Below are 57,671 nucleotides of genomic sequence, written 5' to 3' on the forward strand. Positions count from 1 at the left end.
CTTGACACTTGAAGGAAAGCGTCATATCTTTAAATCCAAACAAGAATTTGTCGTCTTTTATCTGCAATGTCGTGGATATGATACAGATCGTATTATTTATAATTCTCTAGCAACCCCCTTCTTGGTGGCCTACGCTCTTCGTCCTAAAAATGGTCGTGCAGAAGATGTTCTTTTCTGGCAAGAGCCTATCGGAGAAGTCTTACCTGGTAATATGAAAGTAGCTATGAAAATGCCTCATCGCAATATCCGCATCGCTGTTCAGGACAGGCATGTATATGAGAAAATTCAAAGCTTGGCAACACCGGAAGAAAAAGTCTATTTCCACAATATTGGTTATATTTATGAGTACCAGCGTCTTAATAATATGAATCCAGAAGCCTTGATTTTAACCAATAGTGATCAGCTTGAGCAAATAGAGCAGCTCTTGACTCAGCTGCCAAATGTACATTTCCATATCGGAGCCATCACAGAAATGTCTGGCCATTTAATGGGGCTCAATCGTTATCCGAATGTTTCGCTTTATCCAAATATTCGTCCGGCAAAGGTTGCAGAGCTTTTTGAGAGATGTGACTTGTATCTAGATATCAATATCAGCGATGAAATCCTCAATGCATGTCGCACAGCTTTTGAGAACAATATGTTGATTCTCAGCTTCAAAAATACTTGCCATAGCCGTCGATTTATTGCGGATGATCACATTTATGCGCCAGAAAATGTTTCAGGCATGGTGGATAAGATTCAAAGTGTCCTTGCCCACTCATCAGAGATGGAAGCAGCACTTGCTAGACAGAAACAGGCTGCTAATCAGGCTAGTTTGGAGCAATATAAGGCCATTCTTTAACCAGATACATGAGAACTTGCTTTCGATGAGGGCAAGTTCCTTTATGCAGATTTAGTAAGGGAGGAAAATCATGCCAGAGAAGAAAAAGGGAATTCTGCAGGAACATATCAACGAACAACTAGATAATCGTAGAAAACCGTTGAAAAGAGAGAAGCAAGAGTTTAGTATGATTGCAGTTTTAGGCGGTATTCTTTTTCTTATCACCCTCTTAGTCACAATCATCATGCAGTTGGGGCAATTCTTTTAGCACTTGATATTCTGGCTAGAATGATGAAAAACAGCAGACTTTCCTGCTGTTTTTTGTTACAATTTATACATGACTAAGAATCAAGAAAATAGAAGGGAGTGCCACTGTGTTAGCAATTGAAAAAATTAGGAACATCACTCCCGAAAATCTCCCACGCTTAACGATTTTGACGGGCGATGACTTGGGGCAATATGAGCTGTTAAAAGATGAGTTTCTGAAGCAGATTCACTACGATCCTGCAGATTTGAATGTGATGCTGTTTGATATGAAAGAAACGCCTTATCCAGATGTGGAACTGGATTTAGTCAGCCTGCCTTTTTTTGCGGATGAAAAGATTATTATTTTAGATCATTTTGCGGATCTAACGACAGCAAAAAAGCGCTATTTATCGGATGAAGAGCTCAAGTCCTTTGAGCAGTATTTGGAAAATCCTAGTAGTACGACCAAATTGGTCATTTTTGCGGAAGGTAAGCTGGACAGCAAACGCCGACTAGTCAAGATGCTCAAGCGCGACGGACAGATTTTTGAAGCGGCTGAGATTAAGGAAGCAGATTTACGCCAGTATTTTGCTAAACAGGCCCAGCTTGAAGGTCTGGAGTTTGCTCCGAAGGCTTTTGACCACTTGCTGATCAAATCAGGCTTTCATTTCAGCGAAATCAGTAAAAACTTGGCTTTTCTCAAGTCTTATAAGGAGTCGGGGCAAGTCAGTATAGAAGACATCGCTGAGGCGATTCCTAAAACCTTGCAAGACAACATTTTTGATTTGACCCAGCTGATTTTACAGAAACAAATTGATGCCGCACGGAGTTTGGTGCGCGATCTGACCCTGCAGGGTGAAGATGAAATCAAGTTGATTGCCATCATGTTAGGCCAGTTTCGGATGTTTACTCAGGTCAAGATTTTAGTGGACAATGGCCGCTCCGAAAGTCAAATCGTGGCGGATTTATCAGATTATCTAGGCCGCAAGATTAATCCCTTCCAAGTCAAGTTTGCACTCAAGGATGCGCGTGGGCTTAGCCTCAGCTTTCTGAAAAGAACCCTGACCTGTTTGATTGAAGCGGACTACCAGATCAAGTCTGGCCTTTATGACAAGGATTACCTTTTTGACCTTGCCTTGCTGAAAATCGCAACAGGAAACTTCTAAAAGCTTAGCAAAATTTATAAGCAAAATAGTTGAAAAATGTGCGTTTTTACGTTATGATTTGTATAATAATAAAGAAAATGAGGACAAGTAAATGGCAATTATTTTACCAGGTCTACCTTATGCATACGACGCTTTGGAACCTTACATTGATGAGGAAACAATGCACCTTCACCATGACAAGCACCATCAAACTTACGTGAATAATGTAAATGCAGCGCTTGAAAAACACCCTGAAATTGGTGAAGACTTAGAAAAACTGTTGGCAGATGTTGAGTCTATTCCGGCTGATATTCGCCAAGCAGTGATCAACAACGGTGGTGGCCACTTGAACCACGCTCTTTTCTGGGAATTGATGACGCCTGAAAAGACAGTTCCTTCAGCAGAACTTGCAGCAGCAATCGATGCGACATTTGGTTCATTCGAAAAATTCCAAGCAGCCTTCACTGCAGCAGCAACAACTCGTTTCGGTTCTGGTTGGGCATGGTTGGTTGTCAACAAAGAAGGGAAACTTGAAGTAATTTCAACAGCAAACCAAGATACACCAATCTCAGAAGGTAAGACACCGATCTTGGGCTTGGACGTTTGGGAACATGCTTACTATGTGAAATACCGCAACGTGCGTCCTGACTACATCAAGGCTTTCTTCTCAGTGATCAACTGGAATAAAGTGGATGAGCTCTACGCAGCAGCTAAATAATAGAATTATAAAACGGATCGCAATGATTCGTTTTTAAATGCCCTTAAATTGACCTTTCTACTTGTTATTTTAATGAGAATCTTTTATAATACTAAAATATTAGGAGAAATACTTTGATTAAAAATGACATAAAGAAACTGGCTTGCTGGTTCGGTGGTGTTTTCTTATTTATTTGTTATTTGGGTCTTTTGGTGGAACCACAGCAAGCTGATAAAAAGATAGCAGAGGCAGGTCAATCAATCGCTTCCTCACATTCTACAGAAGGAGAGGAAACGAAGTCTGAGGAGACTGCGCGTGCTAGCAAGACGATGGAAGAGAAGCAAGAGGTGATAGAGCAAGACCTTCCGACCATGGAAGCTTTAGGTTTATCTTACGATTATGCGAATATGACCTTGCCACAAGTTGTTCAGGCTTACATGGATGACATGGGAATTGAATCTTCGCAGCTTGCTTTTTCTTATAAAGACCTGACGAGTGGGCAAACTTATGCCATGAATGATACCCAGCCTATGACAGCAGGTTCTACTTATAAACTCCCCCTTAATATGTTGGTTGTTGATGAGGTAGCAGAAGGAAAATTATCGCTGGAAGAGCGGTTTGATATTACTAACACCAGCTATGAATACAAGGGAGAGCACGATAACTATGTAGCGGCCTTCAATGGCGCCATGTCTATTCCTGATATGCAGGAGTATTCCTTGGTCTACTCTGAAAATACACCCGCTTATGCGCTAGCAGAGCGACTAGGCGGTATGGATAAGGCCTACAGCATGTTTGGAAGGTATGGCCGGTCAAAAGCTAAAGTCAAGACGATCAGCAGAGAGAATAAAACAACAACGGACTACTATATTCAAATTCTGGAGTATCTGTGGAATAATCAAGAAAAATACAAGGATATTCTTTATTTTATCGGTGTTTCCTTCCCTAGTGAATATTACAAACGTTATTTATACGATTTGACAATTTACCAAAAGCCTGGGTATGTTAGAGAGGCTCTCAATGTTGATGCTATTGTCATGGAGGAGAAGCCCTATATTGTGGCACTTTATACCGCCTATCTAGGTGGCAGCACAGAAGCCAGTGAGGAGATCAGCGGAGTTGGTATTGATCAGGTCGGTCAGATTGCCTATATCATCAATGAATGGCACCGGGTCAACATGAATTAAAATCGGCCCAACAACTAGGTTCTGCAACGAACCTGCTGAATGAGGCTGTTTTATAGAAAATAGTTGTAGAATGTGAGTCGATCCTCGCATTTTGTTCTGAATGTGAGTTTTCTGACCAGCTTTTTTAGAGGATTGACATCTGGGAGGAAAAAGGTATAATTCTAGTAAAACTTTTAATAGTTGAGGAGACGATTTCATGCTTCAAACGCATATTTTGATTGCTATGGTGCTGATTTTAGCCGCTGTAGTCATTCCAGTAATTTATTTAAAAAAAACCAAGCAAATTTCCCTGCTTGTTTTCCTCTTAGGAGGTGTTGGATTTTATCTGTCTAGTCAGATTTTCGAAAATCTCCTACATCGATTGGTTCTACAGCCTCAGGCTGATGGAACGATTGCTCTAATGAAAAATGCTCCCTTGCTCTATGTTTTGTATGGCATTGCAACGGCGGCTATCTTTGAGGAGACAGCGCGCTATGTGATTTTTCGATATTTACAAAAGAAGCGTCCACTGACTATTGGTGATAGTCTGGCCTATGGTTTAGGACACGGCGGGATCGAAGCTCTTTTCATCGGTATTTCAGGTCTCTTGAGTCTGTTTGTCCTCGCTCAGCTAGTCAGCCAAGGGAACAGCCCCTTGCTAGCGAAATTACCCCAAGCGACGATTTATTATGTACAAAAACTACAGGCAGGTCAAATTTACTTACTGGCTTTCGAGCGTATTTTAGCACTTGCAATCCAAGTATTCTTGACTTTCTGGGTTTGGACGGCTGTAAAAGATAAGAAGCTAGGCTATTTTCTTGCAGCTCTGGGCTTTCATGCTTTGATTGATTTGGCTCCTGCTCTGGTTCAAGTTGGTTGGCTGACTCAGCCGATTCTGGTTGAAGTGATTATTTTGGTAGAATTTCTTGCTCTGGTATTTTTGACTAAGAAGTTTCTATCGATATCAATTTTTAATACCAAGAGTAAAAATGCTTAATGAGGCTCAAGTAAAGTAGGTAAGAGCCTAAACGAGATTGGATAGTAAGGAGAGGTTAGGACAAAAAATTCCTAGCCTCTCTTTTTGTTAGAAAAGGATTCTTAATGTACTTAGCAGGAGTATTTAAAAAGTTCTGAGAGAATAATGTTTAAAATGAATTGTAGAAACAAGCGAGTAAAGCTAAATTGCTACCGATTTACTTTCATAGTATTCCTTTTTTTGCCAAAATAAACTGGTCTAATAATTTTTGTTTTTGGAAGCGGATTTATGCTATAATACTAATAGCAAGTAAGAAGGGTTATTATGATCAATAAGGAACATTATCAGATTATTAGACGGCATCCAGCATTTGCACATTTTCCTGTGGAAATTTTTGATAAGATTGCTATTGAGATTCAATTCCGCAAGATCCCCAAGGGACAGATTATCTTCTTTTCGGGGGATCGCAGGGATCGTCTTTTCCTCCTGCATCGAGGCTATGTTCGTATCGAACAGTATGATTCAACTGATACTTTTTCTTATATGGATTATATTAAAATGAATAGTGTGTTTCCATATGGAGGTATGTTTTTCGATGAGCGTTATCATTATACGGCTAGCGCGGTCACCAATGTCGAATATTTCAGCATTCCTATGGACTTGTTTGAAGACTATTCAAAAAAGAATGTCGATCAGCTGTTGTTTATCACCAAGCGTTTATCACAGATTTTAGAATTTCAGGAATTGCGCTTACGGAATGTCGTCTCAGCCAGTGCGACGGATCGCGTGACCCAGTCTTTATCTATTTTATGCATGGATCTGTGCAAAGAGCAGGATACACTTCCGTTTCCATTGAGTATGAAAGAGTTGGCCAAGCTAGGAGCCACCACACGTGAAACAGTCAATCAGGTTCTAAAAAAACTAAGAGAAGAAGAAGTGATTGACTACGAGCATAAAAAGTTGACATTTAAGAATAAGGAATACTTTATGAGGTATTTTGAAGGAAGCTGATCAATCATTGGATTGGTTTTTTTCAAACATTTTTACACATTTAAAACTTTTTTCTGATCATATTCTAATATTAATTGAACATATATTTTTTACAAAAAAAATATATATTCCTAAAAATAATAGAACAATCAAAATATGCAAAGAAAACGCTTTAAAGTAAATAAATATGATAATGTTTTATAAAAAACGCAAAGAATTTGGCATTCGCGATGTAAGATTTTAGGTGTAAGCCTTTCTAATCCATGATAGAATAATAGCATAAAAGGGATTGGGAAACCAAACCTCAACGAAAAGGAGGACAATAGATGTCTACACATCCAATTCATGTTTTCTCAGAAATTGGAAAACTGAAAAAAGTTATGTTGCACCGTCCGGGCAAAGAGCTGGAAAACTTGCTACCGGACTACCTAGAACGTCTTCTTTTTGATGACATTCCTTTCTTGGAAGATGCTCAAAAAGAACACGATGCATTCGCTCAAGCTCTTCGTGATGAAGGAATTGAAGTTCTTTATCTCGAAAAATTGGCTGCTGAATCCTTGATTTCTCCAGAAATTCGTGAACAGTTCATCGAAGAATATTTGGAAGAAGCAAATATTCGTGGACGCGAAACGAAGAAAGCTATTCGTGAATTGCTGCATGGTATCAAGGACAACCAAGAATTGGTTGAAAAAACAATGGCAGGGGTTCAAAAAGCTGAATTGCCAGAAATCCTTGACGAAGCGAAAGGTCTGACTGACTTGGTAGAATCAGATTATCCATTTGCGATTGATCCAATGCCAAACCTTTACTTCACACGCGACCCATTTGCTACCATTGGTAATGCCGTATCGCTCAACCACATGTTTGCAGATACTCGTAACCGTGAAACACTTTACGGTAAATACATCTTCAAATATCACCCAGAATACGCTGGAAAAGTGGAATTGGTTTACAACCGTGAAGAAGATACTCGTATCGAAGGTGGAGATGAGTTAGTTCTTTCTAAAGATGTATTGGCAGTTGGTATTTCTCAACGTACAGACGCAGCATCTATCGAAAAACTTTTGGTGAACATCTTCAAGAAGAATGTTGGCTTCAAGAAAGTATTGGCCTTTGAATTTGCTAACAACCGTAAATTCATGCACTTGGATACTGTCTTCACTATGGTTGACTATGACAAGTTCACCATTCACCCAGAAATCGAAGGCGACCTTCGCGTTTACTCCGTTACTTATGAAAACGAAAAACTGAAGATCGTTGAAGAAAAAGGTGACTTGGCTGAACTTCTGGCTCAAAACCTTGGCGTAGAAAAAGTTCATTTGATTCGTTGCGGTGGCGGCAATATCGTAGCAGCTGGACGTGAACAATGGAATGACGGTTCTAACACCTTGACAATCGCTCCTGGTGTGGTAGTGGTTTATGACCGCAATACCGTAACCAACAAGATTTTGGAAGAATACGGGCTTCGCTTGATCAAGATTCGCGGAAGTGAATTGGTTCGGGGCCGTGGTGGACCTCGTTGTATGTCTATGCCATTTGAACGTGAAGAAGTTTAATTCGTGTTCGACAATTTATCAATAGAAATTTAATAACTAGAAAGAGGAAATAACAGAATGACACATTCAGTATTCCAAGGACGTAGCTTCCTTGCAGAAAAAGACTTTACTCGTGCAGAATTAGAATACCTAATCGGACTTTCAGCTCACTTGAAAGACTTGAAGAAACGCAATATTCAACACCATTATCTTGCTGGTAAGAATATCGCTCTCTTGTTTGAAAAAACATCTACTCGTACGCGTGCAGCCTTTACTACAGCAGCTATCGACCTTGGTGCACATCCAGAATACCTTGGCGCTAATGATATTCAGCTTGGTAAGAAAGAATCTACAGAAGATACTGCTAAAGTATTGGGACGTATGTTTGACGGGATTGAATTCCGCGGCTTCAGCCAACGCATGGTAGAAGAATTGGCAGAATTCTCAGGTGTTCCAGTATGGAATGGTTTGACTGACGAATGGCACCCAACTCAAATGCTTGCTGACTACTTGACAGTTCAAGAAAACTTTGGCCGTCTGGAAGGTTTGACATTGGTATACTGTGGTGATGGACGTAACAACGTTGCCAATAGCTTGCTGGTAACAGGAGCTATCCTTGGCGTTAACGTTCACATCTTCTCACCAAAAGAACTCTTCCCAGAAAAAGAAATTGTTGAATTGGCAGAAGGCTTTGCTAAAGAAAGCGGCGCACACATCCTCATCACTGAAGATGCAGACGAAGCTGTTAAAGGTGCAGATGTACTTTACACAGACGTTTGGGTATCTATGGGTGAAGAAGATAAATTCGCAGAACGCGTTGCACTTTTGAAACCTTACCAAGTTAACATGGAATTGGTGAAGAAAGCTGATAATGAAGACTTGATCTTCTTGCACTGCTTGCCAGCATTCCATGATACAAATACTGTTTACGGTAAAGATGTCGCTGAAAAATTTGGCGTAGAAGAAATGGAAGTAACAGACGAAGTCTTCCGCAGCAAGTACGCTCGCCACTTTGACCAAGCAGAAAACCGTATGCACACAATCAAAGCTGTTATGGCCGCTACACTCGGCAACCTTTACATTCCAAAAGTATAATTTATAAACCGTAATACCAACAGCTATGAGGGCTGCGACTAATAGCTTTAGTCCAGTCCTCTTTTATATGATGGAAATCTGTTATTTCTTATAAAAATTTGAAAAAATATTAAACTGAAATCTAAAGGCATTCAATTGAATGTGATAAAGGAGAATTTATGGCAAATCGTAAAATTGTAGTAGCTTTGGGAGGAAATGCGATTCTTTCTTCTGATCCATCAGCAAAAGCTCAACAGGAAGCTTTGGTGGAAACAGCTAAGCACCTTGTAAAACTGATTAAAAATGGGGATGATTTGATCATCACTCACGGTAATGGTCCTCAAGTTGGAAATCTCTTGCTCCAACACTTGGCTGCTGATTCTGAAAAGAACCCTGCTTTCCCACTTGATTCACTTGTTGCTATGACAGAAGGTAGCATCGGTTTCTGGCTACAAAATGCCTTGCAAAATGCTCTCTTGGATGAAGGCATCGAAAAAGATGTTGCTTCAGTTGTGACACAAGTTGTTGTCGATAAAAATGACCCAGCTTTTGTCAACTTGAGTAAACCAATCGGTCCTTTCTATTCAGAAGAAGAAGAAGCAAAAGTAGAAGCTGAAAAGAGTGGAGCGACTTTCAAAGAAGATGCTGGTCGTGGCTGGCGCAAGGTCGTTGCTTCACCAAAACCTGTTGATATCAAGGAAATCGAAACAATTCGTACCCTCTTGAATGCTGGTCAAGTGGTCGTTGCTGCTGGTGGTGGCGGAATTCCAGTCATCAAGGAAGACAACGGTCATTTGGCTGGTGTTGAAGCTGTTATTGATAAGGATTTTGCTTCTCAACGCTTGGCGGAATTAGTCGAAGCTGACCTCTTCATCGTCTTGACTGGTGTAGATTACGTCTTTGTCAACTACAACAAACCAGACCAAGCAAAATTGGAACATGTGAATGTTGCTCAGCTGGAAGAATATATCAAACAAGACCAATTTGCCCCAGGCAGCATGCTTCCAAAAGTAGAAGCAGCTATCGCTTTTGTTAACGGCCGTCCAGAAGGAAAAGCAGTTATTACTTCCCTTGAAAATCTTGGCGCTTTGATCGAATCTGAAAGCGGAACAATTATTGAAAAAGAATAAGCTATTTTACTAGTAAAATATATAGTATTTCTAACGTCTTTATATCAAGTTAGGAATATTTTTTGAAAATAGGTGCGATATTTTCAAAAAATACTAGTTTTTTAGACCTTAATGTGGTAAAATAAATATAAATAGAAAGCGTTTTTCTTAAATATTTATTTAAGAAAGTGGTTGGTTTTTTGCACTTTGTTAGACATTAGGAGGAAAAACAAATGAGTGAAAAAGCTAAAAAAGGGTTTAAGATGCCTTCATCTTACACCGTCTTGTTGATAATCATTGCTATTATGGCAGTGTTGACTTGGATCATCCCTGCAGGTGCCTTTGTGGATGGTGTTTATAAAGCCCAACCTCAAAATCCGCAAGGGATTTGGGATGTTCTCATGGCACCGATTCGGGCTATGCTAGGTACTCATCCAGAGGAAGGCTCGCTGATTAAGGAAACAAGTGCAGCGATCGATGTAGCCTTCTTCATCCTCATGGTTGGTGGTTTCCTTGGTGTTGTCAATGAAACTGGTATGCTAGACACTGGTATTGCTTCTATTGTGAAGAAGTACAAGGGCCGCGAAAAAATGTTGATTTTGGTTCTCATGCCTTTGTTCGCCCTCGGTGGTACAACTTATGGTATGGGTGAAGAAACTATGGCCTTCTATCCTCTCCTTGTGCCAGTTATGATGGCTGTTGGATTTGATAGCTTGACTGGGGTTGCCATTATCTTGCTCGGTTCACAGATTGGATGTTTGGCATCTACTTTGAACCCATTTGCGACAGGTATTGCTTCATCAACTGCAGGTGTAGGTCTTGGTGAAGGGATTATCCTTCGTTTGATCTTCTGGTTTGCTTTAACTGGTCTTAGCACTTGGTTCGTTTACAAGTATGCTGATAAGATCCAAAAAGATCCAACCAAGTCTCTCACTTATGCAACACGTGATGAAGACATGAAATTCTTCAATGTTGGTGAAGATGAAGAAAAGGTTAATTCAACTCTTACTAAGAAACAAAAACATGTCTTTGTTCTCTTTGTACTGACCTTTGTCTTGATGGTATTGAGCTTCATTCCATGGACAGACTTGAAGATAACTGTTTTTGATAACTTCAACACTTGGTTGACTGGTCTTCCAGTTATCGGTAAGATTATTGGTTCATCTACAGCTGCTTTGGGTACTTGGTACTTCCCAGAAGGCGCAATGCTCTTCGCCTTTATGGGTATCCTTATTGGTGTTGTTTATGGTCTTAAAGAAGACAAGATTATCTCTGCCTTCATGAATGGTGCTGCTGACTTGCTTAGTGTAGCCTTGATCGTGGCGATTGCCCGTGGTATCCAAGTTATCATGAACGATGGTATGATTACAGATACTATCCTCAACTGGGGTAAAGAAGGCCTGAGCGGTCTGTCTTCACAAGTCTTTATCGTTTTGACTTATATCTTCTACCTGCCTATGTCATTCTTGATCCCATCTTCATCTGGTCTTGCCAGCGCGACTATGGGTATCATGGCTCCGCTCGGAGAATTTGTCAATGTACGTCCTAGCTTGATCATCACTGCTTACCAATCTGCTTCAGGTGTCTTGAACTTGATCGCACCAACATCTGGTATTGTGATGGGAGCTCTTGCGCTTGGACGTATCAACATTGGTACTTGGTGGAAATTCATGGGCAAACTCGTTGTCGCTATCATTGTAGTGACCATCGCCCTTCTTCTCCTTGGAACTTTCCTTCCATTCCTATAAAGAGTGAGTGAGGTGATTCCATGAAAATAGATATAACAAATCAAGTTAAAGATGAATTTCTTACATCATTAAAGACTTTGATTTCCTATCCTTCTGTACTTAACGAGGGAGAAAATGGAACACCTTTTGGACAAGCAATCCAAAATGTCCTAGAAAAAACTTTAGAGATTTGTCGAGGTTTAGGTTTCACTACCTATCTTGACCCTAAAGGTTATTACGGATATGCAGAAATCGGTCAGGGAGCAGAGCTCCTGGCCGTTCTCTGTCATTTGGATGTTGTTCCATCAGGTGATGAGGTGGATTGGCAGACACCGCCATTTGAGGCAACTATCAAAGATGGCTGGATCTTTGGACGTGGTGTCCAAGATGATAAGGGACCATCAATGGCTGCTCTTTACGCGGTCAAGGCTCTGCTAGATAGCGGAGTAAAATTTAAAAAGCGGGTTCGGTTTATCTTTGGTACGGACGAAGAGACACTTTGGCGCTGTATGGGGCGGTACAATGAACTCGAAGAAACAGCGACGCTCGGCTTTGCGCCAGATTCTTCCTTCCCTCTGACCTATGCTGAGAAAGGCCTCCTACAGGTCAAGTTACACGGTCCTGGCTCTGATCAGCTGGATTTAGAAGCAGGAGAGGCCTTTAATGTTGTGCCTGGCAAGGCCAGCTATCAAGGAGAACTTTTGGAGCCGGTCGTGGCAGGTTTGCAGGCAGCTGCTTTTGAATACGAGCAAAATGACCAACAAGTCACTGTTCTCGGTCTACCTAAGCATGCCAAGGATGCAGCTGAAGGTATCAATGCTATTGTTCGGCTAGCGACAGTTTTACAGCCTTTAGAAGCTCATCCTGCTCTGGCTTTTATTGCAGAAGTAGTGGGAGAAGATGCGACTGGCGGCCGTTTATTTGGCGATATTTTAGATGAACCGTCTGGCAGACTATCCTTTAACATTGCAGGTCTGACACTGAACTCAGAAAAGTCTGAAATCCGTATTGATATTCGGATTCCTGTCTTGGCGGATAAAGATCAGCTAGTGGCAAAACTAGCAGAGATTGCTGGGCGCTACCAGCTGGACTATGAAGAGTTTGACTATCTGGCTCCGCTTTATGTACCTAAAGATAGTGAACTAGTCAGCACGCTGATGACTATCTATCAAGAAAAGACTGGCGATACTAGTCCAGCTATGTCCTCTGGTGGGGCAACCTTTGCTCGGACTATGCCAAATTGTGTGGCCTTTGGCGCTCTTTTCCCAGGAGTAGAGCAGACGGAACACCAGGCCAATGAACGAGCGTCTTTGGAAGATCTCTATCGTGCGATGGATATCTATGCTGAGACTATTTTCCGCTTGGCAGGAGAGTAAAATTGCTAGGATAGATATCAGTGTTGCGGATTTTTCCAAGTAATAACTGTGGATCAAAACAAAAAAGAGTTGGATTTTCCAACTCTTTTGTTATTTACTAAAGAAAAATGGAGGTGCAAATTCTTTGAGTTTATCAAAGCATTCGATAGCAGCTTGATTATCTTCGCAGATGATTAGGCAGACGTCGTCTCCACAGACGGTAGCAACAATCTGGGGCAACTCCAGAGCGTCTAAAATGGCACCAAAAGATTGGGCCAGTCCGGGCAAGGTTTTCATGACGACTTGATGCTGAACGGGGCGGAGCATGACCAGGGCGTCTTCCATGTAGAACCGCAGCCTTTTCTCCCAGCGAGAAGGGGCGATGCTGTTAATGACATAGTAGGATTTGTCATTTTCGGTCACCTTGACTAGATTGAGAGTTTTCATGTCACGAGAGAGAGTAGACTGGGTGACAATGACGCCGTTTGCTTCCAGAAGTTCTTGGAGTTCCTGCTGGGTATGGACCCTTTTTTCCATGATGAGGGAGCGGATGAGGCGGTGCCTACTTTCGATTTTATTCATAGATTCACCTGTATTTATTTGATAAACATAGCGTCGCCAAAGCTAAAGAAGCGATAGCGCTCAGCAATAGCGTGCTCATAGGCTTGCAGTGTCAGTTGGCGTCCAGCAAAAGCTGATACCAGCATGACAAGGGTTGATTTTGGTAAGTGGAAGTTGGTTGAAAAAGCATCGACAATCTTCCACTGATAGCCCGGTTTGATAAAGATATTGGTCCAGCCGGAGTCTGCTTGGATTTGACCCTCAAATTTGCTGCCGATTGTTTCCAGTGTCCGGATAGAAGTGGTGCCGACAGCAATGATGCGGTGGCCGCTTGCCTTGACTTGGCGCAGGGTCTCGGCTGCTTCTTCAGACAAGCTATAAAATTCGGAATGCATCTCATGCTCTTCCAGATTGTCAACTGATACGGGACGGAAGGTTCCGAGCCCGACATGCAGCGTCAGGTAGACGAGTTTAACGCCTTTTGCCGCAATTTTATCCAGCAATTCCTCTGTGAAATGGAGGCCAGCGGTTGGAGCAGCGGCGGAGCCGTTTTCTTTAGCATAGACTGTCTGGTAGCGTTCACGGTCTTCTAGCTTCTCGTGGATATAGGGCGGTAGGGGCATTTCACCCAAACTTTCTAGGACTTCTAAGAAAATGCCCTGATAATCAAAGCGAACGATCCGTCCGCCATGTTCTAGCTCTTCTGTAACGGTGGCAGTCAAACGGCCATCACCGAAAGAAACACGCGTTCCGACTCTGAGTCGTTTGGCTGGTTTAGCTAGGACTTCCCAGAAGTCTCCTTGGGTATTTTTCAAGAGTAGGAGTTCTACATGACCGCCAGTTTCAGGTTTGGTTCCATAAAGGCGGGCTGGTAGGACACGGGTATTATTCATAACCAAAGCATCACCTGGCTCAAGTTGGTCAATAATATTGTCAAAATGTTGGTCACTAAACTGGCCAGTTTCCCGATCTACAATAAGTAGGCGAGAAGAGTCTCGCTTCTCCAGAGGGGTTTGAGCAATCAGTTCTTCCGGCAAGTGAAAATCAAAATCAGCAGTATTCATTCTATCTCCTTAAATAGTTCTCATGATCCAAATATAGTAGGCGGCAAGTAAAAAGGGAATACTGATAAAGAAAATTCCCAGGCATAAAAAAATTAGTTGCCAACCTAGATGTTTTTTTAAGAAAAGCCCAGCGGTAAAAAGGGCAATTCCTAGTAAAAAAATTATAATCATTGGTAATAGCATGCTTTTATTATACCATGATTTGACGCTAAGTCTCTCAGTAAAATTTGAAAAAATTAAGTAGAATCTACTTGACAAAAATTGGTCTATACCATATAATAAAATAAGGAATCAATCAAGAAAAATAGGAGAACAGAATGAAAGTTATTCGTGTTGAGAATCAAGTAGAAGGCGCAAAAGTAGCTTTAGAAATCTTGAAAGAAAAGTTGGCTCAGGGGGCCAAAACATTGGGGTTAGCAACAGGAAGTAGCCCGATTGAGTTTTACAAGCAAATTATTGCCAGTGACCTAGATTTGTCAGAGCTGACCAGTGTAAACTTGGATGAGTATGTGGGACTTTCAGAAGATAATCCCCAATCTTACCGTTACTTTATGAATGAGCAGCTATTTAATAAAAAGCCTTTCAAAGAAAGCTTTTTGCCAAACGGTGCAGCAGAAGATGTGGAAGCAGAAGTGAAACGCTACAATCAAGTCTTGGCTGATCATCCAGTAGATTTGCAAATTTTGGGAATTGGGACCAATGGTCATATTGGCTTTAATGAGCCTGGAACTAGTTTTGATAGCACTGTCCATATTGTCGATTTGGAGCAGTCAACTATCCAAGCGAACGCTCGCTTCTTTGAAAAGATAGAGGACGTACCGACTCAAGCCATCTCAATGGGAATTCGGAATATCTTAGATGCAAAATCAATCATCCTCTTTGCCTATGGCGCTTCTAAAGCTCAAGCCATCGCAGGAACAGTCCGAGGAGAGGTGACAGAAACGGTGCCAGCTAGCGCCCTTCAAGGCCATGAAGATGTCGTGATTATTGCAGACAAAGAAGCTCTAAGTTTATTAGAAGCTTAACAATCTATTTCCTATCTAATTTTTAGGTAGGATTTTTTATATTTATCAAAAACTTGATTAAAAATATGATATACTAGTTAGGAATGAATTTTTTTGGAGGATAAATGTGAAGAAGAAGTTTTTGGTGTTTGGATTGATTTTGTCTGCCTTTCTATCACCGCTTTCTGCTGCGGCAGATGAATTGGTAGATATGGCACGAAAAATGTATCCCAATGAAAATGTACAAGCAATCAATCGCCCTAAGTCATCTTTGATGATTGACGGAAATACGGGCGATATACTGTGGCAGGATAACATTGATGAGGTTCGCGATCCAGCCAGCATGAGTAAGATCATGACCTTGTACTTGGTTTTTGAAGCCATTAAAGAGGGAAAACTCAGTTTAGATACGGTGATTAAGGCGACACCGCAAGATCAGGCTGTTGCGGGAATTTATGAAATTTCCAATAATAAAATCGTGGCTGGAGTCAATTATACTGTTTCTGAGCTGATTACCATGACAGTTGTACCCTCTTCTAACGCAACAACAGTGATGCTGGCAAATTACCTATCAGATAACGATCCCGATGCTTTCTTGGACAAGATGAACGCTAAAGCGCAGGAACTAGGCATGACCAACACCAAATGGTTTAATGCCAGTGGTGCTGCGGCGGTTTCCTTCAAAGGCTACTATACTCCTCAGAGATATAATAACTATGCTAGCAACCAAACGACTGCGCGTGATTTAGGGATTTTAGTTTATAATTTTGTAAAGAACTATCCAGATATTTTAAACTATACCAATCAGGCTAAAGTAACTGTTAAGGCTGGCACGCCTTATGAAGAAACATTTGAGACTTATAATTACTCACTGCCGGGTGCTCGCTACGCTCTGGAGGGAGTAGATGGTCTGAAGACGGGTTCAAGTCCGAACGGTGCCTTCAACTACATTGCAACTGTCAAGCGCGGGAATCAGCGCGTGATTGGCGTCATCATGGGTGTTGGTGACTGGTCTGACCAAGATGGTGAATATTACCGCCACCCATTTGGAAATGCCTTGATCGAAAAATCTTATGCTGACTACGAGTACAAGAAACTGTTCTCTAAAGGGAAGCAGGAGATTAATGGGAAAACTTACAATCTGCCAGAAGATTTTTATGCGACAATCAAAAAAGACGCGAAGGCAAAGCCTGTAGTTGAGAATGGTGTCTTGAAGGCTGGAAATGATCTATATACGCTCTCTCCAAAGATCTCTGATGAGATGAAAGTGGAGGAAGTAGATGCTTCTGTCACCCAGTCTGCCAAAGAAGAAGTCACTAAGAAAGAAAATAATAAAACTTGGTATAGTGACTTGCTAAGCAACCGCTGGTTAATTGCCTTGCCAATTGTCATTATTATCCTGATTTTCTATATCGAGAATCGGAAATCGAGAAAAGCTAAAGCAAGAGCTAGAAAAAATAAATAAATAATTGCATTTAACTTGCAAGCTGAGATAGAGGCTGGGACAAAAGTCCTAGCCTCTCAATTGTCTTTGGATTGTCGAGCAAGACGCAGTGGTTGAGTGGGCTCTACTACGCTGATTTTATCAGCTTTTACAGCCCTACTCAACTGTGCGGAGGTGGGACGACGAAATCGAATTCTAACGAATTACCGATTTCTGTCCCACTCTCTATTCTATTTTTGGAGAGGTTTTGATGATGGGAAAAAAGTTTTCTAATAGCTATTTGGCTTATTTTTTGATGTATAATTTTTATTTTCTGTCCAATTCATTGTTTTCGACCTTGATATCTGTTTATATGCTGGATAAGGGGTACACGGCTGGTCAAGTATCTATCGTCGTATCAGCTTCTTTCTTTTCTTCCATGCTGGCTCAGCCAATCATGGGGCTGTTAACTGATACGCTTGGCATCAAGAGGGTTTCGCTTATCAGTTTTTTCCTGATTATCCTAGGAGACATCTTTTTTATGGAGGCCGATAATCTATGGCTCTTAGCCATCTGGTATAGTTTTGTCTTGATGCTCATCAATGGGGTGGGCACTGTGATGGATGTACTAGCAACCCAAAGTCCTTATAAATATGGGAAAATCCGAATTTGGGGAACAATCGGTTATGCCGTCGGTTCACAGCTGGCGGGTTTGATTTATAAGAATATTTCTCCCCAGGCGATCTATCTGGTCTTTATTGGAACTATGTTGCTGAGTATTATAGGGGTTCTTGGTATGAATCCTAAGCGGGATAGGTTGACTAAAAAGACTGAAAAAAGAGGCCATTCGCTCTTTTCAGCCATTCTTAAAAACAGAACCTATCTTTTTTATCTTTTCCTTGTTGCCCTTTACTCTGGTGTGGGCAATACAGGGCATACCTATATTCCTTCCATGCTAGAATCCAGTGGCTTGAGTGTTGATTGGGCAACGACTGTTGTCGCAGTTTCTGTACTCTGTGAGGCACCCTTGATCTTTTATTCTTATCTTTTCATGGATAAGATAGCTGTCAAAAAGTTGCTCTATATCTGCTTAGGTATGATGCTTCTTCAGTATGTAGTTTATGCTTTAAACTTTGGCTTAGGCTCGAAAATCGTAGTCACTCTGCTTTCCAAGCATGCTTCTGGCATGGTACTGACTATGCTTAGTCTGCGCATCGTAGCAAATTTGGTAGATGAAAAATATTTGGTGACCGCTTTTGCATTACTACAGACAGGGAGAAATCTAGGAACAATTTTCATCCAGAATATGTCAGGGTCTATCTTAGATGGTTTTGGCTATGGTAGTATGAATCTCATGCTGGCATCGATTATAGGTCTAGTGCTCTTGCTTGCTCTCTTTTTGAAAGTTCCTGAAAAAAAGAATCAGAATTTATTTGGATAAGAAAAAACGAGTCTGGAAATTTTTCAGCTCGTTTTTGTTTGGGGAGATTGGCAAGAAAGCAAGTAGCCTTTTCTTTCTTCTATTTCATAAATTCTCTCTTTGGCTTTTTAATTACGAATAAAGATATAAAAGACATTGTTTTGAAAGGGAAATACTCATGTTGCTTGCGAAAAATGAAGAGGGGATTTTGCTGAATGCCATGGAAAACCAGCCGTCCCTAGGCGAACAAACCTTTTGTCCGGCCTGTTCTGGGGCGGTCCGCTTCAAAAAAGGAAGGGTCATGCGACCACATTTTGCGCATATTTCTCTGGGAAAATGTTCGTTTTATGCGGAAAATGAAAGTGCGGAGCATTTGAACCTGAAAGCTGAACTTTATAGCTGGGGGAAGCAAAGCCAAGAGGTTCAGGTGGAGGCCTTTTTGCCTGAGATAAAGCAGATTGCTGACCTTTTGTTGGACGGTCGTATAGCTCTGGAGGTCCAATGCAGTCCACTCAGTCAGGAAAGACTTGAGGAACGGACGCTGTCCTATCGTCAGCAGGGCTATCAAGTTCTTTGGCTCTTGGGCAAGAAATTATGGCTAAGACAGTCGTTGACGAGACTGCAAAAGGACTTTCTTTATTTTAGTCAAAATATGGGCTTTCATCTTTGGGAATTGGATGAGAAAAAGCAGGAGCTTCGGCTTAAATATCTCATTCACGAAGACTTGCATGGGCGAGCTCAGTACAAGGTCAAATCCTTTCCTTTTGGTCAAGGCTGTCTTTTATCTGTCCTACGCAGTCCCTTTCAGAAACAGGGGCTAGAGAGCTATCTGGCTAAGCAAGATCCGGAGATTTGTCGCTATGTTCGTCAGCAACTTTATTACCAGCAGCCTCGTTGGATGAAGCTCCAAGCCCAGCTCTATCAAAAAGGAGACAATCTTCTGACCAAGTCAGCCGAGGATTTTTATCCGCAGGTTAGGCCTGTTCAAGCCAGCTCCTTTTGCCAAATAACAAAAGATTTAACTCCCTATTACCAGCACTTTCATCGCTATTATCAGGCTGAAAAAAATAAGCAGCTTCAAATTATCTATCCACCAGTATTTTATGCGAGGATTTCCCCCACTTTTATGATAAAATAGAAAAGATGGAGGAAATTTCTATGGCAAAACAAAGAAATGAAATTGAAGAAAAATATACTTGGGATTTGAGGACTATTTTCCCGACTGATGAAGCCTTTGAAGCAGAATTGGCGCAGGTTTCAGAAGAAGTGAAGAAAGCAGCTGGTCTGGCTGGGCATTTGCTGGATTCAGCGGACAGTCTCTTAACAACGACTGAAGTGCAACTGGACTTGATGCGTCGTATTGAAAAGCTTTATTCTTATGCTCACATGAAGAATGACCAGGATACACGTGTAGCTAAGTACCAAGAGTATCAGGCGAAAGGCATGACTCTTTACAGCGATTTTGGTCAAAGCTTTGCCTTCTATGAGCCAGAATTCATGGAAATTACAGAAGACCAATACCAAGCTTTTTTGGCTGAAAAACCTGAACTACAAACCTATCAATATTATTTTGATAAGCTTTTGCAGAAGAAGGAACACATCCTGACCCAGCGTGAAGAGGAGTTGTTGGCTGGTGCTGGAGAAATCTTTGGCGCTGCCAGTGAAACCTTTGCTATTTTGGACAATGCGGATATCGTCTTTCCGGTGGTTCACAATGAAAAGGGCGAAGAAGTCCAGTTGACACATGGGAACTATATTTCTTTAGTAGAGTCTAAAAATCGGGAAGTTCGTAAGGAAGCTTATGAAGCTCTTTATAGCGTTTACGAGCAGTATCAACACACCTATGCGAAAACTCTTCAGACAAACGTTAAGGTTCAAAATTACAATGCGAAAGTCCGCAAGTTCTCATCTGCCCGAGAGGCGGCCTTATCGGCTAACTTTATCCCAGAAAGTGTCTATGATAGCTTGGTTTCTGCTGTAGACAAACACCTTCCACTTTTACAGCGTTATATTGCCTTGCGAGCAAAGATTTTGGGTATTTCTGATTTGAAGATGTACGATTTGTACACACCTTTGTCAGAAACAGATTACAAGTTCACTTATGAGGAAGCCTTGGCTAAGTCTGAGGAAGTCTTGGCAATTTTGGGTGAGGATTATTTGAGTCGAGTGAAGACAGCCTTCTCAGAGCGATGGATTGATGTTTATGAAAATCAAGGTAAGCGCTCAGGGGCATACTCGGGAGGATCTTATGATACCAATGCCTTTATGTTGCTCAACTGGCAGGATACACTGGATAACCTCTTTACTTTGGTGCACGAGACAGGTCACAGTATGCACTCCAGCTATACTCGCGAAACCCAGCCTTATGTCTATGGAGACTACTCTATCTTCCTAGCTGAGATTGCTTCAACGACCAATGAAAATATCTTGACAGAAAAGCTCTTGGAAGAAGTAGAGGATGACGCTACTCGTTTTGCTATTCTAAACCACTTCTTGGATGGATTCCGTGGTACGGTCTTCCGTCAAACTCAGTTTGCGGAGTTTGAGCATGCAATCCACAAAGCTGATCAAGAAGGACAAGTGTTGACTAGCGAGTTTCTCAATGATCTCTATGCAGACTTAAACGAGAAATACTACGGCTTGAAAAAAGAGGACAATCCGCAGATTCAATACGAATGGGCACGCATTCCTCACTTCTACTATAATTATTATGTTTTCCAATATTCTACAGGATTTGCAGCCGCTTCGGCCTTGGCCGAAAAGATTGTCCATGGTAGCCAAGAAGACAAGGACAAATATCTGGACTATCTCAAAGCTGGGAACTCTGACTATCCGCTCAATGTCATTAAAAAAGCGGGTGTAGATATGGAAAAAGAAGACTATCTAAATGCTGCCTTTGCAGTCTTTGAGCGTCGTCTGGATGAATTTGAAGCCTTGGTAGAAAAGTTAGGATTAGCATAAGATGGTCGAGACTTATAATCAAAACTCTAATCCCAATATGCGTCGGCCAGTAGTCAAGGAAGAAATTGTAGACTTTATGAGACAGCGTCTTCAGCCGGTCGCAGGTGGACTTAAGGAGCTGGAGGATTTTGCCAGAGCTGAAAATGTGCCTGTGATTCCCCATGAGACAGTGGCTTATTTTCGTTTGCTTCTCGAAAGTCTCCAGCCAGAGAAGATTTTGGAAATCGGGACGGCTATTGGTTTTTCGGCTCTTTTGATGGCGGAACATGCGCCTCAGGCTCAGATTACGACTATTGACCGCAATCCAGAGATGATTGAGCTTGCTAAGGCTAATTTTGCTAAGTATGACAGCCGTCAGCAGATTACCCTGCTGGAAGGCGATGCAGTGGATTTGCTTGAGACACTGGAGGATTCTTACGACCTGGTCTTTATGGACTCTGCCAAGTCCAAGTATGTGGTCTTTCTGCCCCAAGTCCTCAAGCGCCTCAATCCTGGTGGCCTGGTCCTGATTGATGATGTCTTCCAAGGAGGAGATGTTGCCAAGCCTTTTGAGGATATTAAGCGTGGCCAACGGGCTATTTACCGTGGCTTGCACAGCCTGTTTGACGCAACTTTGGACAGTCCAGATTTGACTGCGAGCTTGCTTCCTTTAGGAGATGGGCTGCTTATGATTAGAAAAAAATAATCCCTTCACTTTTTTCTCAAATTCCAAAAATTTTTAGGAAAAATTAAGATATCAAGTTAGATTTGTGGTACAATAGACAAAGTGAATTTATTGAAGGAGTAGATAAAATAATGAAGAAAAAAATCCTTACAGGAGCAGTAACTCTCTTTTCTGTAGTGGCTTTAGCAGCATGTTCACAAACAGCAAAAGATAAAGATATTGTGACAATGAAGGGCGAGACAATCACAGTAAGTGAATTTTACGATCAAGTAAAAAATAATGGTGCCTCTCAACAAGTTTTGCTTCAAATGGCCATTAAGCAAGTTTTTGAAGAAAAGTATGGCAAAAAAGTAACGGATAAAGAGGTTGAAGAAGCCTTTGAAAAAATGAAATCCGCTTATGGTTCTGCCTTCCAAAATGTTCTTGCTCAAAGCGGAATGACAGAAGATGCCTACAGAGACCAGATCCGCGCAAATAAATTGGTCGAATACGCTGTTAAGAAAGCAGCTGAAAAAGAGTTGACAGATGACAACTACAAGGCTTTCTTTGAAACTTACACACCAGAAGTAACGGCTCAGATTATCAAGGTGGACAGTGAAGAAAAGGCTAAGGAAGTGCTTGAAAAAGCTAAGGCTGAGGGAGCAGACTTTGGTCAGTTGGCCAAGGAAAACTCAACTGATAAGGACACCAAAGATAAGGGTGGTGAGGTGAAATTCGACTCAACCTCTACAACGGTTCCAGATGCAGTTAAGAAAGCTACTTTTGCCTTGGAAGAAAATGGCGTTTCTGATGTGATCACTGTACGAGGTAAGCAGAACTATTCAGCAAGTTACTACATTGTTAAATTGGTGAAGAAAACTCAAAAATCTGCAAAATGGACAGATTACAAGAAACAACTAAAAGAGGGAATCCTGACTCAAAAACAAAACGATGCAAGCTTTATTCGTTCTGTTATTTCTAAAGAATTGAAGGAAGCGAATCTGAAAGTGAAGGATCCAGCTTTCCAAAATGTCTTTGCCCAATATGTAGAAGGAGATACTTCTAGCTCATCGTCTAAAGAAGAAAGTAAGTCTCAGTCTTCTAGTTCAGAAGAAAAGAAATCACAATCTTCTAGCTCGGAAGAAGCAAAATCTGAGGCTTCAAGCTCGGAAGAAAGCAAGTCAGAAGCTGCTCATACTGAAGAAAAACCAGCTCCTGCAGCAGAATAAGCTTGACGAAAAGACAAGAAGTCAGTATAATAAAACTATTGAGAATTGATTTTCTAAATCTCAGCTCAGAGAATTGGCGGTGCTGCGAGTCATGTGAGAGGAAAATTCATGCTACTCATGTTTCAAACTAAATAGCTAATGAGAATGACAAGTTCATTGAATGAAGGTGGTACCGCGTTTTTTCGCCCTTCAGACAAGGAACTTGTCTTTTATCTTGACTCTGGAGGTAAAGCGATGAAGACCTATCTTGTCAAACAAAAATTTCGCCTAGGCGGTGAACGTTTCGATATCAAGGATGATCGAGGCAATGTAGCTTATCAGGTGGAAGGATCATTTTTTCAGATTCCCAAGACCTTTACAATCTACGATACACAGGGGCAGACTGTCAGCCAGATCACTAAAACCTTTCTTACCTTCATGCCCCAGTTTGAAATCAAACTCAGTGACGGGACGAGTTTTTACATTCGTCAGAAGTTCACTATCTTGCGTGATAAGTATCAGTTTGACAATTTAGGCCTAAGGGTCGAAGGCAATATCTGGGATCTCAACTTCCGATTACTAGATGACCGCAATCAAATCGTGGCAGAGATTACCAAGGAGCTTTTCTATCTAACCTCTACTTATCAGGTGATTGTCTATGATGAGGCTTATTCAGATTTGGTCATTTCCCTCTGCGTCGCTATTGACTATGTGGAGATGCTGGAAAGTTCATCATAAAAAACATTAAAAAGATTTAAGGAGAAAAATAAAATGAAACAAATGTCAAGTACTCAAATTCGCCAAATGTGGTTGGATTTCTGGGCAAGCAAAGGCCACTCTGTAGAACCATCAGTTAGCTTGGTTCCAGTAAATGACCCGACTCTTTTGTGGATTAACTCTGGGGTAGCAACTCTTAAGAAATATTTTGACGGGACCATTATCCCTGAAAATCCACGTATCACCAATGCGCAAAAAGCGATTCGTACAAACGATATTGAAAACGTAGGGAAGACTGCGCGTCACCATACCATGTTTGAAATGTTGGGGAACTTCTCTATCGGGGATTACTTCCGTGATGAGGCTATCACTTGGGCTTATGAACTCTTGACAAGCCCTGAGTGGTTTGCCTTCCCAGCTGAAAAACTCTATATGACTTACTATCCAGACGATAAAGATTCTTACAACCGCTGGATTGAAGTAGGAGTGGACCCAAGTCACTTGATTCCAATCGAAGACAACTTCTGGGAAATCGGTGCGGGACCTTCTGGACCAGATACTGAGATCTTCTTTGACCGTGGAGAAGCATTTGACCCAGAAAATATCGGTATTCGCCTGCTTGCAGAAGATATCGAAAACGACCGTTACATCGAAATCTGGAACATTGTATTGTCACAATTCAACGCTGATCCAGCTGTACCTCGTAGCGAGTACAAGGAATTGCCACATAAGAACATTGATACGGGCGCTGGTTTGGAGCGTTTGGTGGCGGTTATTCAAGGGGCTAAGACCAACTTTGAAACAGACCTCTTCATGCCGATCATTCGTGAAGTTGAGAAGTTGTCTGGTAAGGTCTACGACCAAGATGGCGACAATATGAGCTTTAAGGTCATCGCTGACCACATCCGTTCCCTTTCATTCGCTATCGGTGATGGTGCCCTTCCAGGAAATGAAGGCCGTGGTTATGTCCTTCGTCGTCTTCTCCGTCGTGCTTCTATGCACGGTCAAAAATTGGGCATCAACGAGCCTTTCCTTTACAAACTCGTTCCAACTGTTGGAAAAATCATGGAAAGCTACTACCCAGAAGTGCTTGAAAAACGTGACTTTATCGAGAAAATCGTTAAGAGCGAGGAAGAGTCATTTGCTCGTACCCTTCATTCAGGTCAACACTTTGCCCAAGGTATCGTAGCAGACTTGAAAGAAAAAGGTCAATTTGTCATTGCTGGTTCAGATGTCTTTAAACTCTACGACACTTACGGATTCCCAGTAGAGTTGACAGAAGAAATCGCAGAAGAAGCGGGCATGACGGTAGACCGTGAAGGCTTCGAAGCAGCCATGAAAGAGCAGCAAGAACGTGCGCGTGCATCTGCTGTCAAAGGCGGATCTATGGGTATGCAAAATGAAACCCTTCAAAACATCACTGTTGAGAGCGTCTTTAACTACAATGCCAGTCAATTGCCTTCTAAACTGGTGGCTATCGTAGCGGACAATGCTGAAGTAGAAGCTGTCTCTGAAGGAACTGCCTCTCTCATCTTTGCAGAGACTCCATTCTACGCGGAAATGGGTGGACAGGTAGCTGACCACGGTCAAATCTTGGATGCTGAAGGAAATGTCGTGGCTACCGTGACAGATGTTCAAAAAGCACCAAACGGACAACCGCTTCATACTGTTGAAGTTCTTGCACCACTTGCCTTAAACCAAGAGTATACGTTGGTCATTGACACCAACCGTCGTCACCGTGTCATGAAAAACCATACAGCAACTCACTTGCTTCACGCTGCCCTTCACAATATCCTTGGAAACCATGCGACACAAGCAGGATCCCTTAACGAAGTCGAATTCCTTCGCTTTGACTTCACACACTTCCAAGCCGTAACTCCTGAAGAGTTGCGCGCCATTGAACAAGAAGTCAATGAGAAAATCTGGGAAGCAATTGCAGTAGAAACGGTTGAGACAGATATTGACACAGCAAAAGAAATGGGAGCTATGGCCCTCTTTGGTGAGAAATATGGTAAGGAAGTCCGAGTTGTAACTATCGGCGATTACTCAGTCGAGCTTTGTGGTGGTACCCACGTTGGCAACACTTCTGAGATTGGCCTCTTCAAAATTGTCAAAGAAGAAGGGATTGGCTCAGGAACTCGCCGTATCTTGGCCGTGACTGGCAAGGAAGCCTTTGAAGCCTATCGCGAGCAAGAAGACGCTCTGAAAGCAGTAGCAGCAACCTTGAAAGCACCTCAACTCAAGGAAGTACCTCACAAGGTTGAAGGCCTTCAAGAGCAACTTCGTCAATTGCAAAAAGAAAATGCAGAATTAAAGGAAAAAGCCGCAGCAGCTGCAGCAGGTGATGTCTTCAAGGATGTGAAGGAAGTTAACGGCCACCGTTACATTGCTAGCCAAGTTTCTGTATCAGACGCAGGTGCCCTTCGTACCTTTGCGGATAACTGGAAACAAAAAGAATACTCTGACCTTCTTGTCTTAGTCGCAGCTATTGGTGATAAGGTCAATGTTCTCGTAGCTAGCAAGACTAAAGACCTTCATGCAGGGAACCTTGTCAAAGAATTGGCTCCAATCGTTGATGGACGTGGTGGTGGTAAACCAGACATGGCCATGGCGGGAGGAAGCAACCAAGCGAAAATCCAAGATTTGCTGGATGCAGTAGCAGGTAAATTATAGTATATTTTTTAAGATCAGGATTCAGTCTTGGTCTTTTTTACTTCTTATTTTGTAAAGGATCTAAGTCTTTATGACAAAAATCTTTATTTTTTTGACAAATATACTTGTCAAAAAGAAAAGAATCCGTTACAATGTATTTAAGTTAAGAAGAAAAGATAAAAGGAGGGACTAATGGAGATACTGTTTTGGTGTCTACTTCCGATATTTTCTGGTTTGTGGCTGATGTCATCCAGTGAATTGAAAAATGTAAAAAGGAAGTTGAAACGTTTAGAGAGAAATAAAGAAAGGAGTGGAGAAATGTCACGTTTTTTTAAAGAAATGATTGGGAAAAAACCGATCATCATCGGTGAAGTTTTTGGGACAGATTGCTGGGTGATTGTTGATGCCGATGACGATTGGGTTAAGTTGAGTAAGACCAATAAAAAAGGTCAAACAAAAATTAAGCTCATGCGTATTGACGATATCAAGTCTGTTGAACTGAAAGAAGACTGAGAGGTGTTGTCATGAAGCTGAAAAATCGACTTAAAGAGCTGAGGGCCAGAGACGGGCTGAATCAAACTGACTTGGCCAAGAAAGCTGGCGTGTCACGGCAAACGATTAGCTTGCTGGAGCGGGATGAATACACGCCCTCCGTGGTCATTGCCCTCAAAATTGCTCAGATTTTCAACGAAAGTGTCGAAAATGTCTTTCGCCTAGTGGAGGAAGAGTAGGTAGTCAGGAAAAATCAGTTACTGGAGATAGTTTATGCTAGCCATCTTGTCATGAAGACTAGCAAGCAAGCTTTCATATCATAGCGATTACTTGATCTGATCCTAATTAGCTGTGTAAGTATATTAGTGCTTTTCCGCAAGTGACGGAAAGTAAAACAAGGAGAAAAACAATGCAAGAATTTATGGAAAACTTTAAAGTTAACGAAGAACAAGCAAAAATTGCTGGTGTCTGTGCAGGCTTGGCGGATTATTTTGGGATAAAGGTAGCTTATATTCGTCTGATCTTCGCAGTTATAGTGCTAGCATCAACTGAGTTAGGGATTTTTGTAGCCTTGGGCTATGCCTATCTGGCAGGATGGTTACAAAGGGATTATTTGTGGAATAAAATGAACAAAAAAGTCAGAAATCACTTTATTTTTCTGATGACAGTGCTGATTATTTTACCTTTATTTGGCCGTGAAATACTGGAAATTGCCTCTGACTTTATTAGCCAAGTCATGGCTTGGCTGACTGTGCTTATTTAAGAATAGGAGAAAACAATGTCAACAAAGAAAAGAATATTGAGAAATATCGGCATCTTCATTCTTGCTGCTATATTAGGAGGAGGGGTAGTTGGTTTTATAATGGCTCATTTTGAGCATATTTCTTGGCCGACTTTCTTAAATGTTGAACTGCTGAAGAACATTGGTCGAGCGAGTTTGTTTATTCTCTATCCCGTAACCTTTTTCTTGCTCTATCAGACGCATAAATTTCACAGGGCTTACCAGAGAGAAGAAGATGATGACAAAAGCTATGAGCTCTATCGTCAAACTTTCAAAACACTAGAATATGCGACGATTTTATATAATATCTCGTATGCTCTGACTCTATTAACCCTCTTTGTAGGAGTGAGCTACCTTGGTCCGATACTAAGGTCAGAAACGACGATTCACATTCCATTTTATGATATTGCACTGTTTCTTGCTTTGATTTTAGGTCAAATTCTTGTATTGAAAACCACTCAGAAGGTTCGTCAATATAAATTATCTGCTATGCCGACCATTGAGGAGATGAAGGACTATGCGCTGTCCTATGATGAAGGAGAGTTGCAGGCTCATTATGAACAAAGCTTTTTAACCCTCTTTAATCTCAATCAGCGCCTCATTCCAGGCCTTTATGTCTTGCTCTTTATTCTTGGAGTTGGGACCCCAATGCAGGTCGTATCTGGCATGATTGTCTTAACCATTATTTTTGTCTATATCAATGTGGACTCCTATCAAGCAGTTAAAAGATATTTCAAATAAGCTGTTTGTCGGCCAAAAAGGAGTTCGTTTGAAACTAGTGAGCTTTATCTTTCCTAGTATCTATATTGGACTGATACTGCTAAATTTCCTATTCCAGTTGGATACGATTTTGGCTTGGATTGCGGTATCGGTCATCTATCTTTATGTTACTGTCAGCCAGTACAAAATTGTTAAACGTTACTATAAGTAAGAAAGTGAGAAGAGGCCTTATGTCACAAGTGATTCAAGTAGAGAATATTTCTAAAAGTTTTGGAGATAAAAAAGCTTTAGAACGGATTAATTTTCATATCGATCAAGGAGAAATTTTCGGATTTTTAGGACCATCTGGTTCGGGAAAAACAACCTTAATTAACATCCTGACAGGCCAGCTTGATGCCGACAATGGTCAAAGTAAAATTCTTGGTAAGGCCTCAGATGCTATTAATGCTCAGGATTTGGTGAAAATTGGCCTAGTATCTGATACAAGTGGCTTTTATGAAAAGATGACTCTCTATAAAAACCTGCAGATATATGCGAAATTATACGATTTAAAAAATGAGCGGATAGATGAAGTTTTAGAGCAGGTTGGTTTGTTAGAAAGCAAAAATATTGTCGCAGAGAAGCTTTCGACAGGTATGAAGCAGCGGATGTTTCTAGCTCGGGCTCTTTTAAATAATCCTGAGGTCTTATTCTTGGATGAACCAACGAGTGGACTTGATCCCCGTACTTCCAAGGTGATTCATGAGCTTTTGCTTGAGCTGAAGAAAAAGGGAACAACCATTTTTCTGACGACGCATGATATGCATGAAGCGAGCGCCCTTTGTGATCGACTGGCCCTGCTAAATAAGGGAGTATTGGTAGAATATGGCGAGCCGAAAGCTATTATTCAAAAATATAACACAGCCAAGAAAGTTAAAATTAGCTATGAAAATGGAGAAACCGAGCAAATTTCGTTCTCAGAATTGGCTACAAAAGACCTAAAACTAGCTATTACAGTACATTCTTGCGAACCTACATTAGAAGAAATCTTTATTCAATTAACAGGAGAAAAACTAGATGTATAAAAAAATTAAAGCTCTCACATGGCTGCGTACTCAGATTTTATTGACAAACTCTTCTTTGCTTATGTCCGTCTTGCTGCCCTTTGGCCTCCTCTTTTTGTACAATATGATTTTAAATAAGGATGGCAACGCAGGCCAAGGACTATTGAAGATGATCCTGCCTGTGACTTTTGCCATGAGTGGCGGCTACATGGTATCTATTATGATGGCAGAGGACAAGGAAAAGCGCAATCTAAAAACCTTGATGTTGAGCGGGGTTCGTTCTACTGAATACCTCTTATCCATGTTGGTTTATCCCTTCCTATTTACAGTCTTTGCCTTGTTTTTTTTCCCATATTATTTGCATGTAGATCTGTCTGGCAAATGGCCTGTCTATCTTGTGATCAATCTCTTCATTATTGTTATTATCCTTTTAATCAATCTTTTTATTGGTGGTATTTCCAAGACACAATCTCAAGCTCAGGTTTATAGTTTATTTCCGCTGTTTCTGATTAGTTTCGTACCTCTATTTGCTAGTTTTGATAAAACAATACAGCATATTCTGCGGTTTACTTTTATGAATCCATTTATCAACTTCTTTGAAACAGGAGACTATTCATTTAAAATTGAAGATTTCTCTAATTTGGTGATTTGGCTTCTTATTTTTATCAGTGCAAGCACCTATGTCTTGAGTAAAGGTCGAAAATGATGGAGGAGCTTTTATGAAACTTATTAAAAAAATCAACTTTATGGAAGAAAAGAAATATGTAATCGGTCTAAATGTAGCGGGGCTCTTGCTGATTTTTCCTTTCTCCATGCTTTTTGCAAAATTGACCCAGCTAATCTTTCGTGCAGACCATTATGATTTTTCGGGTCTAGATCTGGCCTACTTGTTAATTTTTACCTTTATACTTGTCATCATCCATGAGTACATCCACGGTTTCTTCTTCAAGTTTTTTGGTAAAGGGAAGGCCAAGGTCAAGTTTGGTTTTAAAAATGGGATGGCCTATGCGACTAGTCCAGGTACCTTCTACCATCGTAAGGACTTTTTGGTCATTGGTTTGGCACCCTTTGTTTTGATTAGCCTGTTTCTGACCTTATTGGCCATGCTGGGCTTGCTCAGTTCAACTCTCTATATGCCCTTAGCTAGTATTCATGCAGCGGGCTGTGTTGGTGACTTTTACATCGCTTTACTGCTGTTGGGCCAGACTGATGATATTCTGGTCGAGGATACTGAGGTTGGGATGAACTTTTACCAGAAAGAAGAGCCTAGTCAGGGCTAGGAATCAGTGGTTTTAGATACTTCTTGTAAAATGGCTATTAAAGAGTAACATACTGGATAATTTAAAGATTTGGAGCAATGTTGATCCTGTCTAAATAGATGGCAGCGTGATATTAAGTTTAAATTTAAGACAAATGAAACCCGAAGGACTAGAAGTTCCTTCGGGTTTTGTATATAAGAGGAAAAATGATTAGACAAGTTCGTCAATAGAAGTGTAATCGAGATTCAAGCCTTCTGCAACAGGTCGGCTAGTGATGTGGCCGTGATAGGTTGTGACACCTTCACGCAATCCAGCGTCGTCTGCAATAGCTTGTTTGAAGCCTTTGCCAGCCAGCGCTTCGATATAAGGAAGGGTGACATTGGTCAGGGCGATAGTAGAAGTGCGAGCCACGGCACCAGGGATATTGGCTACCGCATAGTGGAGAACACCGTGTTTCTCATAAACTGGCTCATCGTGGGTGGTCACGCGGTCAGCAGTCTCGATAACACCGCCTTGGTCAACGGCCACGTCAACAATGACAGAACCAGGGCGCATTTGCTTCACCATATCGTCAGTCACCAGTTTTGGTGCCTTAGCACCAGGAATGAGCACAGCTCCAATCACGACATCTGCTTCGCGGACGCTTGCCTCGATGTTAAATGGATTGGACATGAGGGTTTGGATTTGGTTACCAAAGACTTCTTCCAGTACGGATAGACGTTTGGCACTAATATCGAGAATCGTAACTTGAGCGCCTAGTCCCAGAGCGATACGGGCTGCATGAGTTCCTACAACACCGCCTCCGATAATGGTGACTTTACCTTTTGGCACACCTGGTACACCACCAAGGAGAACGCCAGAGCCACCTGTCTGCTTGGTTAGGAAATGAGCTCCGATTTGAACCGCCATACGACCAGCAACCTCACTCATAGGTACTAAGAGTGGTAGTTGCCCTTGTCCGTCACGTACAGTCTCGTAGGCTACCCCGGTAGTTTTAGCAGTTACCATAGCTTGGGCTAATTCGGGAGCAGCGGCCATGTGCAGGTAAGTGAAGAGTAAGAGGTCATCACGCAAGAATTGGTATTCAGCTTCCAGCGGTTCTTTAACCTTAACAACCAACTCAGCTGCCCAGGCTTCAGCAGCAGTGGCAACAATTTTTGCACCTTGCTTTTCATAGTCTGCATCTGCAAAGCCAGATCCAAGTCCAGCATTTGTCTCAATCAAAACCTGATGGCCTTTTCCTACAAGACTGTGCACACCAGCTGGCGTCAGGGCAACGCGATTTTCATTATTTTTAATTTCTTTTGGAATTCCGATTAACATAGAGCTTTACTCCTTTTTCTAACGCTAGGATCTCCGAATACAGGACTACAAAGGGACCTAGGTCAATTATTGTGATGTTTTCATTTTAAAGGAAACTGTCGCAAAAAGCAAGAAAAAAAGGATTGTTTTAGGCGGAGAATTATGCTATTCTGATAAGAAAAATCAGGAGGAAGAGATGGAAAATATTTATATTAAGCTAAGCCAGCATTCCAGAATTGAGACGGAACGATTAATCTTGCGTCCAGTGACTTTGGGTGACGCACCAGCCATGTTTGAATACGCTTCGGATGAGGAGAATGTTCGCTATACCTTTGCGACCAACAGAAATCTAGAAGAAACCCGCAATAATATTGCCTTGTTTTACTTGGCTAATCCTTTGGGGCGCTGGGGAATCGAGCTGAAGGAGACTGGCGACTTTATCGGAACGATTGACCTGCATAAGATTCGCTTGGATTTGAAAACGGCAGCTATCGGCTATGTGCTCCATAAAAAATACTGGAATCAGGGCTATACGACGGAGGCCAATCGGGCGGTGCTTGAGCTGGCTTTTGAGGAAATCGGCATGAACAAATTGGTGGCCTTGCATGATATTGATAATCCTGCCTCTGGCCGTGTCATGCAAAAGTCAGGTATGATCTTTTCCCACGAAGAGCCTTACGCATCACTAGACAAGCATGAGGAAGGGCGCATAGTGACGCGGCTGCATTACTATCTGACTAGGGAGCAATATTTTGCAAAAAAATGAGAAAGAATATTGACAAGTACCTATCTACATGATATAGTAGATAGGTAATGCTGATTTAGCTCAGTAGGCAGAGCGCATCCATGGTAAGGATGAGGTCGCCGGTTCGATCCCGGCAATTAGCACTAAATAGAAAGGTTGAGATATCCTCAGCCTTTTTTGGTTTTAAGTCAGGATTTCTCCTAGTTCAAAATATATGCTTGCGCCCTCATAGGCGTCCAAATATGGTATAATAAAAGTAATATTAGCAAGGCAGGTAAAATATGTATATCGAAATGGTGGATGAAACCGGTCAGGTTTCTCAAGAAATCATCAAGCAGACTCAGGAAATCTTGGAGTTTGCGGCTCAGAAAACAGGCAAAGAAAATAAGGAAATGGCTGTGACCTTTGTGACCAATGAGCGCAGCCATGAGCTCAACTTAGAATACCGAGATACAGACCGACCGACGGATGTCATCAGTCTGGAATACAAGCCAGAGCTGGATATTGCCTTTGACGAGGAAGATTTGGCGGACAATCCTGAGCTGGCTGAGATGCTGGAGGATTTTGATGCTTATATCGGCGAGCTCTTCATTTCGGTGGACAAGGCGCGGGAGCAGGCGGAAGAATATGGCCACAGCTTTGAACGGGAGATGGGCTTTTTGGCGGTGCATGGTTTTCTGCATATCAACGGCTATGATCATTATACGCCGGAAGAAGAAGCAGAAATGTTTGGCTTACAGGAAGAAATTTTGACAGCTTATGGACTTACAAGACAATAAAAATAACAAGCGCAAGTGGAAAAATCGAGATGTCATATCGAGTTTGGAGTTTGCCCTGACGGGGATTTTCACAGCTTTTAAGGAAGAAAAGAATATGCGGAGCCATGTTCTTTCAGCTTTAGCTGCCATCATTGCAGGTTTGATCTTTCGGATTTCAGCGACTGAGTGGCTGTTCTTGCTGCTAAGTATTTTTTTGGTGATCGCTTTTGAAATCATGAATTCAGCTGTTGAAAATGTTGTGGATCTGGCTAGTGATTATCACTTTTCTATGCGGGCAAAGAATGCCAAGGATATGGCAGCTGGTGCAGTTTTGGTAGTTTCTGGTTTTGCAGTTATCACAGGTTTGATTATCTTTCTGCCAAAACTGTGGGATATTATTTTTTAGAGAAGGAATAGAAGAATGACTTTTAAATCAGGCTTTGTAGCCATTTTAGGCCGACCAAATGTCGGAAAATCAACTTTTTTGAATCATGTCATGGGGCAAAAAATTGCCATCATGAGTGACAAGGCTCAGACGACCCGCAATAAGATTATGGGGATTTACACGACGGATAAGGAGCAGATTGTCTTTATCGATACGCCGGGAATCCACAAGCCCAAGACGGCTCTGGGTGATTTCATGGTAGAAGCAGCATACAGCACCCTGCGTGAGGTAGATACGGTTCTCTTCATGGTACCGGCTGATGAGCCGCGTGGTAAGGGCGATGACATGATTATCGAACGCCTGAAAGCGGCTAAGGTACCAGTTATTTTGGTGGTCAATAAGATTGATAAAGTCCATCCCGATCAGCTTTTAGCGCAAATTGATGATTTCCGCCAGCAGATGGACTTCAAAGAAATCGTGCCAATTTCAGCCTTGCAAGGCAACAACGTTTCCCGCCTGATTGATATCCTTAGTGAAAATTTGGAGGAAGGTTTCCAATATTTCCCAGAAGATCAAATTACCGACCATCCAGAGCGCTTCTTGGTTTCAGAAATGATCCGCGAGAAGGTTCTACATTTGACTCGTGAAGAGATTCCCCACTCAGTCGCAGTGGTTGTTGATAGCATGAAGCGAGACGAGGAGACGGACAAGGTCCATATCCGAGCGACGATCATGGTCGAGCGTGACAGCCAAAAAGGCATTATCATCGGTAAAGGTGGCTCCATGCTCAAGAAAATCGGTTCTATGGCTCGCCGCGATATCGAGCTCATGCTGGGGGACAAGGTCTTCCTCGAAACATGGGTCAAGGTCAAGAAAAACTGGCGGGACAAGAAGCTGGATTTGGCAGACTTTGGCTATAATGAGAAGGAATATTAAAAGAGCAAGAATTTTTCATTTCTGGTTATCGATTGAATCGTAGACAGGAAAATTGAATGAACAAAGACTATATTTCCTATATTCGCTCCAAGGTGGGGCATGATAAGGTTATCTTGAATTTTGCTGGTGGAATTTTGACAGACGAGGGTGGTCGTGTGCTTCTGCAGTTGCGAGGCGATAAGAAAACATGGGCGATTCCTGGAGGAGCTATGGAGCTCGGGGAGACTTCTCTGCAAGCAGCTGTGCGTGAATTTTACGAAGAGACAGGCATTGCTGTTGAAGCCAAGCGCTTGCTGAATGTCTACACTAATTTTGATGAATCTTATCCTAATGGTGACAAAGTTTAGACAGTTGTCTTTCTGTATGAATTGCAGGCGCTGGAGAATGTTAATATTTCCAATTTTCACAATGAGGAAACTTTGCGTTTAGGCTTTTTTTCTAAAGAAGAAATAGCAGAGCTGGAAAATGTATCGAATAAACACCGCCTGATGCTGGATGAGTATTTTTCGGACAGCTTTGCTATGGGGCTTTGATATTAGGAAGAATAAGAAAGGAGCTTTATGCCTGAATTACCTGAAGTGGAAACGGTTCGGCGTGGTCTGGAGCGTCTGGTTGTTGGTAAGACGATTAGGCAGGTGCAGGTCCGCTATGCCAAGATGATTGCTACGGGAGTGGATAGCTTTGTCCATGACTTGCCAGGTCAGACCATTGAAAAGATTGGCCGTCGGGGCAAGTATTTGCTCTTTTACCTGACGGATGGAGTGCTGGTTTCCCATCTGCGAATGGAAGGTAAGTATCTTTTTTATCCTGATGCGGTGCCTGAGCGCAAGCATGCTCATGTCTTTTTTGAGATGACGGATGGTGGGACGCTTGTTTATGAGGATGTTCGCAAGTTTGGGACCATGGAGCTGTTGGGAAAGGATCAGCTAGAAGCTTATTTTGCTGCCAGAAAGCTTGGTCCTGAGCCGACAGAAACGGACTTTCTTTTGCCACCTTTTGCTGCAGCTTTGAGTCGTTCCAAAAAGCCCATCAAACCCTATTTGCTAGAGCAGACCTTGGTTGTTGGACTAGGCAATATCTATGTAGATGAGGCCCTTTGGCGGACGCGGATTCATCCGATAAGGCCAGCAGCTAGTTTAAAGCCTGCAGAAGTCAAGCGGCTGCGTGAGCAGATTATTGAAGTTTTGCAGCTGGGGATTGAAAAGAGAGGATCGACCATTCGGACTTACCGCAATGCTTTGGGCGAAGATGGCACGATGCAGGATTTTCTGCAGGTCTATGGAAAGACTGGTCAACCTTGTGCTAGATGCGGCAGCCCGATTGAAAAAATTAAGCTGGGTGGACGCGGTACTCATCTCTGTCCTCATTGTCAGAAAGTGAGGTAGCTGTCATGGCAAGAATGATTGGTATCACTGGCGGCATTGCCTCAGGTAAGTCAACAGTGACAGAGTTTTTGAGGCAGCAGGGCTACCAAGTCATTGATGCGGATCAAGTGGTGCATGAGCTGCAGGAGCCAGGGGAACGGCTTTATCAAGCTCTTTTATCCGCTTTTGGCCCAGCTATCTTACGGGAAGATGGCCGCTTGGATCGGCCTAAGCTGGGAGCTATGATTTTTGGGAATCCCGAACTCTTGGCGCAGTCTAGCCAGCTTCAGAACGAGATTATTCGAGAGGAACTGGCTAGCAGACGAGATTTGCTCGCAGAGACGGAAGATATCTTTTTCATGGATCTTCCCTTGTTATTTGAGCTAGAATATGATAACTGGTTTGACCAAATCTGGCTGGTGGACGTGACGGAGGAAACTCAGCTCAGTCGCCTTATGAATCGAAATGCTCTCAGTCGGGAAGAAGCAGAAAAGCGCATAGCAGCTCAGCTATCTTTACAAGAAAAACGAAAGAGGGCAGACGTGCTGATTGATAATAATGGCTCGCTAGAGGAAGCACGACAGCAGATTCGCGATGCTTTGCAGAAATTAGAAAGAAGATGATTCTATCACGATACAAGTAAATTGGAAACATAATCTGAAAATCGCCTGGTTTGGGAACTTCCTGACAGGTGCCAGCATTTCTCTAGTCACTCCTTTTATGCCCCTATTTGTGGAGCAGCTAGGAGCGCGTGGTCATGAGGTGGAGTATTATGCTGGTCTTGGCATTGCTCTTTCGGCTGTTTCGGCAGCCTTTTTATCCCCTGTCTGGGGTAGTTTGGCTGATCGCTATGGCCGTAAACCTATGATGATTCGGGCAGCTACGGCTATGGTCTTTACCATGGGCGGCATTGCCTTTGTGCCTAATATTTTTTGGCTCTTGGTCTTACGCTTTCTCAACGGCGTTTTTGCGGGCTATGTGCCAAACAGCACAGCCTTGATTGCCAGTCAGGTTCCTAAGGAAAAGACTGGTTATGCGCTGGGAACTTTGGCAACAGGTGTTGTTGCGGGTAATCTTATGGGGCCCTTAATTGGTGGAGTGATTGCTGAAGTTTTTGGTATCCGCAATGTCTTTCTACTGATTGGCTTTTTCTTTCTGATTGCGACCCTGATGACGGCTGCTTTTATCCGAGAAGATTTTAGGCCAATCACCAAGGAAGAGGAGATTGGATTTGGAGAACTAATTCGTCAGATTAGATATCCCAAGCTCTTGCTAACTCTTTTTCTGACTAGCTTTGTTATCCAGTTTGCAGCCCAGTCTATTGGTCCGATTCTTTCCCTTTATATTCGGGAGTTAGGCCAAACGGACAATTTAATTTTTGTATCTGGCCTGATTGTTTCGAGTATGGGACTGTCTAGTATGCTGAGCTCAAGTATTTTAGGTCGGATGGGGGATCGGATGGGCAATCATCGTTTGCTCGTTTTAGCTCAGTTTTATTCCATTATCATTTACCTGCTCTGTGCTCATGCAGGCTCTTCGCTCCAACTCGGTTTTTACCGCTTCTTGTTTGGTTTAGGGACTGGAGCCTTGGTGCCGGGGGTCAATGCTCTATTGAGCAAAATCACGCCTAAGTTTGGGATTTCCCGAATCTTTAGCTACAACCAGATTTTCTTTTATCTGGGTGGTGTCATTGGTCCCATGTCAGGATCGGCTATTGCAGCGACAGCAGGCTATCATTCAGTCTTTTATGCTACAGCAGGCTTAGTGGGACTGAGTCTCCTTATCAACCTTTTTTGTTTTGGAAATTTATTGAAAAAGAAGGAAATCTAGTGCGCGTTAAAATTCATTTGAAATGCTCCAGTTGCGGCAGTCAGAATTATCTGACCAGTAAGAATAGTAAGACTCATCCTGATAAGATTGAGGTATTGAAGTACTGCCCCAAGGAAAGAAAAGTAACCTTACATCTTGAATCTAAGTAGATTTTATGGTAAAATAGAAAGGATCTTAAGGAGTTTTATTTATGTATAGCCTATTATTAACGATTTTAGTCATTTTATCAGGTTTTATTGTCATTGCTATTTTCATGCAACCAACTAAAAACCAATCTAGTAACGTGTTTGATTCGAGTGCCAACGACCTTTTTGAGCGGTCAAAAGCACGGGGATTTGAAGCTGTGATGCAGCGTCTGACAGGATTTTTGATCTTTGTCTGGTTGCTGATTGCCTTGATATTGGCAGTATTATCTAGTAAATAAAATGGGCTCTGACTTTGTCTTGGCCTTTTTTTAAAGTTTAAAAGGGGCAATAACAAGAGTCCCTCATAGTATAGAAAGAAAGTATGAAAGAAGAAATTATAGAATATTTTAAAAAAAAGCAGCAGGCTAGCGTGAATGAGCTGGCGGCTGCTTTGGGGAAAGAGTCTTCCAAGGACTTTAGTGCCTTGGTCAAGATGATCTCCCAAATGGAAAGAAAGCATCAGATTCGCTTTGATGATGAGGGGCGGATTGAGCTTTATGAGAAGAAAAAGCAGGAGCGTCTGACGCTCAAGGGTGTTTTTCATGCCCACAAAAATGGCTTTGGCTTTGTCACCTTGAATGAAGAAGAGGATGATCTTTTTATCAGCCGTAATGATGTCAATCATGCCATTGATGGCGATACGGTGGAAGTAGTCATTACCAAGGTGGCAGATCGTATCAAGGGAACGTCAGCTGAAGCTAAGATTATTGATATTTTGGAGCATAGCCTGACATCAGCTGTTGGCCAGTTGGTGTTGGATGAGGAAAAGCCCAAGTATGCCGGCTATATCCGCTCGAAAAATCAGAAAATCCGCCAGCCTATTTATGTTAAAAAACCAGCCATGGTTTTAGATGGCACAGAGGTACTCAAGGTCGCTATTGACAAATACCCAACCAAGAAACATGATTTCTTTGTGGCTAGCCTCCTTGATGTAGTTGGTCATGTTAATGATCCAGGTATTGATGTACTGGAAGTGCTGGAGTCCATGGATATTGTCTCCGAGTTTCCAGAAAAGGTCTTGGAAGAGGCTGAACGTGTTCCGGATGCACCTTCAGAGAGTGATTTGGAAGGGCGTTTGGACCTGCGCAATGAGATTACCTTCACCATTGATGGAGCGGATGCCAAGGACCTAGACGATGCTGTCCATATCAAGCGTCTGAAAAATGGCAACTTTGAGCTGGGCGTCCATATCGCAGATGTGTCCTACTATGTCAAAGAAGGCTCTGAGCTGGACAAGGAAGCCCTCAATCGGGCGACTTCAGTCTATGTGACCGACCGCGTGGTGCCTATGCTGCCAGAGCGCCTATCAAACGGTATCTGCTCCCTCAATCCAAATGTGGATCGGCTGACCCAGTCGGCTATTATGGAGATTGATGCCAAGGGGCGCGTGGTCAAGCATACCATCACCCAGTCTGTCATTAAAACGACCTTTCGCATGACTTATAGCGATGTCAACGACATCATCGCAGGAGATGATGAGGAAAAGGCTGAGCAGTTCAAGGACATTGTGCCTAGTATTGACAGTATGGTTCGTCTGCATGAGATTCTGGAAAGAATGCGCTTTAAACGCGGTGCGCTCAACTTTGATACCAACGAAGCTAAAATTATCGTCAACAAGGAAGGTAGGCCAGTGGACATTGTCCTGCGTCAGCGTGGGATTGCTGAGCGCATGATTGAGTCCTTTATGCTGGTGGCTAATGAGACGGTGGCTGAGCATTTTGCTAAGCTAAATCTGCCCTTCATCTATCGGATCCACGAGGAGCCTAAGGCTGAGAAGGTGCAGAAGTTTATCGATTACGCCTCTAGCTTTGGGATTCGGATATACGGGACGGCTAGTTCTATGAGTCAGCAGGCTTTGCAGGATATTATGGAAGCGGTCAAAGACCAGCCTTATGAGGATGTCCTATCCATGATGCTTCTGCGCTCCATGCAGCAGGCTCGCTACTCTGAGCACAATCACGGCCACTATGGTCTGGCAGCGGAGTTTTATACGCATTTCACCAGTCCGATTCGCCGCTATCCCGACCTTCTGGTTCACCGAATGGTGCGGGATTATAGCAAGTCTAAGGAAATAGCAGAGCATTTTGAGCAAGTAATTCCAGAGATTGCCAGTCAGTCTTCCAGCCGAGAGCGTCGAGCTATCGAGGCCGAGCGTGAAGTCGAAGCCATGAAGAAGGCTGAGTATATGGAAGAATTTGTTGGGGAAGAGTTTGACGGCGTGGTTTCAAGTGTGGTTAAGTTTGGACTCTTCGTCGAACTGCCTAATACGGTCGAGGGCTTGATTCATGTTACCAACTTGCCAGAGTTTTACAACTACAATGAGCGGACGATGACCCTGCAAGGAGAAAAGTCTGGCGTGGTCTTCAAGGTCGGTCAGCAGATTCGCATCAAGCTGGTCCGAGCGGATAAGGCTACAGGCGAGATTGACTTTGAGTACCTGCCTAGTGAATTTGACCTGGTAGAAAAGACCAGCAAGAGTAGCAGAGGCAAGTCAGGCAGAAAGAGACGTCGTGAGGATGACAAGCGCAGCCATTCTTCCAAAAAAGAAAAAGGCTACAGAGATAAGAAAGATAAGAAGTCCAAGAAAGGCAAAAGCCAGAAGGCATTTTACAAGGAAATAGTCAAGAAAGGAGCCAAGCATGGCAAAGGGAGAAGGAAAGGTCGTCGCGCAAAATAAAAAGGCCAGACACGACTACACCATCGTAGATACCATCGAGGCGGGCATGGTGCTGACAGGGACGGAAATCAAGAGCGTCCGCGCTTCCCGTATCAATCTCAAAGACGGCTTTGCTCAGATCAAGAATGGCGAAGCCTGGCTCAGCAATGTCCATATTGCCCCTTATGAAGAGGGCAATATCTGGAACCAAGAGCCTGAGCGTCGCAGAAAGCTGCTGCTGCATAAGAAGCAGATCCAAAAGCTGGAGCAGGAGACCAAGGGAACTGGCATGACGCTGGTGCCGCTCAAGGTCTATCTCAAGGATGGCTATGCCAAGCTCCTTCTGGGCCTAGCCAAAGGGAAGCATGACTATGATAAGCGCGAGTCCATCAAACGTCGCGAGCAAAACCGCGACATCGCAAGACAAATGAAGAACTTTAATACAAGATGAAAGACTGGGCGACCGGTCTTTTTTAACATTCAACTGTGACTTTGGATTTATGGTATAATGGGAGGGATGAGGAATGTTTTTCGCAAGCTATTTTCACATGGATTGAGAAGAATGAAATACGTTCTTCAGTAAATTACTTGAGGTTAAGGAATGAAAGTTATAAAATCAAAAAAAGTATCTTTTTCATAATTCTTCTTACGGCTTTATTTGGAGCTCTATTCCTTTATCACCAATCGCCAGTAGAAGAGGAGCGTTTTGCATCGGGAAATGCGGTATCTGTTGAAAAACTCAGTTTTGAGCAGTTGGAAGATGAAAAACTTGTATTTGTGACAACTAAGGATTCTGAAAAGAAATTTCAAGGATTAAGAGTTGGACAAAATAAATTTTATATACAAGATTGGAGGTTCGATTATAGTAAAGAAAATAGAGCTGATAGTCGTCAGAATGAAGGAGAGTATTATTTTATTAATGTGTATGATCTAAAGACGAAGAAGTTTAAGAAAAGACTGGATATTTTTGAAATTGTTCGACATTATGATGCTTCGTTGGGGGTTGATTTATCTGGCGATATTCTAAACATTCAAGGTCAGGATTATATTTACATTAGGTTAGTAAAAGAAAACAGCTCAACGAGGTTTAAAGAGATCCTCTTTAATGTAGATACAGAAGAGGTAATTGACTATTCGAAAGAGTTTATTAAACATAAGTTACAGTTTGATGAAGTATCAATTACAAGTGGCTTGGCGGCTTATCTCACTGACTCATACGGTATTGATTCACACTTTACTGATCTCGAACCTTCAATAAGAGAAGGAAAAGAAATACCTAGCAATCTAAATATTTCGCAACTTTACCCTGAGGTTGTTAAAAAAATGAATTCTTTTGAGGGAAAGATTTTTACTCGTCAAGGCAATATTAGCTCAGAGGAATGGTATAATACACTAATGCACTGGTTTGCTCCAGTAGGGCAAGATAAGCTTTCTCTTTCTATAACTGATAAGGAAACTAATGAAGTAACACCTATTAATTCTTATGAAGATTTTTTAAAGTGGAAAGACAAACACCCTGATTAGCATAATAGATTGGATGCTGAAATGTAGTGCTTTTATTAACAAGAAAGTTTGTTTGCGAATCGCGACATCGCAAGACAAATGAAGAACTTTAATACAAGATGAAAGACTGGGTGACCAGTCTTTTTTTAGTTTTATCTTAGTGATTCTCATCTACAGTAGCTATCTTAAATTGTTCGTTGTCGAATTTACCAAACAAAAAAGTTCTGAACAATTTGCCACTTGTCAAGTCTGCTCTTTTCGAGTATGATAAAGACAGTTAAAATTTTGAAGTTTGGCTTTCAGAGAAAGGATTATTTATGACAGAAGAATTGCTAGCTTATAAACGCATGCCGTTGTGGACGGCTGAGACAATGCCAGAAGCTGTAAAGAGAAAGCACAATACCAAAGAGGGAACTTGGGGCAAAATTACTGTTCTCAAGGGACGTCTTAAGTTTGTCGAGATGTCAGAGAAAGGTAAGGAGCTAGCTGAGCACATCTTTGAAGCTGGTCAGGACAATCCTTTTGCCCAACCCCAAGCATGGCACCGTGTTGAAGCCTTGACAGATGATTTGGAGTGGTACTTGGAGTTTTACTGTCGGCCTGAGGATTATTTCCCTAAGAAATACGGTAGCAATCCAGTGCACTCAGAGGTTTTGGAAGCTATGCAGACAGTCCAACCAGGGCGGGCGCTTGATTTAGGCTGTGGTCAAGGTCGTAATGCTCTCTTTCTGGCCAAGCATGGCTTTGACGTAACGGCTGTAGATCAGAATGAGCTGGCACTGGAGATCCTACGTAGCATTGTGGAGCAGGAAGATTTGGATCTGCCAGTGGGTAGCTACGATATCAACTCAGCTAGTCTGACCCAGACTTATGATTTGATCGTTTCCACGGTTGTCCTGATGTTCCTGCAGGCAGAGCGGATTCCAGATATTATCCGCAATATGCAAGAACATACAGCGCTTGGCGGCTACAATCTTATCGTCTGTGCTATGGACACAGAGGACTTCCCTTGCTCTGTTCCCTTCCCATTTACTTTTAAGGAAGGCGAGCTGGCTGAGTATTACAAGGACTGGGAGCTGGTTAAGTACAATGAAAATCCTGGGCACCTCCATCGCCGTGATGAAAACGGCAATCGAATTCAGCTGCGCTTTGCGACTATGCTGGCTAAAAAAGTGAGATAAATTTTTTTAAGCTCAAGTCGGCTCTGCCAAAATCTCTAGTGAATTGCTTATAAAGATTTTATAGCAGGATGTTTTCAGATAAGATAAAAAATAATAGCCTTTCCTCTAAATGAGATGGGGCTATTTTTTGTTTATCTGCTCTGATTTGAGAAAAAAGTAGAGGAAATATAGATTAGATAAAAAATATACACAATTTTATGTAAACGCTTGCAAAAAGATTAGAAAGAGAGTATACTAAAGTAGGAATGTTAAGGTATTACGGTTTATGTTGTTTAGACTGGGAGTTGATTCCAGCCCCGCAGATAGTCAAAAGGAGATAGACTATGAAGAAAATACTGCTCAGACTAATGTTCCTTGCAATGTTAGTTGCTCTTTTGCCTGTTCATGTGGCACAAGCGTGTTCTGCTTTTATTGTCGGTAAAGATCTGACAGCAGATGGCTCTACTCTATTTGGTCGGACAGAGGACTATCCATACGCCCCTGACGGTGGTCGGCACAATCAAAACTATGTAGTTGTGCCAGCTAAGACCTATAAAGATGGCGATAAGATAGAAGATGAGTCAAATGGCTTTACCTATCCGCATTTGGCGAATGAAATGAAATACACAGCTGTCTACGACTCTGATCGTGACAACGGAAGTAACGGAAACTTCGCTGCGCATGGCTTTAATGAACTTGGTGTAGCTATGACAGCGACCGTTTCAGCAACACCAAATGATAAAGTGCTAAAAGAAGATCCACTTGTAAAAGATGGTCTTCCAGAAGCATCATTAGTTGACCTTGCTTTGCCTCGTGCAAAAACAGCACGTGAAGTTATTGAGACAGTTGCGAAAGTTCTGGACGATAAAGGGTCAGCAGAAGGAAATATCATCGTTGCAGCAGATAAGAATGAGCTATGGTATATGGAAATCCTGTCTGGTCACCAATACGTAGCCATCAAATTCCCAACGAATAAGTATGCTGTCTTTGCGAACACTTACTATCTTGGTCACGTTGACTTGAACGATAAGGAAAATGTCATTGCTTCTAAAGATGTGGAAGAAGTAGCTAAAAAAGCAGACAACTATAAGACTGATAAAGATGGCAACTTCATGATTGCTAAATCTTACGGACCTGATGAATATATGGAACGTAACCGTTCACGTACCTATGCAGGTATCAAGTGGATGGATCCACAAGCAAAAGTAAATTATGACGATGAGGCTTTTGATCTCTTGCGTGAACCAACTGATCCAAATAAGAAATACACTGTTCATGATGTAATTGCTGAGCAACGGGATCGTTTTGAAACTTTGCCACAATATAAAGCAGATGACTTAGTTGAAGTCGGTAAGAAGATCGATGGCAATGTTTACAAATATGCGCTAGGTAACGAAAACGTAATCGACGCCCACGTTTATCAAATCAAACCAAACCTACCAAATGCCTTTGGCGGTGTTATGTGGCTGGGTCTGGCACAAAGTCGCAACACACCATATGTACCATTCTATGGTAATGTAGAAGATACTTACGAAGCTTTCAAGAACCGTTCTACTAAATATGACGGAAAATCTTGGTATTGGACTGTTTGGCATATTGACCAAATGGTTATGAAATATCCAGAAATCTTTGGTAACAGTATCCAAGAAAAATGGAAAGAAAAAGAAGCTGAATGGGATAAAGAACAGACCGAACGTGATGCCAAATATGCAAACTACACAGATGAACAAGCCAAAGCCGCTGGACCAGAAGTGACGAAGGAAGCCTTGGAACGCTCAGAAAAAATCTTTAAGGAAATCAAAGCAGTCGAAGCAGAGATGGAAGAAAAGATTAAGAAGGAAAAAGGTAAAGATGCAGATCTTGTCTATACAGGCTATAATAAAGCAAACCTCCTAGCAGAAGCAGAAAAAGGAAAATCAGCGGACAAAGCTAGCGATACGAAGAAAGATAGCTCAAGTCAAACTACTTGGATTGTCATCGGCGTATTGGTTGTGCTAGTTGGTGGATTCTTCGGATACAAACAATTTAATAAGAAGAAGGAGGAAGAATAAATTTTGAAAGAAAAGCTAGAAGTTTAAGACTTCTGGCTTTTTTCCTCTCTCAGATAATAAACCTATATTCTAAAATACTTAGTAAGGAGATGAGGATAGAAGATTAGAATTGTCAAAAAACTAGGCTTCATCTTGCTTTTAGCAGTAAATTGCTATAAAATAGATAGGGTTAAACATCAATACTTTTATATTGCAAATAGGAGAAAAGATGACAAAAAAATTAAAACGTCCAGAGGTGCTTTCACCAGCTGGTACGTTAGAAAAGTTGAAAGTAGCTGTTCGCTATGGAGCAGATGCTGTTTTTATTGGTGGTCAAGCCTATGGTTTGCGCAGTCGTGCGGGGAACTTCACTTTTGAGCAAATGGAAGAAGGTGTCCAATTTGCGGCTGAGCATGGTGCCAAGGTCTATGTAGCGGCCAATATGGTCATGCACGAAGGAAATGAGGCTGGAGCTGGAGAATGGTTCCGTCGTTTGAGAGACATTGGAATCGCGGCTGTTATTGTTTCTGACCCAGCCTTGATTGCGATTGCAGCATCAGAAGCACCTGGTCTGGAAATCCACCTATCGACTCAGGCTAGTGCGACCAACTATGAAACGCTTGAGTTTTGGAAGAACTTAGGCTTGACTCGTGTTGTCCTAGCTCGCGAAGTTTCTATGGCTGAGCTGGCAGAAATTCGCCGACGGACTGACGTTGAAATCGAAGCCTTTGTTCATGGAGCGATGTGTATTTCCTACTCCGGCCGCTGTACGTTATCCAATCACATGAGTATGCGCGACGCTAACCGCGGCGGTTGTTCGCAATCTTGTCGCTGGAAATATGATTTGTATGACATGCCTTTCGGACAAGAACGTAAGAGCTTGAAGGGTGAAATTCCAGAAGAATTTTCTATGTCAGCTGTTGATATGTCCATGATTGACCGCATTCCTGATATGATTGAAAATGGTGTTGATAGCTTGAAAATCGAAGGTCGGATGAAGTCTATTCACTACGTTTCAACGGTGACTAATTGCTACAAAGCAGCTGTGGACGCCTATTTGGAAAGCCCAGAAAAGTTTGAATCTATTAAGCAAGATCTAGTAGATGAAATGTGGAAAGTAGCCCAACGTGAGCTGGCAACTGGCTTTTACTATCATACGCCAACTGAGAATGAGCAGCTTTTCGGGGCCCGTCGTAAGATTCCAGAATACAAATTTGTAGCAGAAGTAGTTGCTTATGATGAGGCTACACAAACTGCGACTATTCGCCAGCGGAATGTCATCCATGAAGGCGATCAGGTGGAATTCTATGGACCTGGTTTCCGCCATTTTGAAACCTATATTACTGATCTCCATGATGAAAAAGGGAATAAGATTGACCGTGCGCCAAACCCAATGGAATTACTGACGATTACAGTTCCGCAGCCAGTCCAACCTGGTGACATGGTCCGTACCCGCAAGGAAGGTTTAATCAATTTGTATAAAGAGGATGGCACTAGTGTGACTGTTCGGGCTTAATCAGGCGCGAAAGTTGGAGCAATGTGCTTATCAAGTAGATATTGCCTACATGGTGGATACGAATTGATAACGGAAGTCCTTATTCTAAAAATTCAGCCATTGGCTTTAAAAATAAAACTCTTCAAATCGCTTTGGATTTGAAGAGTTATTTTTTGGATTTGCGGCTTTCGAGCCGAATATCTTTTCTCTGGGCTTCACGGATGTTATTGGGAACTAGACTGATGCGATGGATATCAGGCACACGGATGATGGTCGTCATGCTTTTTTTGAAATTCTTGACAATCAACTGCTGGCGGTCACGGTCATATTTGACAATATCTCCAGTAAAATTCTTATCCAGAAAAATAACATGGACACCAGAATTTTTTCGAAGAGCCAAGTCAATGGTCTGCAGGATGTGACTGTTGTCATCCTCTTCCTTATTCGTCTTTTTATAATTGATAAACTCATTCGTCTTTTGTAAAATCATTTCGAGATATTTTTTCATAGATAAAATCTCCATAACTTGTTACAATATATTATATAATAAAATAATTAAAAAAGTAAAATCTTTTACGAATAATGAGATAGAAAGTAGAAAAGAGGTAAAGTATGGCAGATTTTAAATTTGAAATCGAGGAAAAATTGCTCGTTTTATCAGAAAATGAAAAAGGTTGGACCAAGGAACTCAACCGCGTAAGTTTTAACGGTGCGCCTGCCAAGTACGATATTCGCACTTGGAGTCCTGGCCACAGCAAGATGGGCAAGGGAATTACCCTTTCCAATGAAGAGTTTCAAGTTCTTTTGGATGCATTTAAAAATGGATAGACGCAAAGTCTATCCGTTTTTATTGTCTGAAAAATAGGGATGAAAAGCCAGACTCCTAAACATAGGAATGCTGATGAGCGTGATTGCGACAATTTTTAAAAGATCGGGAAGAATGAAAGGTGTGACACCAACAGCAATGGCTTTAGAAAATCCCATGTTAGCCAGAAAATGAAGTCCGATTACGCCACCGATAAAAACCAGTGCATCTCCGAGCAAGTTAGCCAAAAGGATCGTGTAAAACTTGCTATCCTGGCTTGTCAGACTGGAAGTAATCAGCGCAAAGAGCAGATATGCCCAAAGGTAGCCCGCGCTTGGACCAATAAGTGCTTGAAATCCACCGCTTCCTCCGGCAAATACCGGCAGACCAATAGCTCCTAGCAGCAGATAAAGCAGCACAGACAAGACAGCCTCGCGGGTTTTAAAAATGGTTGCAATTAAACCTACAGCAAAGGTCTGTAGAGTAATGGGAATCGGTCCAATGGAGAAACTAAACTGAGACAGCACAGTCAATATGGCAGCACCGATTGCAGGGAGAATGAATGAAAAGGATTTGTTCATAATAGTAAACCTCTTTTTTAAAATATGGTAACTATTTTAAAATAAAATAAAAAAAAGTCAAGTCTTTTTACATCAGACTAGACAGTTGTTTGTTTATTTCCGCTTTTTGCGGCTCCGAATGAGGAGGAAGATAAAGGCGATTAACCCAAAAATATTAAAGAAAATAATTCCCAGAGCTGCTAATAATTTTTTCGATTTGCTCATTTCCAATCCCCTTTCTCTTAGTATTTCTTCTTATCATATCAAAAATTCCTCTTCTTGAATAGCAGAAAGTGTAAAAGATAGCTGGCAAGTAAATACAGCAAAAAAATAAGACTGTCTTGAAAAGTTACAATTCATAAGCTTGTTTAGAATAAGTGACCCAGCCGAATAAAAAAGAGGAAGATTCTTTACATAAATCTTCCCTAATTTTAGAATTAATTTAGAATTTCTTGAATGATAATTGAATTTTATGCTTTAAAATAAAGTAAGAAGTCAAAGAATAAATCCAGATAGTGTGACTAGCTCTATCCAAATGGCATAAGACTTCTTTCTTACAAAAATGTAAGATAAAAATCAAAAATGAAAGGATAAGTTATGGTTGCCTTCTCTTCTTTATTTTATGATAATAATGAGCTTTAGAAAGGCCAAAGAAGAAGCTTTTAGCGCATGGTGACAAATTCTTCGGAGCCGGTTGGGTGGATGGCAACGGTAGCGTCGAAATCGGCTTTGGTAGCTCCCATCTTAATAGCAACGGCGAAGCCCTGAATCATTTCATCTACGCCATAGCCAATGCCGTGGAGGCCGACAACTTTTTCATCGTGACCAGCAGTGATAAGCTTAAACTTGGCCTGCTGGCGGTGCTGGGTGACAGCTGAGTACATAGAGGTAAAGCTAGAGGTGTAGACATGAATTTGCTCAACACCATAATCTCGAACAGCTTCTTCCTCCGTCAGCCCCACTGTTCCAATAGCGGGATGGGAGAAGACGACAGTAGGAATCGTTGAGTAATCCATCTTGGCATCTGTCTTGCCGTTAAAGAGGCGCTCAGACAGGGTGCGTCCAGCCTTGATTGCTACTGGTGTCAGCTCTTTTTCGCCCGTCACATCGCCCAAGGCATAGATGCCAGGTACGACAGTATTTTGGTATTCATCCACAGCGATGAAGCCTCGGTCATTTAGGGTAACTCCTGCAGCATCAAGATTGAGCCCTTGGACATTTGGCTTGCGGCCAATAGCCCAAATAATCCGTTCGGCAATATGGCTACTGCCGTCTTGGAAGTAGAGTTGTAGTTGGCCATCGGCCAGTTTTTCCACTCGTTCGGGTATCTTGTGAGCATGAAGACTAGGACCAGATTTTTCCATCTCTGCCACCAATCCGTCAATCAGATAACTATCGAAATTGCGGAGGGGACGGTCACGGCGGACAAAGAGATCCGTATTGACACCTAGAGTATGGAGGACACCAGCAAGCTCCACTGCGATATAGCCTGCTCCGACAACGGCAACAGACTTGGGAAGCTCTTCCCAAGCAAAGACATCATCAGAAGTCTCACCGTATTCGGCACCGGGAATCTGAGGAATGGCTGCATGTGCACCTGTTGCAATGATGATGTGCTTGGCGCGAATCAATTCTCCATTGACTTCGACTGTATGCTTGTCAACGAAATGAGCGCGACCTTCGATCAGTTCAACGCCGTTGCGTTTGAAGCTTCCATCATAGGATGAACGAGCGCGGTCAATGTAGGCTTCCCGGTTTTTTCGCAAGGTAGCAAAGTCAAAGTGCTGATTTTCTGAAGTAAAGCCATAGTCTGGTCCATAGTGCTGGATGGCCTCGGCAATCTGAGCACCGTACCACATGATTTTTTTAGGGACACAACCGACATTGACACAGGTTCCCCCTAATTTCTTTTCTTCAATGACAGCTGCCTTGGCACCATGTTCGCCAGCACGATTCATGGTAGCAATGCCCCCGCTACCCCCGCCAATTGCAATAATATCGAATTCTTTCATAGTTAGATAAAAGCTCCTTTAATCAATATGAAGTAATTGTACCTTTTTTAGAAAATGAATGCAAAAATCTGCTATGTTTTAGAGATTGATTCATGGTTTATGAAGGAAATCCGACCGTTCAGGGAATTTACTTCTTTTCCTATCACAATATGATAGGTTATGATATAATGTAGTATAAAAGAAAAATGGTTTTCATCAAGAGGAGGAAAATAGATGAAAAAGCTGAAAAAATGGCAGCTATTTAGTATTATCGGAGTTGCTGTTGTAGTTGTAGTAGGAGCAATTTCTGCAATGGTCCTGAGCAATCTTAGTTCTACCACAGAACCTAAGGAAGTTGCACCAATTGTGCAGCAGGCAAAAGAAGGTAGCATAGCCTCATCTGTCCTGTTGACGGGGACCGTAACGGCTAACTCAGAGCAATATGTTTATTATGATGCTACCAAGGGCGACTTGGAGTCCGTCCTAGTCAATGTTGGCGACCAAGTAGCTGTAGGCCAAGCACTTGTTCAATATAAGAGCACAGAAGCTCAAGCAAACTATGATGCCGCAGTTCGTGCTGTCAATAAGGCTGACCGTCAGATTAATGACTTACAGACAAATGGGACGACAGTAGAAAAAACTGGCGATGAAGAGACGGATAGTAAGTCCCTTGCTTCTGCTCAACGTACAGTCAATTCTCAACTGGCTGATTTGCGTGATGCACGTTCTGACGCTGTGGATAATATGAACAAGGCACAAGCTTTGTTAAATGCAGCGACTGTTACAAGCACTGTTGAGGGAACAGTAGTAGAAGTAAATCGCGATGTATCCAAATCAACAACAGGAACCAACCAAACCTTGGTGCATATTGTCAGCAACGGCAGTCTTCAAATCAAGGGAGAACTCTCTGAATACAATCTGGCTAATTTGTCAGTTGGACAAGAAGTAACCATTACCTCAAAAGTGTATCCAGATAAAAAATGGACAGGTAAAATTAGCTATATTTCCAACTATCCTAAGGATGGACAGCAAGCTTCATCAACTAATACAGGTGGCGCGGCTTCCTCTGTAAAATATCCATTTACAGTCGATATTACAAGTGAAATTGGTGATTTGAAGCAAGGTTTCTCTGTCAGCGTTGAAGTGAAAAACAATACAAAAGGGATTCTTGTACCGGCAAGCAGTATTATCTCAGACGGAGACAAGAACTACGTTTGGACTGTCGAAAAAGGTAAAGCAAAGAAAGTGGAAGTGACCTTAGGGAATGCTGATGCTGAAAATCAAGAAATCTCATCTGGTTTGACAAAAGACAGTAAAGTTATCACCAATCCAACAGATAGCTTGAAAGATGGTCAAGAGGTGAAAGCGGATGAAAAAACTCATTGATCTACGGAATATTAATAAAACCTATCGGAATGGTGATCAAGAACTTAAAGTTTTAAAAAATATCAATTTGACAGTTGAAGAGGGCGAGTTTGTGGCTATCATGGGGCCGTCTGGTTCCGGGAAGTCCACCCTGATGAATATTATCGGGATGTTGGATCGTCCGTCTACTGGCGAGTATTTTTTAGGAAATGAAGATGTTGCAAACTTGGGTGATAAGAAGTTAGCCAAGGTGCGAAATAATCAAATCGGCTTCGTTTTTCAGCAATTTTTCCTCTTATCTAAATTAAATGCCCTTCAAAATGTAGAACTCCCGCTGATTTATGCAGGGGCGTCACAAGGAAGTCGCAGAAATCTAGCTAAGCAGTATTTAGAAAAAGTAGATTTGGGTACTCGTATGACTCATTTGCCCTCAGAATTGTCTGGGGGGCAGAAGCAACGTGTTGCTATCGCGCGTGCCTTGGTAAATAATCCTTCGATTATTCTTGCTGACGAGCCGACAGGAGCCCTCGATACCAAAACTGGAGAGCAAATCATGGAACTCTTGACGGAGTTGAACGCTGAAGGAAAAACGATTATCATGGTTACTCATGAACCTGAAATTGCTGCCTATGCTAAGCGTCAGATTGTCATTCGTGATGGAGTCATCTCTTCAGATAGTGCTGAGAAGGAGGAACGTGATTAATGCAAAATTTTAAATTTGCCATTAGTTCCATTCTTGGGCATAAGATGCGGGCTTTTCTGACTATGATTGGGATTATCATCGGTGTTGCGTCTGTTGTCGTCATCTTGGCACTGGGAAATGGAATGCAACAGGGAGTCACCAAGAGCATCACCAAAGAACAGAAGTATGTAAGCTTGCTTTATTCTCCCACTAAAAATAATTATACGATGGGAGTTAATTTGATGGAGGTCAATGGTGGTCAAGATGCAGATAGTGAGATACTAGAGGAACCACCTGTTGTCCAAGAATCTTGGGTTAAGGAACTATTGAAGATTGACGGAGTCAAGGGCTATTATGTGACCAACGGTTCGACAGCTGACTTTTCTTATCAGAACAAGAAGTCTGATAAGGTCAACATTACGGGCGTGAATGCTACATTCTTTAAAATTAGAAAATATGAGATTTTAGCTGGACGGACTCTCCTGCCTAGTGACTATCAAAGTTTTTCTAATGTGATGATGATCGATGAGACAGTGGCGAACAGCCTGTTTGGAAGTAGTGCAGAAGCCCTGAATAAAATAGTTTCAGTCGGTGATAGTAACTATCGGGTTGTTGGTATCTATAAGGATCCCAATGCTGGTCAGAGCATGAGTATGAGCTCAGGTAGCGCCCTGATGGCTAATACACAGGTGGCATCTGAATTTCATACAGATGAAATTGCAACTGTCTATATCTATGTGCCAGAAGTGGATCGTATCAACGAAGTTGGTGTAGAAGCAGCCAAAGAATTGACGGCTCTTTCAGGAGCTCGTCAAGGAGAATATCAAATCCTGAATATGGATACCTTGCTGGAGCAGTACAATCAAATCACAGGAACTATGACCGGTGTTATCGGAGCTATTGCAGGAATTTCCCTCTTTGTTGGTGGTATCGGTGTGATGAATATCATGCTAGTATCCGTTACAGAGCGGACACGGGAAATTGGTTTGCGAAAAGCTCTTGGAGCAACGCGTGGAAATATTCTCACGCAGTTCTTGATTGAATCCATGGTATTGACCCTTATCGGTGGCCTGCTTGGTCTTAGCCTTGCCTATGGAATCAATGCTCTGCTAGCTGCAGTCGTACCTGAAAACGTATTTGGAGGCCCACCAGTTGTCTCTGTCACTGCAGCAGTTGGAAGCCTTGTCTTCTCAGCCATGGTTGGGATTGTCTTTGGTATCCTGCCAGCCAATAAAGCATCTAAATTAGATCCGATTGAAGCGTTGAGATATGAATAATGTTAGCAAAAGTCTGGGAAACCAGACTTTTTGTCATGTAAAAAATCCCGATGGAATTCCAGCGGGATTTGTTTTTTAAAATTGTGTAAGTTTGAGATTACTTCATTGTTGGGAAGAGCAATACATCGCGAATCGTAGTCACATCTGTCAGTAACATTACGAGACGGTCGATACCGATTCCGAGGCCTCCAGTTGGTGGCATACCGTATTCCAAAGCTTCAACGTAATCATAGTCGATGCCAGTTGCTTCGTCATCGCCCAGTTCTTTAGCTTTTGCCTGTGCTTCAAAACGAGATAATTGATCAATTGGATCGTTCAGCTCAGTGAAGGCGTTGGCATATTCTTTGGTCATGATGAAGAGCTCAAAGCGGTCCGTGAAGCGTGGGTCTTCTGGGTTTTTCTTAGCCAGAGGTGACACAGCGACAGGGTGACCATAGACAAAGGTTGGCTGAATCAAGGTTTCTTCAACAAATTCTTCAAAGAAAGCATTGATGATGTGTCCAACTTCAGTATAATGTTTTTCAACTGGTACTCTCTTTTCTTTAGCCAAGGAAGCAGCTTCTTCGAAGGTCATATCTTGCCAGAAGTCTACGCCAGTGATCTCTTTAATAGCATCCACCATGTGAACACGTTTGAATGGCTCGTTGATCTTGATCTCAGTGCCTTGGTAGTTGACTGGTCCATCTCCTTTTACAGAAATGGCAGCGTGTTGGATGATGCCTTCTGTCAAGTCCATGATATCTTGGAAGTCCGCATAGGCTTGATAAACCTCGATAGAAGTGAACTCAGGGTTGTGAGTGGCGTCCATCCCTTCGTTACGGAAGATACGGCCAATTTCATAGACGCGTTCCATACCACCGACGATGAGACGTTTCAAGTGAAGCTCAGTTGCAATCCGCAGTACCATGTCAATGTTTTGAGCATTGTGGTGAGTAATGAATGGACGAGCAGCAGCACCGCCTGCTTCGTTGTGGAGAACAGGTGTTTCAACTTCAAGGAAGCCTTGACCATCCAAGTAACGGCGGATTTCTGAGATAATTTTTGAGCGAGTAACAAAGCGCTCAAAGCTTTCACGGTTGGAAATCAAGTCCAAATAACGTTTACGGTAGATAGTTTCTACGTCAGTCAAACCGTGGAATTTCTCTGGAAGGGGACGCAAAGCTTTTGAAAGGTGAGTAATATGCGTTGCTTTGATAGAGAGTTCTCCCATATCTGTGCGCATCACATCGCCTTCAATTCCCAAGAAGTCACCCAAGTCAGCCTTTTTGAAAATCTCATAGTTTTCTTCACCAACTTCGTCCTTACGAACGTAAATCTGGATTTGGCCTTCACGGTCTTGGATGTGGGCGAAGCCGACTTTCCCTTTTCCACGTTTAGTCATCAAACGACCAGCAATAGTTGCTTTTTCGTTTAATTCATGTAATTCTTCTTTGGATTTGTCGTTGTATTTTTCTTTAAGTTGAGCAGAATTTGCAGTACGTTCAAAACGTTTTCCGAAAGGATCAATTCCTTGCTCAGCCAGCGCGGCCATTTTTTCACGGCGAATAATCTGCTGGTCATTTAGTTCTTCAATATGTTCAGTAGTCATTTTCTTCCTCCTAAGGCTTTCCTTTCTATTTTATCACAAAATCAAAGGAAATTCAGCAATAATTATCGATAAAAATAGAAAAACTGCGATGTTTAAAGATTCGCAGTTTTATCTGTTCGCATGTAATCTAAGTTGTTCCAAGCAAGTAACTTGAAAGAGTCAAAGTCGTCTGTTTCCAAAATGGTGACGCTAGCATTGGCCAAGCCTCCGTCCTTACGGAGCAGGGACGTTTCATAACCGAGTAGCCGACGAATACTGGCAGTTAGGTTAGCTCCATGACCGACAATTAGGACATTCTGAAAATCTTTCCCTTTGAGAGACTTCACGAAGGAAATTGTTCGATTGGTGGTTTGAGCGACGGATTCTGCATCAAATAGTTGGGGATCAAACTGGGATAGATCGTGGCGAAAAGCCCACATCTGCTGAGGATAAGTGGCTTCTACAGTAGCAATTTTGGCTCCTTCCAGTTTTCCAAGAGCCCACTCTCTTAGTTGAGGAGTTGGAACAATATCGGTTTGATACTGGTTTTCACTTTGGATGATCTCTGCAGAACGGTAAGCGCGCGGCAAATCGCTGGAGTAGATTTTATCAAATTGAACGTTTGATAAATGCTTGCCCAAGCGCTTGAGCTCATCAATGGATGTCGCCAGCAGTGGAGAATCTCCGCTGGCTCCTTGGAAACGCATTTCTAGATTCCATTCGGTTTTTCCATGTCGGATAAAATACAATTTCATATCAAGGTCCTTCTTTTTCCTTTTGAAGCTAAAAACTTAGTCCTCTTTCAAGTCCGCAAACTGTGCTTGAACAAAGTCAGCCAAGTCCTGAGCCTTGATCTGGATGCTACGGCCGACTTCACCAGCAGAAACAATAATACTTTCGCGACTCAGAGCTGTTTGGTCGATGAAAATGGGGAAGGAGTGCTTTTGGCGAATGCCGACAGGATTATTGGCGCCATGGATGTAACCAGTCGTTTTTTCTAAATCTTTCTGCGGAATCATGCTAACTTTTTTATTGCCTGAAATTTTTGCTAATTTCTTTTCCGACAGATGTTCGGTGATGGGGAGAATGCCAATGACTGTTCCTGTTTTATCACCGTTTAAAGCCAGTGTTTTATAAATGAGTGAGCGGTCAAATTCTTCGGTCAGGTTATCATCCAAAGCGTTAATTTGCAAGCCTTGGTGCTCAATTTTTGCCTTGTTTAAAATTTGCTCGACTAATGTTTTTTTGAGTTTTGTCTTTTTAGCCATTATTTATATTTCTCTTCTAATTGGGACATCCAAATTCCTAGCCAGATACCTAGTCCAAAGAAAAAGGCAGCAAGAACGAGTGTGAAAATGGATACTCCTGCATAACTAATGCTCTCACTGTTGCCACTTTGAGGGAGAACAATGAGCAAGGTACTGGACAATACAATGCCAATGATAAAATGGTAAACGCGGGAATGATAATGTTTCAAAATGTAGTCCATGGCTTTTGAAAAGAGAATCAGAGCCAGAGCGCCACCGATACCGATTGGCAGGAAAGTGCCAAATAAATCCAGGCGTTTAAATCCTGTCAGCATGGGAGTATAGAGTCCTAGAATCAATAGCAGATTTGAAGGGCTGAGTCCCGGAATCAAGATTCCTAAGGCGATAAGGGCACCCGCTAAAACAAAGGATAAGAAGTTAGCTGGTAGTGTTCCCACCATTCCATTCAGTGAGTAGAGGAAGACGCCCGACAAGATGAAACTAAGCCAGAAGGTAATAGTATCAGCTCGATCTCTGTCGGATTCTTTGACAGATTCTTTGATCAGGCTGGGAATGGTGCCGATGATGGCTCCAGCAAAGCCCCAGAGAACGATAACCTTGTAATTATCCAGCAAGAGATTGACTGGATAGGAGAAGGCTGCGATCCCTAAAACCATCCCAATAGCTACAGGAGTGAAGTAGAGAACATTCTCGACAAAATTTTCTTTGATATGGGCTAAAAAGCGAATCATTCGCTCATAAATCCCCAAAATAGCAGCTAATACACCGCCAGACACACCAGGCAGAATGAAGCCAAGCGCGATAATCATTCCTTTTAAAACTCTAGCAATCCATGAAATCATAATATCTCCCTACATGTTTTTTCATTAAACTATTGTACCATAAAGCTACATACTTTTCTGAAAAAAGCAAGAAAAATATCTTGTACAGAGAAAAAAAGATACAAGATTTCCTAACAATTATCTTGCATCTTTTTTATTTTGGTGTTGAAAATAATTTCTTGTAAGTCTCTTTTTTAT

General features: G+C 42.1%; 59 protein-coding genes, 1 tRNA gene and 1 pseudogene (1 of these 61 running past the window's edge). 50 read left to right on the forward strand and 11 right to left on the reverse strand.

Annotation, left to right across the window (positions count from 1 at the left end):
• From D8791_RS05895 to D8791_RS05950, 12 genes are all read left to right on the forward strand, one after another.
• The coding region (locus D8791_RS05895; protein ID WP_514133007.1) for a glycosyltransferase family protein at positions 1–841 on the forward strand (841 nt) is incomplete at its 5' end.
• Positions 842–911: 70 nt separating this feature from the next.
• On the forward strand, positions 912–1,088 hold the full coding sequence (locus tag D8791_RS05900) for a hypothetical protein (protein ID WP_048764492.1): 177 nt from the start codon (positions 912–914) through the stop codon (positions 1,086–1,088).
• A 106-nt stretch (positions 1,089–1,194) separates the two neighbouring features.
• Entirely contained in the window at positions 1,195–2,232 is a 1,038-nt protein-coding gene (gene holA, locus D8791_RS05905) for a DNA polymerase III subunit delta (RefSeq protein ID WP_125446639.1), read from the forward strand.
• A gap of 91 nt (positions 2,233–2,323) precedes the next feature.
• A complete protein-coding gene (sodA, locus tag D8791_RS05910) occupies positions 2,324–2,929 on the forward strand; it encodes a superoxide dismutase SodA (protein ID WP_125446641.1) in 606 nt (201 codons plus the stop codon).
• Positions 2,930–3,042: 113 nt separating this feature from the next.
• Positions 3,043–4,095, forward strand: a complete 1,053-nt coding sequence (locus D8791_RS05915) for a serine hydrolase (protein WP_125446643.1) — start codon at positions 3,043–3,045, stop codon at positions 4,093–4,095.
• 196 nt (positions 4,096–4,291) lie between these two features.
• A complete protein-coding gene (locus D8791_RS05920) occupies positions 4,292–5,071 on the forward strand; it encodes a YhfC family intramembrane metalloprotease (RefSeq protein ID WP_125446645.1) in 780 nt (259 codons plus the stop codon).
• Positions 5,072–5,374: 303 nt separating this feature from the next.
• Positions 5,375–6,061, forward strand: coding sequence for a Crp/Fnr family transcriptional regulator (locus tag D8791_RS05925; RefSeq protein WP_125446647.1), 687 nt, complete (start codon positions 5,375–5,377; stop codon positions 6,059–6,061).
• Positions 6,062–6,366: 305 nt separating this feature from the next.
• Positions 6,367–7,596 (forward strand): arginine deiminase, encoded by a 1,230-nt coding sequence (gene arcA / locus D8791_RS05930; protein ID WP_125446649.1) that lies wholly within the window; start codon positions 6,367–6,369, stop codon positions 7,594–7,596.
• A 57-nt stretch (positions 7,597–7,653) separates the two neighbouring features.
• Positions 7,654–8,670: an ornithine carbamoyltransferase gene (argF, locus tag D8791_RS05935; protein WP_005590765.1), complete on the forward strand. Its 1,017-nt coding sequence runs from the start codon at positions 7,654–7,656 to the stop codon at positions 8,668–8,670.
• A 158-nt stretch (positions 8,671–8,828) separates the two neighbouring features.
• Complete coding sequence (gene arcC, locus D8791_RS05940) at positions 8,829–9,779, forward strand: carbamate kinase (RefSeq protein WP_125446651.1); 951 nt, start codon at positions 8,829–8,831, stop codon at positions 9,777–9,779.
• Between the two features lie 212 nt (positions 9,780–9,991).
• Positions 9,992–11,506 (forward strand): YfcC family protein, encoded by a 1,515-nt coding sequence (locus D8791_RS05945; protein ID WP_125446653.1) that lies wholly within the window; start codon positions 9,992–9,994, stop codon positions 11,504–11,506.
• Positions 11,507–11,526: 20 nt separating this feature from the next.
• Positions 11,527–12,861 carry a dipeptidase gene (locus D8791_RS05950; RefSeq protein ID WP_125446655.1) on the forward strand — a complete coding sequence of 445 codons (1,335 nt, stop codon included), beginning with the start codon at positions 11,527–11,529 and terminating at the stop codon, positions 12,859–12,861.
• A gap of 90 nt (positions 12,862–12,951) precedes the next feature.
• Here the strand turns inward: D8791_RS05950 and D8791_RS05955 are convergent, their stop codons facing one another.
• Both D8791_RS05955 and queA read right to left on the reverse strand, forming a co-directional pair.
• Entirely contained in the window at positions 12,952–13,422 is a 471-nt protein-coding gene (locus D8791_RS05955) for an arginine repressor (RefSeq protein WP_005590761.1), read from the reverse strand.
• 14 nt (positions 13,423–13,436) lie between these two features.
• Positions 13,437–14,465 carry a tRNA preQ1(34) S-adenosylmethionine ribosyltransferase-isomerase QueA gene (gene queA / locus D8791_RS05960; protein WP_125446657.1) on the reverse strand — a complete coding sequence of 343 codons (1,029 nt, stop codon included), beginning with the start codon at positions 14,463–14,465 and terminating at the stop codon, positions 13,437–13,439.
• A gap of 317 nt (positions 14,466–14,782) precedes the next feature.
• Here queA and nagB point away from each other — a divergent pair, with 317 nt between their 5' ends.
• The 17 genes from nagB to D8791_RS06045 all read left to right on the forward strand — a co-directional run bounded on the left by nagB (position 14,783) and on the right by D8791_RS06045 (position 30,809).
• Positions 14,783–15,490: a glucosamine-6-phosphate deaminase gene (nagB, locus tag D8791_RS05965; protein ID WP_048764476.1), complete on the forward strand. Its 708-nt coding sequence runs from the start codon at positions 14,783–14,785 to the stop codon at positions 15,488–15,490.
• Between the two features lie 106 nt (positions 15,491–15,596).
• The gene (locus D8791_RS05970) at positions 15,597–16,934 is read left to right on the forward strand and encodes a D-alanyl-D-alanine carboxypeptidase (RefSeq protein ID WP_125446659.1); all 1,338 of its coding nucleotides are present in this window, start codon (positions 15,597–15,599) and stop codon (positions 16,932–16,934) included.
• 232 nt (positions 16,935–17,166) lie between these two features.
• On the forward strand, positions 17,167–18,333 hold the full coding sequence (locus D8791_RS05975) for an MFS transporter (protein ID WP_185760568.1): 1,167 nt from the start codon (positions 17,167–17,169) through the stop codon (positions 18,331–18,333).
• A gap of 157 nt (positions 18,334–18,490) precedes the next feature.
• The gene (locus D8791_RS05980) at positions 18,491–19,450 is read left to right on the forward strand and encodes a competence protein CoiA (protein ID WP_125446663.1); all 960 of its coding nucleotides are present in this window, start codon (positions 18,491–18,493) and stop codon (positions 19,448–19,450) included.
• 20 nt (positions 19,451–19,470) lie between these two features.
• Positions 19,471–21,273 carry an oligoendopeptidase F gene (gene pepF, locus D8791_RS05985; RefSeq protein ID WP_125446665.1) on the forward strand — a complete coding sequence of 601 codons (1,803 nt, stop codon included), beginning with the start codon at positions 19,471–19,473 and terminating at the stop codon, positions 21,271–21,273.
• 1 nt (position 21,274) lies between these two features.
• Positions 21,275–21,958 (forward strand): O-methyltransferase, encoded by a 684-nt coding sequence (locus D8791_RS05990; protein WP_125446667.1) that lies wholly within the window; start codon positions 21,275–21,277, stop codon positions 21,956–21,958.
• 110 nt (positions 21,959–22,068) lie between these two features.
• A complete protein-coding gene (prsA, locus tag D8791_RS05995; protein WP_125446669.1) occupies positions 22,069–23,145 on the forward strand; it encodes a peptidylprolyl isomerase PrsA in 1,077 nt (358 codons plus the stop codon).
• 138 nt (positions 23,146–23,283) lie between these two features.
• Entirely contained in the window at positions 23,284–23,862 is a 579-nt protein-coding gene (locus tag D8791_RS06000; protein ID WP_185760565.1) for an LURP-one-related/scramblase family protein, read from the forward strand.
• Between the two features lie 33 nt (positions 23,863–23,895).
• Positions 23,896–26,514 (forward strand): alanine--tRNA ligase, encoded by a 2,619-nt coding sequence (gene alaS / locus D8791_RS06005; protein WP_125446673.1) that lies wholly within the window; start codon positions 23,896–23,898, stop codon positions 26,512–26,514.
• A 297-nt stretch (positions 26,515–26,811) separates the two neighbouring features.
• On the forward strand, positions 26,812–27,006 hold the full coding sequence (locus D8791_RS10640) for an aspartyl-tRNA synthetase (RefSeq protein WP_260473510.1): 195 nt from the start codon (positions 26,812–26,814) through the stop codon (positions 27,004–27,006).
• An 11-nt stretch (positions 27,007–27,017) separates the two neighbouring features.
• Positions 27,018–27,224 carry a helix-turn-helix transcriptional regulator gene (locus D8791_RS06015; protein WP_005590740.1) on the forward strand — a complete coding sequence of 69 codons (207 nt, stop codon included), beginning with the start codon at positions 27,018–27,020 and terminating at the stop codon, positions 27,222–27,224.
• Between the two features lie 170 nt (positions 27,225–27,394).
• Positions 27,395–27,748 carry a PspC domain-containing protein gene (locus D8791_RS06020; RefSeq protein WP_125446677.1) on the forward strand — a complete coding sequence of 118 codons (354 nt, stop codon included), beginning with the start codon at positions 27,395–27,397 and terminating at the stop codon, positions 27,746–27,748.
• A 15-nt stretch (positions 27,749–27,763) separates the two neighbouring features.
• On the forward strand, positions 27,764–28,507 hold the full coding sequence (locus D8791_RS06025; protein ID WP_125446679.1) for a DUF3169 family protein: 744 nt from the start codon (positions 27,764–27,766) through the stop codon (positions 28,505–28,507).
• A gap of 28 nt (positions 28,508–28,535) precedes the next feature.
• A complete protein-coding gene (locus D8791_RS06030) occupies positions 28,536–28,697 on the forward strand; it encodes a hypothetical protein (protein ID WP_247950733.1) in 162 nt (53 codons plus the stop codon).
• A gap of 19 nt (positions 28,698–28,716) precedes the next feature.
• Positions 28,717–29,550, forward strand: a complete 834-nt coding sequence (locus D8791_RS06035) for an ABC transporter ATP-binding protein (RefSeq protein WP_125389674.1) — start codon at positions 28,717–28,719, stop codon at positions 29,548–29,550.
• The gene (locus D8791_RS06040; RefSeq protein ID WP_125446682.1) at positions 29,543–30,235 is read left to right on the forward strand and encodes an ABC transporter permease; all 693 of its coding nucleotides are present in this window, start codon (positions 29,543–29,545) and stop codon (positions 30,233–30,235) included. The genes D8791_RS06035 and D8791_RS06040 overlap by 8 nt, the downstream gene beginning before the upstream one ends.
• Positions 30,236–30,248: 13 nt before the next feature.
• The gene (locus tag D8791_RS06045) at positions 30,249–30,809 is read left to right on the forward strand and encodes a DUF3267 domain-containing protein (protein ID WP_125446684.1); all 561 of its coding nucleotides are present in this window, start codon (positions 30,249–30,251) and stop codon (positions 30,807–30,809) included.
• A 189-nt stretch (positions 30,810–30,998) separates the two neighbouring features.
• Here the strand turns inward: D8791_RS06045 and ald are convergent, their stop codons facing one another.
• Complete coding sequence (gene ald / locus D8791_RS06050; protein ID WP_005590734.1) at positions 30,999–32,111, reverse strand: alanine dehydrogenase; 1,113 nt, start codon at positions 32,109–32,111, stop codon at positions 30,999–31,001.
• 175 nt (positions 32,112–32,286) lie between these two features.
• Between ald and D8791_RS06055 the strand changes: the two genes are divergently transcribed.
• From D8791_RS06055 to D8791_RS06135, 17 genes and pseudogenes are all read left to right on the forward strand, one after another.
• Positions 32,287–32,856: a GNAT family N-acetyltransferase gene (locus D8791_RS06055; RefSeq protein WP_125446686.1), complete on the forward strand. Its 570-nt coding sequence runs from the start codon at positions 32,287–32,289 to the stop codon at positions 32,854–32,856.
• A gap of 49 nt (positions 32,857–32,905) precedes the next feature.
• A tRNA-Thr gene (locus D8791_RS06060) sits at positions 32,906–32,978 on the forward strand.
• 138 nt (positions 32,979–33,116) lie between these two features.
• Positions 33,117–33,614 carry an rRNA maturation RNase YbeY gene (ybeY, locus tag D8791_RS06065; RefSeq protein ID WP_015605451.1) on the forward strand — a complete coding sequence of 166 codons (498 nt, stop codon included), beginning with the start codon at positions 33,117–33,119 and terminating at the stop codon, positions 33,612–33,614.
• Positions 33,595–33,999 (forward strand): diacylglycerol kinase family protein, encoded by a 405-nt coding sequence (locus D8791_RS06070; RefSeq protein WP_005590730.1) that lies wholly within the window; start codon positions 33,595–33,597, stop codon positions 33,997–33,999. The genes ybeY and D8791_RS06070 overlap by 20 nt, the downstream gene beginning before the upstream one ends.
• 15 nt (positions 34,000–34,014) lie before the next feature.
• Positions 34,015–34,914, forward strand: coding sequence for a GTPase Era (gene era, locus D8791_RS06075; protein ID WP_061422545.1), 900 nt, complete (start codon positions 34,015–34,017; stop codon positions 34,912–34,914).
• 56 nt (positions 34,915–34,970) lie between these two features.
• A pseudogene (locus D8791_RS06080) lies at positions 34,971–35,447 on the forward strand (NUDIX hydrolase).
• 27 nt (positions 35,448–35,474) lie between these two features.
• Positions 35,475–36,299: a DNA-formamidopyrimidine glycosylase gene (gene mutM, locus D8791_RS06085; protein WP_125446688.1), complete on the forward strand. Its 825-nt coding sequence runs from the start codon at positions 35,475–35,477 to the stop codon at positions 36,297–36,299.
• A 5-nt stretch (positions 36,300–36,304) separates the two neighbouring features.
• Positions 36,305–36,901 (forward strand): dephospho-CoA kinase, encoded by a 597-nt coding sequence (gene coaE, locus D8791_RS06090; RefSeq protein ID WP_125446690.1) that lies wholly within the window; start codon positions 36,305–36,307, stop codon positions 36,899–36,901.
• Positions 36,902–36,911: 10 nt separating this feature from the next.
• Positions 36,912–38,108, forward strand: coding sequence for a multidrug efflux MFS transporter (locus tag D8791_RS06095; RefSeq protein ID WP_376739343.1), 1,197 nt, complete (start codon positions 36,912–36,914; stop codon positions 38,106–38,108).
• Entirely contained in the window at positions 38,108–38,257 is a 150-nt protein-coding gene (gene rpmG, locus D8791_RS06100; protein WP_005590723.1) for a 50S ribosomal protein L33, read from the forward strand. The genes D8791_RS06095 and rpmG overlap by 1 nt, the downstream gene beginning before the upstream one ends.
• Positions 38,258–38,298: 41 nt before the next feature.
• The gene (gene secG, locus D8791_RS06105; RefSeq protein ID WP_005590722.1) at positions 38,299–38,532 is read left to right on the forward strand and encodes a preprotein translocase subunit SecG; all 234 of its coding nucleotides are present in this window, start codon (positions 38,299–38,301) and stop codon (positions 38,530–38,532) included.
• A gap of 83 nt (positions 38,533–38,615) precedes the next feature.
• Positions 38,616–40,970: a ribonuclease R gene (rnr, locus tag D8791_RS06110; RefSeq protein ID WP_125446692.1), complete on the forward strand. Its 2,355-nt coding sequence runs from the start codon at positions 38,616–38,618 to the stop codon at positions 40,968–40,970.
• Positions 40,933–41,400 (forward strand): SsrA-binding protein SmpB, encoded by a 468-nt coding sequence (gene smpB / locus D8791_RS06115; protein WP_125446694.1) that lies wholly within the window; start codon positions 40,933–40,935, stop codon positions 41,398–41,400. Before rnr ends, smpB begins: the two co-directional genes overlap by 38 nt.
• A 41-nt stretch (positions 41,401–41,441) precedes the next feature.
• On the forward strand, positions 41,442–42,473 hold the full coding sequence (locus tag D8791_RS06120; protein WP_223368015.1) for a hypothetical protein: 1,032 nt from the start codon (positions 41,442–41,444) through the stop codon (positions 42,471–42,473).
• 296 nt (positions 42,474–42,769) lie between these two features.
• Positions 42,770–43,633 (forward strand): SAM-dependent methyltransferase TehB, encoded by an 864-nt coding sequence (gene tehB / locus D8791_RS06125; protein ID WP_125446696.1) that lies wholly within the window; start codon positions 42,770–42,772, stop codon positions 43,631–43,633.
• A 323-nt stretch (positions 43,634–43,956) separates the two neighbouring features.
• Complete coding sequence (locus tag D8791_RS06130; protein WP_125446698.1) at positions 43,957–45,663, forward strand: C69 family dipeptidase; 1,707 nt, start codon at positions 43,957–43,959, stop codon at positions 45,661–45,663.
• A 208-nt stretch (positions 45,664–45,871) separates the two neighbouring features.
• Positions 45,872–47,158, forward strand: a complete 1,287-nt coding sequence (locus tag D8791_RS06135; RefSeq protein WP_125446700.1) for a peptidase U32 family protein — start codon at positions 45,872–45,874, stop codon at positions 47,156–47,158.
• 145 nt (positions 47,159–47,303) lie between these two features.
• Here the strand turns inward: D8791_RS06135 and D8791_RS06140 are convergent, their stop codons facing one another.
• Positions 47,304–47,660, reverse strand: coding sequence for a hypothetical protein (locus D8791_RS06140; protein WP_125446702.1), 357 nt, complete (start codon positions 47,658–47,660; stop codon positions 47,304–47,306).
• 89 nt (positions 47,661–47,749) lie between these two features.
• On the opposite strand from D8791_RS06140, the gene D8791_RS06145 reads away from it, so the two are divergent.
• On the forward strand, positions 47,750–47,965 hold the full coding sequence (locus D8791_RS06145; protein ID WP_125446704.1) for a YdbC family protein: 216 nt from the start codon (positions 47,750–47,752) through the stop codon (positions 47,963–47,965).
• Between the two features lie 9 nt (positions 47,966–47,974).
• Here the strand turns inward: D8791_RS06145 and D8791_RS06150 are convergent, their stop codons facing one another.
• Complete coding sequence (locus D8791_RS06150) at positions 47,975–48,523, reverse strand: biotin transporter BioY (protein ID WP_125446706.1); 549 nt, start codon at positions 48,521–48,523, stop codon at positions 47,975–47,977.
• 641 nt (positions 48,524–49,164) lie between these two features.
• Positions 49,165–50,514 carry a glutathione-disulfide reductase gene (gorA, locus tag D8791_RS06155; protein ID WP_125446708.1) on the reverse strand — a complete coding sequence of 450 codons (1,350 nt, stop codon included), beginning with the start codon at positions 50,512–50,514 and terminating at the stop codon, positions 49,165–49,167.
• Positions 50,515–50,727: 213 nt separating this feature from the next.
• Between gorA and D8791_RS06160 the strand changes: the two genes are divergently transcribed.
• The 3 genes from D8791_RS06160 to D8791_RS06170 are packed head-to-tail and all read left to right on the forward strand — an operon-like array spanning position 50,728 to position 53,817.
• Positions 50,728–51,879, forward strand: coding sequence for an efflux RND transporter periplasmic adaptor subunit (locus tag D8791_RS06160; RefSeq protein WP_125446710.1), 1,152 nt, complete (start codon positions 50,728–50,730; stop codon positions 51,877–51,879).
• Complete coding sequence (locus D8791_RS06165; RefSeq protein WP_045499278.1) at positions 51,863–52,561, forward strand: ABC transporter ATP-binding protein; 699 nt, start codon at positions 51,863–51,865, stop codon at positions 52,559–52,561. The genes D8791_RS06160 and D8791_RS06165 overlap by 17 nt, the downstream gene beginning before the upstream one ends.
• The gene (locus D8791_RS06170; protein WP_125446712.1) at positions 52,561–53,817 is read left to right on the forward strand and encodes an ABC transporter permease; all 1,257 of its coding nucleotides are present in this window, start codon (positions 52,561–52,563) and stop codon (positions 53,815–53,817) included. Before D8791_RS06165 ends, D8791_RS06170 begins: the two co-directional genes overlap by 1 nt.
• Before the next feature lie 97 nt (positions 53,818–53,914).
• On the opposite strand, the gene lysS is transcribed toward D8791_RS06170, so the two are convergent.
• The 5 genes from lysS to D8791_RS06195 form a co-directional block, all read right to left on the reverse strand.
• Complete coding sequence (gene lysS, locus D8791_RS06175; protein WP_125446714.1) at positions 53,915–55,405, reverse strand: lysine--tRNA ligase; 1,491 nt, start codon at positions 55,403–55,405, stop codon at positions 53,915–53,917.
• 92 nt (positions 55,406–55,497) lie between these two features.
• Entirely contained in the window at positions 55,498–56,139 is a 642-nt protein-coding gene (locus tag D8791_RS06180; RefSeq protein WP_125446716.1) for a histidine phosphatase family protein, read from the reverse strand.
• Positions 56,140–56,175: 36 nt separating this feature from the next.
• A complete protein-coding gene (locus tag D8791_RS06185; RefSeq protein ID WP_015605425.1) occupies positions 56,176–56,652 on the reverse strand; it encodes an aminoacyl-tRNA deacylase in 477 nt (158 codons plus the stop codon).
• Positions 56,652–57,494, reverse strand: coding sequence for a DUF368 domain-containing protein (locus D8791_RS06190; RefSeq protein WP_125446718.1), 843 nt, complete (start codon positions 57,492–57,494; stop codon positions 56,652–56,654). Before D8791_RS06190 ends, D8791_RS06185 begins: the two co-directional genes overlap by 1 nt.
• A 133-nt stretch (positions 57,495–57,627) precedes the next feature.
• Positions 57,628–57,671 carry the 3' end of a glycoside hydrolase family 25 protein gene (locus D8791_RS06195; RefSeq protein WP_005590689.1) on the reverse strand. It continues 802 nt past the right edge of the window, so 44 of the gene's 846 nt are visible here — the last part of the coding sequence; the start codon falls outside the window, past its right edge; its stop codon occupies positions 57,628–57,630.

The organism is Streptococcus cristatus, assembly GCF_003943515.1.
GTDB classification, from domain to species: Bacteria; Bacillota; Bacilli; order Lactobacillales; family Streptococcaceae; genus Streptococcus; species Streptococcus cristatus_D.

What these genes read in the sequence shown, in the direction of transcription:
- D8791_RS05900 (WP_048764492.1), top strand. Translation starts at nt 912, where the DNA reads ATGCCAGAGAAGAAAAAGGGAATTCTGCAGGAACATATCAACGAACAA.
- sodA (WP_125446641.1), top strand. Translation starts at nt 2,324, where the DNA reads ATGGCAATTATTTTACCAGGTCTACCTTATGCATACGACGCTTTGGAA.
- D8791_RS05920 (WP_125446645.1), top strand. Translation starts at nt 4,292, where the DNA reads ATGCTTCAAACGCATATTTTGATTGCTATGGTGCTGATTTTAGCCGCT.
- D8791_RS05925 (WP_125446647.1), top strand. Translation starts at nt 5,375, where the DNA reads ATGATCAATAAGGAACATTATCAGATTATTAGACGGCATCCAGCATTT.
- arcA (WP_125446649.1), top strand. Translation starts at nt 6,367, where the DNA reads ATGTCTACACATCCAATTCATGTTTTCTCAGAAATTGGAAAACTGAAA.
- argF (WP_005590765.1), top strand. Translation starts at nt 7,654, where the DNA reads ATGACACATTCAGTATTCCAAGGACGTAGCTTCCTTGCAGAAAAAGAC.
- arcC (WP_125446651.1), top strand. Translation starts at nt 8,829, where the DNA reads ATGGCAAATCGTAAAATTGTAGTAGCTTTGGGAGGAAATGCGATTCTT.
- D8791_RS05945 (WP_125446653.1), top strand. Translation starts at nt 9,992, where the DNA reads ATGAGTGAAAAAGCTAAAAAAGGGTTTAAGATGCCTTCATCTTACACC.
- D8791_RS05950 (WP_125446655.1), top strand. Translation starts at nt 11,527, where the DNA reads ATGAAAATAGATATAACAAATCAAGTTAAAGATGAATTTCTTACATCA.
- D8791_RS05955 (WP_005590761.1), bottom strand. Translation starts at nt 13,422, where the DNA reads ATGAATAAAATCGAAAGTAGGCACCGCCTCATCCGCTCCCTCATCATG.
- queA (WP_125446657.1), bottom strand. Translation starts at nt 14,465, where the DNA reads ATGAATACTGCTGATTTTGATTTTCACTTGCCGGAAGAACTGATTGCT.
- nagB (WP_048764476.1), top strand. Translation starts at nt 14,783, where the DNA reads ATGAAAGTTATTCGTGTTGAGAATCAAGTAGAAGGCGCAAAAGTAGCT.
- D8791_RS05975 (WP_185760568.1), top strand. Translation starts at nt 17,167, where the DNA reads ATGGGAAAAAAGTTTTCTAATAGCTATTTGGCTTATTTTTTGATGTAT.
- D8791_RS05980 (WP_125446663.1), top strand. Translation starts at nt 18,491, where the DNA reads ATGTTGCTTGCGAAAAATGAAGAGGGGATTTTGCTGAATGCCATGGAA.
- pepF (WP_125446665.1), top strand. Translation starts at nt 19,471, where the DNA reads ATGGCAAAACAAAGAAATGAAATTGAAGAAAAATATACTTGGGATTTG.
- D8791_RS05990 (WP_125446667.1), top strand. Translation starts at nt 21,275, where the DNA reads ATGGTCGAGACTTATAATCAAAACTCTAATCCCAATATGCGTCGGCCA.
- prsA (WP_125446669.1), top strand. Translation starts at nt 22,069, where the DNA reads ATGAAGAAAAAAATCCTTACAGGAGCAGTAACTCTCTTTTCTGTAGTG.
- D8791_RS06000 (WP_185760565.1), top strand. Translation starts at nt 23,284, where the DNA reads ATGAGAATGACAAGTTCATTGAATGAAGGTGGTACCGCGTTTTTTCGC.
- alaS (WP_125446673.1), top strand. Translation starts at nt 23,896, where the DNA reads ATGAAACAAATGTCAAGTACTCAAATTCGCCAAATGTGGTTGGATTTC.
- D8791_RS10640 (WP_260473510.1), top strand. Translation starts at nt 26,812, where the DNA reads ATGTCACGTTTTTTTAAAGAAATGATTGGGAAAAAACCGATCATCATC.
- D8791_RS06015 (WP_005590740.1), top strand. Translation starts at nt 27,018, where the DNA reads ATGAAGCTGAAAAATCGACTTAAAGAGCTGAGGGCCAGAGACGGGCTG.
- D8791_RS06020 (WP_125446677.1), top strand. Translation starts at nt 27,395, where the DNA reads ATGCAAGAATTTATGGAAAACTTTAAAGTTAACGAAGAACAAGCAAAA.
- D8791_RS06025 (WP_125446679.1), top strand. Translation starts at nt 27,764, where the DNA reads ATGTCAACAAAGAAAAGAATATTGAGAAATATCGGCATCTTCATTCTT.
- D8791_RS06035 (WP_125389674.1), top strand. Translation starts at nt 28,717, where the DNA reads ATGTCACAAGTGATTCAAGTAGAGAATATTTCTAAAAGTTTTGGAGAT.
- D8791_RS06040 (WP_125446682.1), top strand. Translation starts at nt 29,543, where the DNA reads ATGTATAAAAAAATTAAAGCTCTCACATGGCTGCGTACTCAGATTTTA.
- D8791_RS06045 (WP_125446684.1), top strand. Translation starts at nt 30,249, where the DNA reads ATGAAACTTATTAAAAAAATCAACTTTATGGAAGAAAAGAAATATGTA.
- ald (WP_005590734.1), bottom strand. Translation starts at nt 32,111, where the DNA reads ATGTTAATCGGAATTCCAAAAGAAATTAAAAATAATGAAAATCGCGTT.
- D8791_RS06055 (WP_125446686.1), top strand. Translation starts at nt 32,287, where the DNA reads ATGGAAAATATTTATATTAAGCTAAGCCAGCATTCCAGAATTGAGACG.
- ybeY (WP_015605451.1), top strand. Translation starts at nt 33,117, where the DNA reads ATGTATATCGAAATGGTGGATGAAACCGGTCAGGTTTCTCAAGAAATC.
- D8791_RS06070 (WP_005590730.1), top strand. Translation starts at nt 33,595, where the DNA reads ATGGACTTACAAGACAATAAAAATAACAAGCGCAAGTGGAAAAATCGA.
- era (WP_061422545.1), top strand. Translation starts at nt 34,015, where the DNA reads ATGACTTTTAAATCAGGCTTTGTAGCCATTTTAGGCCGACCAAATGTC.
- mutM (WP_125446688.1), top strand. Translation starts at nt 35,475, where the DNA reads ATGCCTGAATTACCTGAAGTGGAAACGGTTCGGCGTGGTCTGGAGCGT.
- coaE (WP_125446690.1), top strand. Translation starts at nt 36,305, where the DNA reads ATGGCAAGAATGATTGGTATCACTGGCGGCATTGCCTCAGGTAAGTCA.
- secG (WP_005590722.1), top strand. Translation starts at nt 38,299, where the DNA reads ATGTATAGCCTATTATTAACGATTTTAGTCATTTTATCAGGTTTTATT.
- rnr (WP_125446692.1), top strand. Translation starts at nt 38,616, where the DNA reads ATGAAAGAAGAAATTATAGAATATTTTAAAAAAAAGCAGCAGGCTAGC.
- smpB (WP_125446694.1), top strand. Translation starts at nt 40,933, where the DNA reads ATGGCAAAGGGAGAAGGAAAGGTCGTCGCGCAAAATAAAAAGGCCAGA.
- tehB (WP_125446696.1), top strand. Translation starts at nt 42,770, where the DNA reads ATGACAGAAGAATTGCTAGCTTATAAACGCATGCCGTTGTGGACGGCT.
- D8791_RS06130 (WP_125446698.1), top strand. Translation starts at nt 43,957, where the DNA reads ATGAAGAAAATACTGCTCAGACTAATGTTCCTTGCAATGTTAGTTGCT.
- D8791_RS06135 (WP_125446700.1), top strand. Translation starts at nt 45,872, where the DNA reads ATGACAAAAAAATTAAAACGTCCAGAGGTGCTTTCACCAGCTGGTACG.
- D8791_RS06140 (WP_125446702.1), bottom strand. Translation starts at nt 47,660, where the DNA reads ATGGAGATTTTATCTATGAAAAAATATCTCGAAATGATTTTACAAAAG.
- D8791_RS06145 (WP_125446704.1), top strand. Translation starts at nt 47,750, where the DNA reads ATGGCAGATTTTAAATTTGAAATCGAGGAAAAATTGCTCGTTTTATCA.
- D8791_RS06150 (WP_125446706.1), bottom strand. Translation starts at nt 48,523, where the DNA reads ATGAACAAATCCTTTTCATTCATTCTCCCTGCAATCGGTGCTGCCATA.
- gorA (WP_125446708.1), bottom strand. Translation starts at nt 50,514, where the DNA reads ATGAAAGAATTCGATATTATTGCAATTGGCGGGGGTAGCGGGGGCATT.
- D8791_RS06160 (WP_125446710.1), top strand. Translation starts at nt 50,728, where the DNA reads ATGAAAAAGCTGAAAAAATGGCAGCTATTTAGTATTATCGGAGTTGCT.
- D8791_RS06165 (WP_045499278.1), top strand. Translation starts at nt 51,863, where the DNA reads ATGAAAAAACTCATTGATCTACGGAATATTAATAAAACCTATCGGAAT.
- D8791_RS06170 (WP_125446712.1), top strand. Translation starts at nt 52,561, where the DNA reads ATGCAAAATTTTAAATTTGCCATTAGTTCCATTCTTGGGCATAAGATG.
- lysS (WP_125446714.1), bottom strand. Translation starts at nt 55,405, where the DNA reads ATGACTACTGAACATATTGAAGAACTAAATGACCAGCAGATTATTCGC.
- D8791_RS06180 (WP_125446716.1), bottom strand. Translation starts at nt 56,139, where the DNA reads ATGAAATTGTATTTTATCCGACATGGAAAAACCGAATGGAATCTAGAA.
- D8791_RS06185 (WP_015605425.1), bottom strand. Translation starts at nt 56,652, where the DNA reads ATGGCTAAAAAGACAAAACTCAAAAAAACATTAGTCGAGCAAATTTTA.
- D8791_RS06190 (WP_125446718.1), bottom strand. Translation starts at nt 57,494, where the DNA reads ATGATTTCATGGATTGCTAGAGTTTTAAAAGGAATGATTATCGCGCTT.